The organism is Microbacterium sp. LjRoot205, assembly GCF_056175745.1.
Map to the genome: position 1 here is coordinate 225,405 of NZ_JBGFFH010000004.1, position 56,649 is coordinate 282,053.

Annotated in this window: 52 protein-coding genes and 4 tRNA genes (2 of these 56 running past the window's edge); 22 read left to right on the forward strand and 34 right to left on the reverse strand. The window is 67.8% G+C overall.

Going from position 1 to position 56,649, the window contains the following annotated elements; genetic code table 11:
* From AC04ME_RS11155 to pdxS, 5 genes are all read right to left on the reverse strand, one after another.
* A protein-coding gene (locus AC04ME_RS11155) for an ATP-binding protein (protein WP_475435054.1) crosses the window boundary here: on the reverse strand, window positions 1–872 show its 5' portion. It extends 2,488 nt beyond the left edge of the window; only the first 872 of its 3,360 coding nucleotides appear in the window; its start codon is at window positions 870–872; its stop codon lies off the left edge, out of view.
* Window positions 869–1,528 (reverse strand): DUF4194 domain-containing protein, encoded by a 660-nt coding sequence (locus AC04ME_RS11160; protein ID WP_079113980.1) that lies wholly within the window; start codon window positions 1,526–1,528, stop codon window positions 869–871. Before AC04ME_RS11160 ends, AC04ME_RS11155 begins: the two co-directional genes overlap by 4 nt.
* Window positions 1,521–2,984 carry a DUF3375 domain-containing protein gene (locus AC04ME_RS11165; protein ID WP_475434984.1) on the reverse strand — a complete coding sequence of 488 codons (1,464 nt, stop codon included), beginning with the start codon at window positions 2,982–2,984 and terminating at the stop codon, window positions 1,521–1,523. The genes AC04ME_RS11160 and AC04ME_RS11165 overlap by 8 nt, the downstream gene beginning before the upstream one ends.
* A gap of 74 nt (window positions 2,985–3,058) precedes the next feature.
* A complete protein-coding gene (gene pdxT, locus AC04ME_RS11170) occupies window positions 3,059–3,661 on the reverse strand; it encodes a pyridoxal 5'-phosphate synthase glutaminase subunit PdxT (protein ID WP_042540275.1) in 603 nt (200 codons plus the stop codon).
* Complete coding sequence (gene pdxS, locus AC04ME_RS11175; RefSeq protein ID WP_311878870.1) at window positions 3,651–4,544, reverse strand: pyridoxal 5'-phosphate synthase lyase subunit PdxS; 894 nt, start codon at window positions 4,542–4,544, stop codon at window positions 3,651–3,653. The genes pdxT and pdxS overlap by 11 nt, the downstream gene beginning before the upstream one ends.
* Window positions 4,545–4,656: 112 nt before the next feature.
* Here pdxS and AC04ME_RS11180 point away from each other — a divergent pair, with 112 nt between their 5' ends.
* Window positions 4,657–5,964, forward strand: a complete 1,308-nt coding sequence (locus tag AC04ME_RS11180) for an aminotransferase class I/II-fold pyridoxal phosphate-dependent enzyme (RefSeq protein ID WP_042540271.1) — start codon at window positions 4,657–4,659, stop codon at window positions 5,962–5,964.
* Between the two features lie 46 nt (window positions 5,965–6,010).
* On the forward strand, window positions 6,011–6,862 hold the full coding sequence (pdxY, locus tag AC04ME_RS11185; RefSeq protein WP_042540269.1) for a pyridoxal kinase PdxY: 852 nt from the start codon (window positions 6,011–6,013) through the stop codon (window positions 6,860–6,862).
* A gap of 6 nt (window positions 6,863–6,868) precedes the next feature.
* Here the strand turns inward: pdxY and AC04ME_RS11190 are convergent, their stop codons facing one another.
* The 5 genes from AC04ME_RS11190 to AC04ME_RS11210 form a co-directional block, all read right to left on the reverse strand.
* Window positions 6,869–7,417 carry an HIT family protein gene (locus AC04ME_RS11190; protein ID WP_056376973.1) on the reverse strand — a complete coding sequence of 183 codons (549 nt, stop codon included), beginning with the start codon at window positions 7,415–7,417 and terminating at the stop codon, window positions 6,869–6,871.
* Entirely contained in the window at window positions 7,414–9,339 is a 1,926-nt protein-coding gene (thrS, locus tag AC04ME_RS11195) for a threonine--tRNA ligase (RefSeq protein ID WP_235558975.1), read from the reverse strand. The genes AC04ME_RS11190 and thrS overlap by 4 nt, the downstream gene beginning before the upstream one ends.
* 121 nt (window positions 9,340–9,460) lie before the next feature.
* On the reverse strand, window positions 9,461–9,820 hold the full coding sequence (locus AC04ME_RS11200) for a YnfA family protein (protein WP_042540263.1): 360 nt from the start codon (window positions 9,818–9,820) through the stop codon (window positions 9,461–9,463).
* Between the two features lie 73 nt (window positions 9,821–9,893).
* Entirely contained in the window at window positions 9,894–10,553 is a 660-nt protein-coding gene (locus tag AC04ME_RS11205) for a response regulator transcription factor (RefSeq protein ID WP_475434988.1), read from the reverse strand.
* Entirely contained in the window at window positions 10,550–11,707 is a 1,158-nt protein-coding gene (locus tag AC04ME_RS11210; RefSeq protein WP_475434990.1) for a sensor histidine kinase, read from the reverse strand. Before AC04ME_RS11210 ends, AC04ME_RS11205 begins: the two co-directional genes overlap by 4 nt.
* Window positions 11,708–11,884: 177 nt before the next feature.
* Here AC04ME_RS11210 and AC04ME_RS11215 point away from each other — a divergent pair, with 177 nt between their 5' ends.
* From AC04ME_RS11215 to AC04ME_RS11225, 3 genes are all read left to right on the forward strand, one after another.
* Entirely contained in the window at window positions 11,885–12,832 is a 948-nt protein-coding gene (locus tag AC04ME_RS11215) for an alpha/beta hydrolase (protein ID WP_475434992.1), read from the forward strand.
* 63 nt (window positions 12,833–12,895) lie between these two features.
* Window positions 12,896–13,315, forward strand: coding sequence for a DoxX family protein (locus AC04ME_RS11220; RefSeq protein WP_052492931.1), 420 nt, complete (start codon window positions 12,896–12,898; stop codon window positions 13,313–13,315).
* A gap of 56 nt (window positions 13,316–13,371) precedes the next feature.
* The gene (locus AC04ME_RS11225; RefSeq protein WP_475434995.1) at window positions 13,372–14,718 is read left to right on the forward strand and encodes a cryptochrome/photolyase family protein; all 1,347 of its coding nucleotides are present in this window, start codon (window positions 13,372–13,374) and stop codon (window positions 14,716–14,718) included.
* A 183-nt stretch (window positions 14,719–14,901) separates the two neighbouring features.
* Here the strand turns inward: AC04ME_RS11225 and AC04ME_RS11230 are convergent.
* From AC04ME_RS11230 to AC04ME_RS11240, 3 genes are all read right to left on the reverse strand, one after another.
* Window positions 14,902–14,973, reverse strand: a tRNA-Val gene (locus tag AC04ME_RS11230).
* A gap of 23 nt (window positions 14,974–14,996) precedes the next feature.
* Window positions 14,997–15,067, reverse strand: a tRNA-Cys gene (locus tag AC04ME_RS11235).
* 53 nt (window positions 15,068–15,120) lie between these two features.
* Window positions 15,121–15,193 (reverse strand) — tRNA-Gly (locus tag AC04ME_RS11240).
* 152 nt (window positions 15,194–15,345) lie between these two features.
* Here AC04ME_RS11240 and AC04ME_RS11245 point away from each other — a divergent pair.
* Window positions 15,346–15,421, forward strand: a tRNA-Val gene (locus AC04ME_RS11245).
* A 222-nt stretch (window positions 15,422–15,643) separates the two neighbouring features.
* The gene (locus tag AC04ME_RS11250) at window positions 15,644–16,090 is read left to right on the forward strand and encodes a GIY-YIG nuclease family protein (protein WP_475434997.1); all 447 of its coding nucleotides are present in this window, start codon (window positions 15,644–15,646) and stop codon (window positions 16,088–16,090) included.
* 50 nt (window positions 16,091–16,140) lie between these two features.
* Here the strand turns inward: AC04ME_RS11250 and AC04ME_RS11255 are convergent, their stop codons facing one another.
* Complete coding sequence (locus AC04ME_RS11255; RefSeq protein WP_042540254.1) at window positions 16,141–16,524, reverse strand: SPW repeat domain-containing protein; 384 nt, start codon at window positions 16,522–16,524, stop codon at window positions 16,141–16,143.
* Window positions 16,525–16,620: 96 nt separating this feature from the next.
* Here AC04ME_RS11255 and AC04ME_RS11260 point away from each other — a divergent pair, with 96 nt between their 5' ends.
* Window positions 16,621–17,319 (forward strand): Pr6Pr family membrane protein, encoded by a 699-nt coding sequence (locus AC04ME_RS11260; RefSeq protein ID WP_197066001.1) that lies wholly within the window; start codon window positions 16,621–16,623, stop codon window positions 17,317–17,319.
* Here AC04ME_RS11260 and AC04ME_RS11265 read toward each other — a convergent pair.
* The 3 genes from AC04ME_RS11265 to zapE form a co-directional block, all read right to left on the reverse strand.
* Window positions 17,265–17,843: a type II toxin-antitoxin system PemK/MazF family toxin gene (locus AC04ME_RS11265; protein ID WP_475435000.1), complete on the reverse strand. Its 579-nt coding sequence runs from the start codon at window positions 17,841–17,843 to the stop codon at window positions 17,265–17,267. The two genes, AC04ME_RS11260 and AC04ME_RS11265, sit on opposite strands and share 55 nt — an antisense overlap.
* Window positions 17,844–17,863: 20 nt before the next feature.
* Complete coding sequence (locus AC04ME_RS11270) at window positions 17,864–19,102, reverse strand: ammonium transporter (RefSeq protein WP_042540252.1); 1,239 nt, start codon at window positions 19,100–19,102, stop codon at window positions 17,864–17,866.
* Window positions 19,103–19,217: 115 nt separating this feature from the next.
* Entirely contained in the window at window positions 19,218–20,267 is a 1,050-nt protein-coding gene (gene zapE / locus AC04ME_RS11275; protein ID WP_079112861.1) for a cell division protein ZapE, read from the reverse strand.
* 144 nt (window positions 20,268–20,411) lie between these two features.
* Here zapE and AC04ME_RS11280 point away from each other — a divergent pair, with 144 nt between their 5' ends.
* Together AC04ME_RS11280 and AC04ME_RS11285 are read left to right on the forward strand one after the other, a co-directional pair.
* On the forward strand, window positions 20,412–21,305 hold the full coding sequence (locus AC04ME_RS11280) for a sulfurtransferase (RefSeq protein ID WP_475435002.1): 894 nt from the start codon (window positions 20,412–20,414) through the stop codon (window positions 21,303–21,305).
* A gap of 19 nt (window positions 21,306–21,324) precedes the next feature.
* Window positions 21,325–21,756, forward strand: a complete 432-nt coding sequence (locus AC04ME_RS11285) for a SufE family protein (RefSeq protein WP_056377665.1) — start codon at window positions 21,325–21,327, stop codon at window positions 21,754–21,756.
* On the opposite strand, the gene AC04ME_RS11290 is transcribed toward AC04ME_RS11285, so the two are convergent.
* Window positions 21,740–22,894, reverse strand: a complete 1,155-nt coding sequence (locus tag AC04ME_RS11290; RefSeq protein ID WP_079112862.1) for an alpha/beta hydrolase family protein — start codon at window positions 22,892–22,894, stop codon at window positions 21,740–21,742. The genes AC04ME_RS11285 and AC04ME_RS11290 overlap by 17 nt on opposite strands.
* Before the next feature lie 25 nt (window positions 22,895–22,919).
* On the opposite strand from AC04ME_RS11290, the gene AC04ME_RS11295 reads away from it, so the two are divergent.
* The 4 genes from AC04ME_RS11295 to AC04ME_RS11310 all read left to right on the forward strand — a co-directional run bounded on the left by AC04ME_RS11295 (window position 22,920) and on the right by AC04ME_RS11310 (window position 28,131).
* Complete coding sequence (locus tag AC04ME_RS11295) at window positions 22,920–23,501, forward strand: DUF3000 domain-containing protein (protein ID WP_042540241.1); 582 nt, start codon at window positions 22,920–22,922, stop codon at window positions 23,499–23,501.
* Window positions 23,494–24,687 (forward strand): ribonuclease D, encoded by a 1,194-nt coding sequence (locus AC04ME_RS11300; protein WP_311878829.1) that lies wholly within the window; start codon window positions 23,494–23,496, stop codon window positions 24,685–24,687. Before AC04ME_RS11295 ends, AC04ME_RS11300 begins: the two co-directional genes overlap by 8 nt.
* Window positions 24,688–24,760: 73 nt before the next feature.
* A complete protein-coding gene (locus AC04ME_RS11305; protein WP_056377658.1) occupies window positions 24,761–25,966 on the forward strand; it encodes a thiolase family protein in 1,206 nt (401 codons plus the stop codon).
* Window positions 25,967–25,971: 5 nt separating this feature from the next.
* A complete protein-coding gene (locus AC04ME_RS11310; protein WP_475435006.1) occupies window positions 25,972–28,131 on the forward strand; it encodes a 3-hydroxyacyl-CoA dehydrogenase NAD-binding domain-containing protein in 2,160 nt (719 codons plus the stop codon).
* A 47-nt stretch (window positions 28,132–28,178) separates the two neighbouring features.
* Here the strand turns inward: AC04ME_RS11310 and AC04ME_RS11315 are convergent, their stop codons facing one another.
* Genes AC04ME_RS11315 through AC04ME_RS11325 form a run of 3 tightly spaced genes read right to left on the reverse strand, consistent with a single transcriptional unit; the run spans window position 28,179 to window position 32,363 of the window.
* Window positions 28,179–29,831: a GMC oxidoreductase gene (locus AC04ME_RS11315; RefSeq protein ID WP_475435008.1), complete on the reverse strand. Its 1,653-nt coding sequence runs from the start codon at window positions 29,829–29,831 to the stop codon at window positions 28,179–28,181.
* A complete protein-coding gene (locus AC04ME_RS11320; protein ID WP_311878825.1) occupies window positions 29,828–30,739 on the reverse strand; it encodes a YegS/Rv2252/BmrU family lipid kinase in 912 nt (303 codons plus the stop codon). The genes AC04ME_RS11315 and AC04ME_RS11320 overlap by 4 nt, the downstream gene beginning before the upstream one ends.
* A gap of 1 nt (window position 30,740) precedes the next feature.
* Window positions 30,741–32,363, reverse strand: coding sequence for an FAD-binding oxidoreductase (locus AC04ME_RS11325; RefSeq protein ID WP_231567506.1), 1,623 nt, complete (start codon window positions 32,361–32,363; stop codon window positions 30,741–30,743).
* A 20-nt stretch (window positions 32,364–32,383) separates the two neighbouring features.
* Between AC04ME_RS11325 and AC04ME_RS11330 the strand changes: the two genes are divergently transcribed.
* From AC04ME_RS11330 to AC04ME_RS11340, 3 genes are all read left to right on the forward strand, one after another.
* Window positions 32,384–32,989: a TetR/AcrR family transcriptional regulator gene (locus AC04ME_RS11330; protein WP_042540229.1), complete on the forward strand. Its 606-nt coding sequence runs from the start codon at window positions 32,384–32,386 to the stop codon at window positions 32,987–32,989.
* Window positions 32,986–34,437, forward strand: coding sequence for a glycerol-3-phosphate dehydrogenase/oxidase (locus tag AC04ME_RS11335; RefSeq protein ID WP_475435010.1), 1,452 nt, complete (start codon window positions 32,986–32,988; stop codon window positions 34,435–34,437). The genes AC04ME_RS11330 and AC04ME_RS11335 overlap by 4 nt, the downstream gene beginning before the upstream one ends.
* A 141-nt stretch (window positions 34,438–34,578) precedes the next feature.
* The gene (locus tag AC04ME_RS11340; protein ID WP_042540289.1) at window positions 34,579–35,274 is read left to right on the forward strand and encodes an SPFH domain-containing protein; all 696 of its coding nucleotides are present in this window, start codon (window positions 34,579–34,581) and stop codon (window positions 35,272–35,274) included.
* A 47-nt stretch (window positions 35,275–35,321) separates the two neighbouring features.
* Here AC04ME_RS11340 and dxs read toward each other — a convergent pair whose 3' ends face one another.
* The 5 genes from dxs to dut form a co-directional block, all read right to left on the reverse strand.
* Window positions 35,322–37,262, reverse strand: coding sequence for a 1-deoxy-D-xylulose-5-phosphate synthase (gene dxs / locus AC04ME_RS11345; protein ID WP_042540225.1), 1,941 nt, complete (start codon window positions 37,260–37,262; stop codon window positions 35,322–35,324).
* 169 nt (window positions 37,263–37,431) lie between these two features.
* The gene (locus AC04ME_RS11350; protein WP_475435013.1) at window positions 37,432–40,269 is read right to left on the reverse strand and encodes an aconitate hydratase; all 2,838 of its coding nucleotides are present in this window, start codon (window positions 40,267–40,269) and stop codon (window positions 37,432–37,434) included.
* 153 nt (window positions 40,270–40,422) lie between these two features.
* Window positions 40,423–41,157, reverse strand: a complete 735-nt coding sequence (locus AC04ME_RS11355; RefSeq protein ID WP_042540221.1) for a DUF3159 domain-containing protein — start codon at window positions 41,155–41,157, stop codon at window positions 40,423–40,425.
* A complete protein-coding gene (locus AC04ME_RS11360; RefSeq protein ID WP_042540219.1) occupies window positions 41,154–41,741 on the reverse strand; it encodes a DUF3710 domain-containing protein in 588 nt (195 codons plus the stop codon). The genes AC04ME_RS11355 and AC04ME_RS11360 overlap by 4 nt, the downstream gene beginning before the upstream one ends.
* Complete coding sequence (gene dut / locus AC04ME_RS11365; RefSeq protein WP_475435016.1) at window positions 41,734–42,207, reverse strand: dUTP diphosphatase; 474 nt, start codon at window positions 42,205–42,207, stop codon at window positions 41,734–41,736. Before dut ends, AC04ME_RS11360 begins: the two co-directional genes overlap by 8 nt.
* A 12-nt stretch (window positions 42,208–42,219) precedes the next feature.
* On the opposite strand from dut, the gene AC04ME_RS11370 reads away from it, so the two are divergent.
* The gene (locus tag AC04ME_RS11370; protein WP_079112871.1) at window positions 42,220–42,684 is read left to right on the forward strand and encodes a DUF3093 family protein; all 465 of its coding nucleotides are present in this window, start codon (window positions 42,220–42,222) and stop codon (window positions 42,682–42,684) included.
* A 110-nt stretch (window positions 42,685–42,794) separates the two neighbouring features.
* On the opposite strand, the gene AC04ME_RS11375 is transcribed toward AC04ME_RS11370, so the two are convergent.
* Window positions 42,795–43,088, reverse strand: coding sequence for a DUF4193 domain-containing protein (locus tag AC04ME_RS11375; protein ID WP_042540214.1), 294 nt, complete (start codon window positions 43,086–43,088; stop codon window positions 42,795–42,797).
* Between the two features lie 196 nt (window positions 43,089–43,284).
* Here AC04ME_RS11375 and sepH point away from each other — a divergent pair, with 196 nt between their 5' ends.
* Window positions 43,285–44,322, forward strand: coding sequence for a septation protein SepH (gene sepH / locus AC04ME_RS11380; protein ID WP_475435018.1), 1,038 nt, complete (start codon window positions 43,285–43,287; stop codon window positions 44,320–44,322).
* A gap of 29 nt (window positions 44,323–44,351) precedes the next feature.
* On the opposite strand, the gene AC04ME_RS11385 is transcribed toward sepH, so the two are convergent.
* Window positions 44,352–45,473: an alkaline phosphatase family protein gene (locus tag AC04ME_RS11385; protein ID WP_475435020.1), complete on the reverse strand. Its 1,122-nt coding sequence runs from the start codon at window positions 45,471–45,473 to the stop codon at window positions 44,352–44,354.
* A gap of 60 nt (window positions 45,474–45,533) precedes the next feature.
* Here AC04ME_RS11385 and AC04ME_RS11390 point away from each other — a divergent pair, with 60 nt between their 5' ends.
* On the forward strand, window positions 45,534–47,975 hold the full coding sequence (locus tag AC04ME_RS11390) for a DNA gyrase/topoisomerase IV subunit A (RefSeq protein ID WP_475435022.1): 2,442 nt from the start codon (window positions 45,534–45,536) through the stop codon (window positions 47,973–47,975).
* Window positions 47,976–48,036: 61 nt separating this feature from the next.
* Here AC04ME_RS11390 and AC04ME_RS11395 read toward each other — a convergent pair whose 3' ends face one another.
* Genes AC04ME_RS11395 through AC04ME_RS11410 form a run of 4 tightly spaced genes read right to left on the reverse strand, consistent with a single transcriptional unit; the run spans window position 48,037 to window position 52,041 of the window.
* Entirely contained in the window at window positions 48,037–48,951 is a 915-nt protein-coding gene (locus AC04ME_RS11395) for a 3-oxoacyl-ACP synthase III family protein (RefSeq protein ID WP_475435024.1), read from the reverse strand.
* A 14-nt stretch (window positions 48,952–48,965) separates the two neighbouring features.
* Entirely contained in the window at window positions 48,966–50,258 is a 1,293-nt protein-coding gene (locus AC04ME_RS11400; protein ID WP_475435026.1) for a F390 synthetase-related protein, read from the reverse strand.
* The gene (locus tag AC04ME_RS11405; protein ID WP_079112875.1) at window positions 50,258–51,055 is read right to left on the reverse strand and encodes an MBL fold metallo-hydrolase; all 798 of its coding nucleotides are present in this window, start codon (window positions 51,053–51,055) and stop codon (window positions 50,258–50,260) included. The genes AC04ME_RS11400 and AC04ME_RS11405 overlap by 1 nt, the downstream gene beginning before the upstream one ends.
* Window positions 51,052–52,041, reverse strand: coding sequence for an NAD-dependent epimerase/dehydratase family protein (locus tag AC04ME_RS11410; RefSeq protein WP_475435028.1), 990 nt, complete (start codon window positions 52,039–52,041; stop codon window positions 51,052–51,054). The genes AC04ME_RS11405 and AC04ME_RS11410 overlap by 4 nt, the downstream gene beginning before the upstream one ends.
* A 32-nt stretch (window positions 52,042–52,073) precedes the next feature.
* On the opposite strand from AC04ME_RS11410, the gene AC04ME_RS11415 reads away from it, so the two are divergent.
* A complete protein-coding gene (locus tag AC04ME_RS11415; protein ID WP_475435030.1) occupies window positions 52,074–53,291 on the forward strand; it encodes a glycosyltransferase in 1,218 nt (405 codons plus the stop codon).
* Between the two features lie 3 nt (window positions 53,292–53,294).
* Here the strand turns inward: AC04ME_RS11415 and AC04ME_RS11420 are convergent, their stop codons facing one another.
* Window positions 53,295–55,397: a DNA gyrase/topoisomerase IV subunit B gene (locus AC04ME_RS11420; RefSeq protein WP_475435032.1), complete on the reverse strand. Its 2,103-nt coding sequence runs from the start codon at window positions 55,395–55,397 to the stop codon at window positions 53,295–53,297.
* Between the two features lie 182 nt (window positions 55,398–55,579).
* Between AC04ME_RS11420 and AC04ME_RS11425 the strand changes: the two genes are divergently transcribed.
* Window positions 55,580–55,792, forward strand: a complete 213-nt coding sequence (locus AC04ME_RS11425) for a DUF7455 domain-containing protein (RefSeq protein WP_042540282.1) — start codon at window positions 55,580–55,582, stop codon at window positions 55,790–55,792.
* Window positions 55,793–55,846: 54 nt separating this feature from the next.
* Here the strand turns inward: AC04ME_RS11425 and AC04ME_RS11430 are convergent, their stop codons facing one another.
* Window positions 55,847–56,649: the 3' portion of an alanine racemase gene (locus AC04ME_RS11430; RefSeq protein WP_475435034.1), read on the reverse strand. 247 nt of this gene lie beyond the right edge of the window; only the last 803 of its 1,050 coding nucleotides appear in the window; its start codon lies off the right edge, out of view; the stop codon is at window positions 55,847–55,849.

Genomic DNA, 56,649 nt, shown 5'->3' on the forward strand with positions numbered 1-56,649 from the left:
ATGCGCTGGGATATCCCGCGGATCGGCTCGAGAGCCGCCACCTGCTGCTTGGCGACCAGCATCCGGGTGCGTGTGCTCTCCAGCTCGTCGAAGTGAGCGACCACCGCGTCCGCGGTCGCCATCGTCTCGGGTTCCTCGAGCACGAGCTTCTTGTACAGATCGTCCACCGTGGTGATCTGCTGCCCCGCCTGGATGCGGGCGAGAAGACTGATCGCCTTCGCCCCGGAGCCGGCTGCGCCGATGCCGAGCACGGCGTGCAGCCGGGCCGAGAACTCGCGGTCGGTCGCGACGGGGTCGAGTCCGACGGCTCGCACCGACGTGTCGGTGAGGCGGTGAGACGCGGCGCGCTCCAGCTGCGCGAGGTCGAATGCGCCGTCGACCGTGGCTCGCACTCTCGTGGTGTCCTCGAGCGTTCGCGCGTCCGCAGGGATGTACCACGCGCGGACCGCCGTGAAGCGCGAGCCGTCGTGATCCAACCAGGTCATCGAGACGGCGCTCCAGGTGTCCTCGCCGTCACCGCGCAGCACCCGGAGCTTCGTGCCCTCGTCCGTTCGGGACTCGTCGATCTTGCCGCGCCCGTACGACAGGATGTTGCGCTGCTCATCGCCCCGCGGACGCCCCGTGACACCGCCGTTCGAGGCGCCGTTGAACGGCGTCGTGTGCGGCATCATCAGGGCGATGTAGCCGTCCATGAGCGTGGATTTTCCAGACCCCGACCCACCGCACAGCAGGGTCGCATCCGGCGAGAACCGCACCCGGTGCGGCCCCCCGTCGTATCCGCCCCAGTTGATGAGCTGCAGCTCCTCGGCCACCCACTGCTGGCCGCGGGAGCTCGCGGGGATCATCCCGAAGAGCGTGTCCATCATCGTCATCGCGCCACCACCGCCTGGGCTCGCAGCCACTCCCGCAGCTCCTTGAGCGTCTCGGCGCTGAGCACCACCTCGACGAGCGCGGTGATCCGATACCGCCCGCTGGTCTCCTCCTGCACGATGCCCTCTCGGTCCAGCCGGTCCAGTGCGCTGCGGATCGCCCTCTGCTGCTTCGCGGTTCCGCCGTCGGTGTCGGCGAAGTAGCTGAGGACGGTCTGCTCGACGTCCTCGATGTCGATCCGCACGGATCCCTCGCCGGACGCCGACTCGCGCTGGTAGACGGTTCGCAGGTGCACCAGCACCAGCGTCTCGGCCCGCGAGTACGGCGAATCCTTCAGCAGGACCGGCATCTCGACCTCATCGGAGCGCAGCTGCTGCTTGTAGGCGAATCCGCGTGCGTGATCGATGATCAGCCGCAGGTAGATGTCGTTGAGCCGCGACTCGATGACGTGCTGGTGCTCGATCAGCAGCGTCCATTCGCGCCGGTTGCGCTCCATCGAGATGAAGCGGCGCTGCAGAAGGTGCACGAGCACACGTCTGATCTCGGGGTCGAGCGTGCCGCGGTCACCCGGGAAGTGCGCCTCGAGGTCGTCCTCCATCGCCGTAGGGGCTATGAACCCCTCGTCGGCGACCGCCGTGGTGAGGTCGTCGTCACTCATCTGCATCCTCTTTCGTGCTGCGGGCGATCACGGCGCCGAAGGCGAAGCGGCGAGTCGTCCCGTCAGGCCTCAGCGCTTCCACCGTCGAGATCCCGTCGCCGTCCGCGAGGCCGTTGCGGTGGGCGATCTCGAGCAGGCCGAGGAGGTCGACCGGGCGTCGAGCCGCGTCGGGCACCGCCCGGAACGCCTCGGCGAGATCGAACTGCGCGCCGAGACCGGCGACGTACTCCTCGAGCTCGGCATACCTCGGACCACCCCAGGCACGCGTGTCGTGATCGAGGAAGTCGACGTCGTCGGCATCCGTGAGCGGGGCCGGAGCTCGCGGCGGGCGGATGTCGCTGGTCGTCTGACGGAGATGCCCGAGGTCGGCGAGCGGCATGCTGCGCACAGGATCGACCACCGCGGCCGGACCCGACCACCCGTGGAGTCCTGCGATGACGTCGCGGAGGAGGTCGTCGATCTGACGGTCACGCAACGGGTCGTGGGTCTTCACCTGACCGGTGATGACATGCGAGGCGCGGCGCTGTGCGGCCAGCACCTCCTCCACCCCCAGCTCCACGCGTCGCGCGATCGCATCGAGCTCGGCACGCTGCGTGCCGTCGAGCATGCGCGCGATCGGCTGGTCGAGGAGTCCGCGGAGCTGCTCAGTGAGGGCGTCGATGCGCTCGGGGTCGCCAATCAGACGCAGGGCACCTGCGAAGGCACGCCCCTCCGGGGTCGACTGCATCACGTCCTGGGCGCGCTGGAGATACTCGCGCAGCACCTCGCTCGTCGGCCGCTCGTCCCTCCGGAGGTGGGCGACGACGTCGCGCTGCATCGCTCTGAGCGACTCGGCGACCCTCGTGAAGTCGGCGGGGAGCTCGCGCGCCAGATGAAGGACGTTCTCCGCCTCCTCGAGGAGTTCCTCGTCATCCGCAGGCTCCGCGCGTCCGGAGTCCTGGATGCGAGCGATCTCCGCATCGATGACGTCGCGCTCCGCCTGCAGCCGGGAGAGGCGACGAACCGGGTCGACCTCCGCGCTCACCGAGAGATGCTCCACGGCATCGAGCAGGGTGCGCACACGCGAGTTCGACACTCGCGTTCGCCCGCCGCCGGTGCGGCCGGATATCTCGAGCGCGGCGACGGCGTGCGCCGACAGGCGATAGACCTCGATGTCGTCGTCGATCTGCTGGATCAGCCAGCCCAGGCGCACCCAGTTGCGGCAGACGTCACGTCCGCTGCCGGACGGCAGTCTTCTGTCGTCTTCGTCGTACCCCGCCGCGCGGAGCTCATCCAGCACCTCGGCCAGCTCGGCATGCGCATCCGCCACCGCGACCGATGCCCGGTCGGCGTTGAACAGAAGGGTGAGCGACGCGACGACGAACGGAGCGAATCGGCCGTGGAGAAGATCGAGTGTCGGGGTGCTGAATGCGGTGATGGCACGCGCGTACGCGGTCTCAGCCCTGGATCCAGTCACTCGAAAGAGACTAGTCCGACCTGGGACCACGGCCTGTCATGCTCTGGTGCATGGCGGGTCGCCATGGATCGATGTCATCGACCGCTGCGATCTCGGACCCGCTCGAGGAACATCTCGTGGAAGCGCGTCTCACCGTCGACCTCGGGATGAAAACTGGTGCCGAGCAGCGACCCATGCTGCACCGCGACGATCCCGCCGTCGGGCAGCGTGGCGAGCACTTCCACATCAGGACCGACCCGCTCCACGATCGGAGCGCGGATGAAGGTCGCGTGCACAGGGGGCTCGCCGAGCACCGGAACCTCGAGCGACATCTCGAACGACTCCGTCTGACGCCCGAAGGCATTGCGGCGGACGGCGATGTCCATACCGCCGAACGACTGCTGTCCGTCGATGCCGTCGAGCACCTCGTCTGCGAGGAGGATCAGCCCCGCACACGTTCCATACGCGGGAAGCCCGGCGCTGATCGCGGCACGGATCGGCTCCTGCATCCCGAAGGTGCGCGAGAGCTTGTCGATCACGCTGGACTCGCCACCGGGGATCACGAGGCCGCTCACGGCGGCGAGCTCCTCGGGGCGCCGCACGAGGACGACGTCGGCACCGAGCCCGGCCAGCAGGGCGGCGTGCTCACGCACGTCGCCCTGCAGGGCCAGCACGCCGACTGCGGGTCTACCAGCCACGCTCGGCCAGGCGGTGCGGTGCGGGGAGGTCGGAGACGTTGATGCCGACCATCGCCTCTCCGAGGCCGCGCGAGGCCTCGGCGATGACCTTCGCGTCATCGAAGAACGTGGTCGCCTTGACGATCGCCTTCGCGCGCTCGACGGGGTTGCCCGACTTGAAGATCCCGGAGCCGACGAACACGCCGTCCGCGCCCAGCTGCATCATCATGGCGGCATCCGCAGGCGTGGCCACGCCGCCGGCGACGAAGAGCACGACGGGGAGCTTGCCCGTCTCGGCGATCTCGGCGACGAGCTCGTACGGCGCCTGCAGCTCCTTGGCGGCGACGAACAGCTCGTCCTTGGGCAGCGCGGTGAGCGCGGCGATCTCGCCGCGGATCTTGCGGATGTGCTTCATCGCCTCGGAGACATCGCCGGTGCCGGCCTCGCCCTTGGAACGGATCATGGCCGCACCCTCGTTGATCCGGCGGAGTGCCTCACCGAGGTTCGTGGCACCGCAGACGAACGGCACGTCGAAGCCGTGCTTGTCGATGTGGTTCACGTAGTCGGCGGGCGACAGCACCTCGGACTCGTCGATGTAGTCGACGCCGAGCTCCTGCAGCACCTGCGCCTCGACGAAGTGACCGATCCGGGCCTTGGCCATCACGGGGATCGAGACCGAGGCGATGATGCTGTCGATCATGTCGGGGTCGCTCATCCGCGACACTCCGCCCTGGGCGCGGATGTCGGCGGGAACCCGTTCGAGGGCCATCACGGCGACGGCGCCGGCGTCCTCGGCGATCTTCGCCTGATCTGCGGTGACGACGTCCATGATCACCCCGCCCTTGAGCATCTCGGCGAGACCGCGCTTGACGCGCGAGGATCCGGTGGTGGGCTGTTCGGTCATGAGAGCTCCTGTCGGGGAAGCACGATGTGCATGGGTGTCGAACGATGTCTCGTTTGATCTAGGCCAAACAGTAGCACTGTCCGGAACGACCTAGAATCGGAGGTGAGGACACATGAGCGACCAGATCACGGGAACCACCGCAGCGGACATCGCCGACAGCGTGCGCGGGCTGCGCGACCGCGGAGTCCTGCGTGCAGGCAGCCCTCTTCCGCCTGTCCGCGAGCTGGCGGCGACTCTCGGCGTCAACCGCAACACCGCCGTCGCCGCCTACCGACAGCTCGCCCAGGCGGGGATCGTCATCTCGCGCGGTCGCGCCGGCACGGTCATCACGGGTCTCGAGGCCGTCGCCCAGGAGGGATACGCGTCCGACACGGTGCTGCGCGACGTCGGCACCGGCAACCCCGATCCCCGGCTGATCCCCGATCCGTCGCAGGCGCTCGCCACGGTCGCCGGGCGACCCGTGCTCTATGGAGAACCCGTCATCGACCGCGGTCTCGACGAATGGGCGCGCGAGTGGATCGCCGGCGACATCGGCCACCTCGACTTCGGCATCACCGTGACCAGCGGGGCTGTCGACGCCGTGGAGCGCCTTCTCGCTCAAGCGCTGATGCGCGACGACGCCGTCGCGCTCGAGGACCCCTGCTTCCTCGCCAGCATCCACACGGTGCGCCTCGGGGGGTACCGTGCGATCCCCGTGCCCGTCGATGACCAGGGCATGACGGTCCAGGGGCTGCGTGAGGCGCTGGATGCCGGCGTCCGCGCAGTGATCTGCACTCCTCGTGCACAGAACCCGACCGGTGCGAGCCTCACTGCCGCCCGGGCCGCCGAGTTGCGCGCCGTGCTCGCTGACCACCCGTATGTGCTGATCATCGAAGACGACCATTTCTCGATGCTGTCCCATCGGCCGTACGAGTCCCTCATCGGACCCGAGCACCGCCGGTTCGCCCTCGTGCGCTCGGTCTCGAAATTCCTCGGACCCGACATGTGCCTCGCGATCGCCGCGACGGACGCGACGACGGCCGAGCGCCTCGCCATGCGGCTCAGCCCGGGCACCACGTGGGTCAGCCACCTGCTGCAGCGCCTCACTCTGACCCAGCTCACCGATGACGCTGTCGTCTCACGGATCGCCGAGGCCCGAGAGCATTACGCCGCGAGGAACGCGGCCTTCGCGGATCGTCTGCGGGAACAGGGACTCGACTCCCCCGCCACCGACGGACTGAGCCTGTGGGTGCGGCTGCCGAAACCGGCGAGGGTCGTCGCCGAGCGACTGATGCGACGTGGCTGGCTGGCGCGCACGGGAGACGACTTCGCCCTCGACGAGCGGGCCGAGCCCTCACACCACCTGCGCCTCACCGTTCATGACCTGTCAGAAGACGACGCGGAGACGCTCGTCGCCGACCTCGTCGCAGCCGTGCGATGAACACCCGCCGCGGGACCCCTCCCGCCCTCACTGAAAGGATCGGAGAATGAAGATCCTCTCCATCCAGTCCGCCGTCGCGTACGGCCATGTCGGAAACTCCGCCGCAGTCTTCCCTCTGCAGCGGATCGGCGTCGAGGTGCTCCCGGTCTACACGGTGAACTTCTCGAACCACACCGGCTACGGCGCCTGGCGCGGCCCGTTGATCGATCCGAACGACGTGCGTGAGGTCATCACAGGCATCGAGGAACGCGGGGTCTTCGGGGAGATCGATGCGGTGCTCAGCGGGTATCAGGGCGGCGAGGGCATCGGAGACGTGATCATCGACGCCGTCGCGCGGGTCAAGGCCGCCAACCCCGACGCCGTGTACGCRTGCGACCCGGTCATGGGCAACGCGAAGTCCGGATGCTTCGTCGCGCCGGCCATCCCGATCCTCCTGCGCGAGAAGGTCGTGCCGGCTGCCGACATCATCACGCCGAACCAGTTCGAGCTCGGCTTCCTCACTGACACCGAGCCCGACACGCTGGAGTCCACTCTGACGTCGGTCGACCTGGCGATGGCGATGGGACCGCGCACGGTGCTCGTCACGAGCGTCGAGCGCCCCGACCGCGAAGAGGGCACCATCGAGATGCTCGTCGCCGACCCGACCGGCGCCTGGATCGTGCAGACGCCACGCCTGCCGATGAAGGCCAACGGCTCGGGTGACGTGACCGCGGCCCTGTTCACGGCGCACTACGTCGCGACGGGCGATGCCAAGACGGCGCTCGAGCGCACGGCATCGAGTGTGTTCGACCTGCTCGCGGCGACCCTCGAGTCCGGTGCGCGCGAACTGCAGCTCGTCGAGGCGCAGGAGTTCTACGCGAACCCGCGCATGCAGTTCACCGCGCGTCAGGTGCGCTGACCCGCGCTAGGCCTTCGGCCAGGCGTCTGCCACGGCCTCGCGTACCTCGCCGAGCAGCTGTGGCAGCGCCTTGGTCTTCGCGATGATCGGGAAGAAGTTGGCGTCCGACGTCCATCGCGGCACGATGTGCTGGTGCAGGTGTCCGTCGACGCCGGCGCCCGCGACGGCGCCCTGGTTCATCCCGAGGTTGAAGCCGTCGCAGCGTGACACCTCTCGGAGTACGCGCATGCCCATCTGGGTCAGCGCACCGATCTCGGCGACCTCTTCGGGCGTCGCCTGGTCGTAGGTCGCGATGTGGCGATACGGGCAGACCAGAAGGTGCCCCGAGTTGTAGGGGAACAGGTTGAGAAGCACGTAGGCCGTCTCGCCCCGTGCCACGATGAGCCGCTCGGCATCCGGGAACTTCGGAGCCTCGCAGAACGGGCACTCCTCGCGCAGCGGCTCCGGGCCCGCCTGGATGTACGCCATCCGGTGCGGGGTCCACAGCCGCTGGAACTCGTCGGGGACGCCGGCGAATTCGCCGGCGTCCTCCCACGGCTCGGAGGGCGTCGTCACGCCAGGTCCCCTGCTGTCTGCACGAGAGCGTGCGCGTCGATCGCGGCACGGATGCGAGAGACGGCGTCGGCGATCGGCACGCCGTTCTCCTGCGTGCCGTCGCGATAGCGGAACGAGACGGTGCCCGCCTCGCGGTCCTTCTCCCCCGCGATCAGCAGCAGCGGAACCTTGCCGGTCGTGTGCGTGCGGATCTTCTTCTGCATCCGGTCGTCGGAGGTGTCGAGCTCAGCCCGCACTCCCTGCGTCCGGAGGGTGTCGACGACCTCGCCGAGGTAGTCGGCGAACTCGTCTGCGACGGGGATGCCGACGACCTGCACCGGCGACAGCCACACCGGGAAGTCACCGGCGTAGTGCTCGAGAAGGATCGCGAAGAACCGCTCGATCGACCCGAACAGCGCACGGTGGATCATGATCGGCCGCTTCTTCTGGCCGTCCTTGTCCATGTACTCGAGCTCGAAGCGCTCGGGCAGGTTGGGGTCGACCTGCACGGTCGACAGCTGCCAGGTGCGGCCGATCGCATCGCGGGTCTTGAGGTCGATCTTGGGGCCATAGAAGGCGGCCTCGCCCGGAACCTCGGTGAGCTTCAGACCGGATGCCACAGCGACGCGACGCAGAGCATCGGTCGACGACTCCCAGAACTCGTCCGAGCCGATCCACTTGGACTTCTCGTCGTCCTTCATCGACAGCTCGAGCTCGAAGTCGGTCAGGCCGAAGTCGCGGAGCATCGACAGGATGAACTCGAGGACCTTGGAGACCTCGCCCTCGAGCTGGTCCGGCGTCACGAAGAGGTGCGAATCGTCCTGGGTGAAGCCGCGCACGCGAGTGAGGCCGTGCAGTGCACCGGACAGCTCGTTGCGGTACACGGTGCCGTTCTCGGCGAAGCGCAGCGGCAGGTCGCGGTAGCTGCGCGCCCGCTCCTTGTAGATGAGGATGTGCATCGGGCAGTTCATGGGCTTCAGGTAGTAGTCCTGGCCCTGCTTGGTGATGTTTCCCTCGTCGTCGCGCTCCTCGTCCATCACGATCGGCGGGTACATGCCCTCCTTGTACGTGACGAGGTGGTTCGAGGTGAGGAAGAGGTCTTCCTTCGAGATGTGCGGGGTGTACACGTACGTGTAGCCGCCCTCGATGTGCCGCCTGCGCGCGTGCTGCTCCATCTCGCCGCGGACGATGCCACCGCGAGGGTGCCAGACCGAGAGGCCCGAGCCGATCTCCTCGGGGAACGAGAACAGGTCGAGCTCCTTGCCCAGTCGACGGTGGTCGCGCTTCGCGGCCTCCTCGAGACGGTGCTGGTACTCGCGCAGCTCGTCCTTCGACGGCCACGCCGTGCCGTAGATGCGCTGCAGCTGCGGGTTCTTCTCACTGCCGCGCCAGTAGGCGGCAGCGATGCGGGTGAGGTCCCAGCCGTTCCCGATCATGCGGGTGTTGGGCAGGTGCGGCCCGCGGCACAGGTCCTTCCAGACGACCTCGCCGTCGCGGGTCGTGTTGTCGTAGATCGTGAGTTCGCCCTCGCCGACTTCGACGGACGCGCCCTCTGCCGCCTCCTTGCCGCCCTTGAGACCGATGAGCTCCAGCTTGAAGGGCTCGTCGGCGAGCTCGACTCGCGCCTCGTCGTCGGTGACGACACGGCGCACGAAACGCTGGCCCTCACGCACGATGCGCTGCATCTCTTTCGTGATCGCCTTGATGTCCTCGGGCGTGAACGGCGTCTCGACGCCGAAGTCGTAGTAGAAGCCGTCGGTGATGGGCGGACCGATGCCGAGGTTCGCCTGCGGGTTGATCCGCTGCACCGCCTGCGCGAGCACATGCGCCGCCGAGTGTCGGAGGATGTTGAGTCCGTCAGGGCTGTCGATCGTGACCGGCTCGACCTCGTCGGCATCCGTCACTGTCGCGGCGAGGTCCTTGAGGGTTCCGTTGACGCGCATCGCGACGACTGAACGGTCAGAGAACAGGGCGAAGCCGTCTTTCGGCTGAGCATTTTCAGGCACTGCACACTCCATCTGGGTCTGGATCTAGGCTACTCGCATGCCCGGGGCCGATTGACCGCTACAGTCCCGTCTCCGACGAGGTGTCCGCCGCCGTCGGCGCGAGGATGATGATCGCCGCGCCGACCAGCGCGATCGCGGATCCGACCCAGTCCCAGAGCGTCGGCTTGAAGCCGTCGACGATGATCCCCCACGCCAGGGATCCGGCGATGAACACGCCGCCGTAAGACGCCAGCACACGCCCGAAGTTCGCGTCGGGCTGGAGCGCCGCGATGAACCCGTATGCGCCGAGGGCCATAACCCCGAGAACCGCGAACACCCAGCCTCTGTTCTCCTTCACAGCCTGCCAGATCAGCCAGGCACCCCCGATCTCGGCGACGGCGGCGAGCACGAACAGGATGCTGATGCGCAGGACGGTCATGATCCCAGTGTGGCGCAGGGCTTGTCACGCCTGAGGATGCGGATCAGGCGCCGGTCACGACGAGTCCGGTCTCCTAGGCGAGGATGACGAGCTGCGCCCTGTCGCGTGCTCCCGCCTTCGACATGATCCGGTTCACGTGGGTCTTCGCGGTGTGCGGCGAGATCGTGAGCCCCGCGGCGATGTCGTCATTGGCGAGGCCTTCGGCGACGAGCACGAGCACCTCGCGCTCGCGCGGAGTCAGGAGAGCGAGGGCGGTGGTCCATCGTGCGGCGGGGTCTGATCCGCCGCGTCGGATGGAGCGCTCGATCAGTGCACGCGTGGCCATCGACGACAGCAGGGCTTCCCCGTCGTGGACGGTGCGCACAGCCCGGACGATCTCGTCGGGTTCCGCGCCTTTGCCGATGAAGCCGCTCGCCCCCGCGCGAAGTGCGGCGACGACGTTCTCGTCCTCTTCGAACGTCGTCAGGATCAGCACTCGCGGCTGAGCCGCCGAGTCGTTCTGGACGGCTGAGTCGTTCTGAGCGCAGATGAGAGCGGTGGCGGCGATTCCGTCGAGCTCCGGCATCCTGATGTCCATCAGCACGACGTCCGGTGCGGCCGTCTTCGCCAGACGCACGGCGTCGTGTCCGTTCGATGCCTCCCCCGCGACCACGAGGCCACCGTCGATGAGGATGTCCCGCACCGCATGTCGCACGAGAGGCTGGTCGTCGACCACGAGCACCGAGACGGTCATGGCGTATCGACGCCCTCGACCGGGATCCACGCCTCCAGCGAGAAGACACCTCGATCGCTGCCGAAGTGTGCCGCTCCACGCACCGCTGCGAGCCGCTCCTGGATGCCACGGAGTCCGTTGCCGGGGGCCGGCGACGCAGGTGCGACGTTTCTGGTCGGGTTCACAATCGTCAGGTGCAGGGCCGCGCTCTCGATGCGCAGCGCCACGGTGGCTGTGCCTCCGAGGCCGTGCTTGTGGGCGTTCGTGAGTGCCTCCTGCAGCACGAGATACGCCGCGTGGTCACTCGCGGGCGACAGCACGAACCCGTCGTCCTGGCGCCGCAGATCGACTCGGAGCCCACCTCGTCGATAACCGTCGATCAGGGTGTCCAGCTGGGCCAGCCCGCTCTGCGGCCGGCGGTCTTCGGGGTCGTCGAGAGCATCGGAGCGAAGCAGCGACATGAGGCCGCCGATGTCGCTGAGCACCGTGCGAGATGCACTGCGCACCGTGGTGAGAGCCTCCCTGGCGCGCTCCGGCCTGCTGTCGAGCGCCGACGAGGCGACACCGGCGTTCAGGCTGATCACCGCGATCTGATGCGCTACGACATCGTGGAGGTCTCGGGCGATGCGCACCCGCTCCTCAGCGACGCGTCTGCGCGCCTCGTCATCGCGGTTCCGCTCGGCGCGCTCCGCGCGCTCGATCATCGCGGCGGCGAATTCCCGCCGAGATCTGGCCGCGTCTCCGAGTGCACCGCCGAGGACGACGAGCAGGACGAACTGCAGCGCGGTCGAGTCGAGAAGATCCCCCGCAAGGGCCCAGCCGTTCGAGAGGAAGACCACCGCGGCTGAGACTGCGACCGCGATCAGTCCGATGCCGCGTCCGCGTCGATCGATGGCGGAGTAGCAGCCGATCGCTGCGGCGAGCAGCGCGCTCGGTGAGATGGTGCCTGCGGCCGCAGACGCGACGGCGCACAGCAGACTGATCGCCAGCACCACGAGCGGCCAACGACGACGGAAGGGCATGACCGCAGCGGCGACGAGCGCCGGCACGAAGAGGAGTCCTCGCGCGCGGAAGGTGTCGTCGGGGAACGGCAGCAGCGCGAAGATCACGATCAGTGCGACGACGACGACATCGTTCAGTCGAATCCCGACACGGGGTTCACGGGTCGACGGCATGCATCCAGTATTTCGCGTCTCCGCGACGCTCGGATCCTCCCGCCGGATGACATCCGCATACCGCGAACGCGGTATGCGGATGTCTGTCGAGGGCTGACGCGCGGGCGTCTCGCGTTCGTCAGGCTGGAGAGCAGGCGCGCGCTCCTCCCGATCTCCGCGTGCGCCGGGAAGGCCACCGTGCGCAGATCCATCAAGAGAACCCTCCTCGTCCTGACCGCGATCGGCGGCGTTCTCGCGGTCGGTCTCACGACCACGACGATCGTGAATGCGGTAGCCACAGCCACCGAGCGCGACCGTATCGAACCCTACGGTCAGACGGTGGTGGTCGACGGTCGCGAGATGAACGTCCTCGTCGCAGGAGAGGGCGCGACCGACATCGTGCTTCTCCCGGGCTTCGGCACGGCCTCGCCTGTGCTCGACTTCGCGCCGCTGGTATCCGATCTGGCGCAAGATCACCGGGTGATCGTCGTCGAACCGTTCGGCTATGGTCTGAGCGACGGCACCGACACCGAGCGGACGACCGAGAACATCGTCGGCGAGATCCACGAGGCACTCCGGGTGCTGCAGGTCGACGAGTACGTGCTCATGGGGCACTCGATCGCCGGGATCTATGCGATCGAGTACGCCGAGCGATACCCGGATGAGGTGACGGCCTTCGTCGGCATCGACACGAGCGTGCCGGGGCAGCCGAACATGGACACGGAGTTCCCCGTCGGACTGTTGGGCGCGGCGAAGAGTCTGGGCCTGGTCCGAGTCATCACGAGCCTGACGGGCGATGACCTGGGCGGCCTCGACTACGACGACGCGCGCGAGCAGATGGCGCTCCTCAGCAATCGGAACTCGCTCTCCCCGACCTATCTCGATGAGATGACGCACATCAGGACCAACTTCGCGGATGCCGCGGGCACCGGCTTTCCCGACCGACTCCCGCTCCTGCTGTTCGTGGTCGCCGACAACGCGGTCACTCCGAACTGGCTCGACCTGCACGAGCGCCAGGCCGCGGCCGTGGACGACGGAACCGTCATCCCCGTCGACGGCGAGCACTATCTGCATCACACGCACGCACCCGAGATCGCCGACGGGTTTCGCGAATGGGAGGGCGCCCGAATGCTCGGTTCCGGATGACCGGGCGTGGCGGCGCTCCGACGAACCGTATGCCCTCCGGAGCCGTCGGGGTAGCGTGAGCAGATGATCAGAGCACTGGCGCGTTGGATCCTCGCACTCGCACTCGGGGCGATCGGCATCGTCCATTTCGTGAGCACCCGTGGCTTCCGGGTCGTCGTGCCGGACTGGGCCACGAAGGCCACGCGCCTCGACAAGGACGCGATCGTGATCGCCTCGGGAGCCGCTGAGGTCGCTCTCGCCGTCGGGCTGCTCGCCCTCCCGAAGGAGAGACGCCGCATGGGCTTCGCGACTGCCGCGTTCTTCGTCGCCGTCTTCCCCGGGAACGTGCACCAGTGGCGAACCCGACGGTCGACGCCGGGTCTCGACACCGAGGCTCGTCGTTTCGGACGCCTCTTCCTCCAGCCGCTCCTGGTGCTGTGGGCTGTGTGGTCGACCGCCGAGCCCGCTCCCGCGCGCAGGCGACCGGCGCGCCGTAGCCGCTGAGGTCCCAGGCGCGCAACCCCGCCCACCGGTTCGGACGCTCGGGTGAGAATGGTGCCATGGTCTCTCCCTCACTCGTCTGGCTCCGCGACGACCTTCGGCTCGCCGACAATCCGGCACTGAGGGCAGCGATCGATCGCGACGAACCCCTGGTCATGCTGTACGTCCTCGACGAGGAGTCCCCCGGCATACGACCGCTGGGCGGTGCTGCTCGCTGGTGGCTGCACCATTCCCTCGCGTCGCTGAGCGAACGGGTGCAGGACCTCGGCGCATCGCTCATCCTCCGGCGTGGTCCGGCCGAGCGCGTCGTGCGCGAGACGGTCACCGACACCGGAGCCACAGCCGTGTTCTGGAACCGGCGCTACGGCGGTGCCGAACGTGACATCGACACGACCCTGAAGACGTCATTGCGCGACGACGGACTCGAGGTGACGTCCTTCCAGGCATCGCTGCTGCACGAGCCGTGGACGGTGAAGACCGGCAGCGGCACCCACTTCTCGGTGTTCACCCCTTTCTGGCGCGCCTGCCTCGCGCTTCCCACGCCCCGAGCGCCGTTCCCCGCACCGCGAAGCCTCGACGGGGTCGCCAGCGCGCCGGCCTCAGACGACCTCGACGACTGGAACCTGCTGCCCACCCGCCCTGACTGGGCCGGCGGACTGCGCGAGACCTGGGAGCCCGGCGAGCCCGCCGCGCGCGCCCGGCTGCGCTCCTTCCTGCACGAGGACATCGGGTCATATGACCGCGCCCGTGACGAGCCGTCGGCCGGTGCCACCTCTCTGCTTTCGCCTCGTCTCCGCTGGGGCGAGCTCAGCCCGTTCACCGTCTGGCAGGAGGCGGTCGACGCCGACGGCGCCGCAGGTTTTCTCTCGGAGCTCGGCTGGCGCGAGTTCGCCTGGCACACGACGTTCCACTCCCCCGACCTGGCGACCGTCAATCTGCGCCGTCAGTACGACGCGTTCCCGTGGCCGCCGCTCGATCCGGCGCAGCTCGAGGCGTGGCAGCATGGCGACACCGGCATCCCGCTGGTGGATGCGGGCATGCGGGAACTCTGGCACACCGGCTTCATGCACAATCGGGTGCGCATGGTCACGGCATCGTTCCTCGTGAAGAACCTGCTGATCGACTGGCGTCGCGGCGAGGAGTGGTTCTGGGACACGCTGGTCGATGCTGACGGCGCGARCAACCCGTTCAACTGGCAGTGGGTGGCAGGGTCCGGCGCTGACGCCGCACCGTACTTCCGTGTCTTCAACCCCGAACTGCAGGCGAAGAAGTTCGACCCGAACGGTCTCTACATCTCGCAGTGGGCATCGGATGCTCCGTCGGAGCCGATCGTCGATCTCGCTGCGACACGCAAGGCTGCGCTCGCCGCCTACGACGTGGTCAAGCGGTCGTCACAGCCGACCTGATCGCAGTGTGAGCGGGCAGTTGCCCCGCTCCCGTCGCGTGAACACGGGTCGAGCTACGAAGCGGGCTGGAGGACCCTGCTCCGACGCTCATCACCGCCGAGTGAACGATCTCCTCGTCGGCTCGTTCGGCGAAAGATCACCCCGGAGAAACAAAAAACCCCCGGAAAACCGGGGGTTTCTCTGTGCGCGATACTGGGATCGAACCAGTGACCTCTTCCGTGTCAGGGAAGCGCGCTACCGCTGCGCCAATCGCGCCCGTTCGGGCTATTCAGTTACTGAGGTGGCGACGGGATTCGAACCCGTGTAAACGGCTTTGCAGGCCGGTGCCTAGCCGCTCGGCCACGCCACCGTGTGGATTGACCCCACGTGCGGAAGGCCTTCCGAAGAAGGCCCCTGCACTTGAGCGGATGACGAGACTCGAACTCGCGACCCCAACCTTGGCAAGGTTGTGCGCTACCAACTGCGCTACATCCGCGTTGTTCCCGGTTGTTGTCCCGGGCACTTATGAAACATTAGCCGATGATCGGCGACTGTCAAAACTCAAACCGAATCTCGCGCGTGTCTCCCAGCATGGTCAACTTCGCCTCCGACCGTCGGGTAGTATCGGTTGACGTACCCCACAGGTATGGGCGATTGGCGCAGTTGGTAGCGCGCTTCCTTCACACGGAAGAGGTCATCGGTTCGAGTCCGGTATCGCCCACCACAACCCCGCACACTCAGGTGTCGCGGGGTTTTTTCGCACCCATGAGCGGATCGTCGCCCGGCACAGGATGACCACTCTGCTCGACGACTTCCTCTCGGGCGACCGCAGCCGCGGGATGCCGGCGGTGTGGGAGACCATCCACTCCCGGGATCTCGACCCGCTCGTCGCAGCGCTTCCAAGACTCCGGCTCGCTGCGGCGCAGCTAGGCGAGGTTCGACGTCGGTGGCTGCCGGTAGCGTGCCGACCGTGTCGGCCATCCAGCTACCCAGCCCCTGCTCGCTGTGCGGCCACGCGGAGGCAGTGCGCGAGGCAGCGGCGCTGATGTGCGCCTGGTGCGGATGGCGATACGGGGACTCGCCGGATCCCGGTCTGCCCAGGCCCGTGATCGAGGTGGTCTACTACATCCGCTATGACCGCCGAGTCAAGATCGGAACCAGCCGTCGCCCTCGGCAACGCCTCGCCAGCATCCGGCACGAAGAGCTCCTGGCCTTCGAGCGTGGCGGTCGGGAAGTCGAACAGGCGAGACATCGGGAGTTCGCGGAAGCCCGCGAGGGGGGCGAGTGGTTCACGCTCACCCCGATCCTGTCGGCGCACATTGCGGGGCTGCGCACTGAGGGCGAACCCTGGCAGCAGTACGCACGCTGGGTGAGCTCGGCGTTGCAGAACTGAAGCCCCGCACGGGGCCGACGTTCCGTGCGGGGCTTCAGAGTGCAGATGGATCAGGCGCGTGCTGTGGCCTTGACGCTCGCAGGCTGGGGCTGTGAGAACAGGACGACCAGGATCACGGCGACACCGACGACCACGTGCGGGAGCCACACGTTGGGCGCCTCGGTCGAGAAGCCGAAGATCCAGGGCGAGAGCGCCAGGAACAGGCTCGCGACGATGTCGAAGACGAGGTGGACGGGCATCGGGATGAAGCCGAAGGGGCCCCATTCGTACTTCGTGAACAGGCTGTAGACGATGAGGCCGACGCCGAGCACGATCGGGATGATCACGGCGGGACCGCCGACGTTTGCGAAGCCGAACAGCCACGGAGCAGCGATCAGCGCCACTCCGACGACGTAGTCGAGGATGCCATGGACCTTGGTGGGGATGAAACGCATGATGCCTCCTGTGATGTCGTCGCGTGCTGCGACTCACAGATGGTTCGCAGCGCTTCGCCGAACGGATTGCAGGAGTCCCGCTCGTACCCTGAACGGATGACGTCATTGCCGCCTGCCTCTCCTGGGATCGGAATCCTCCGTGTGCTCGTGGGCGGAGTGGTGGTCGAGATCCTGGTGTTCACGTATGTGATCGGAATTCCCCGTCAGGGAGCGAGTCTGGTCGACTACTTCGGCTACTTCACGAATCTGACGAGTCTGCTGACCGCTGGTGTCCTGATAGCGACGGGGCTGCTGACGATTCGCCGTCGCTCGATACCTGTACCGCTCACCAGCGCTCGTGCCGTGGCCGTTGCGTGCATGATCGTCGTGGGCGTCGTGTACAACGTGCTGGTACCGGGAACCGGAAGCGCGCCGGCCTGGGTGAGCCTCGCACTCCACACCCTGTTCCCCGTGCTGCTGGTATTCGACTGGGTGCTCATCGGCGATCGTGCTCCGATGCCGTGGCGACGCCTCTGGCTCGTGCTCCCGTACCCGGTCGCATGGCTGGGCGTCGTCTTGCTCAGGGGCATCACGGACGGCTGGGTGCCATACGGATTCCTGCTGCCCGAGCGGGGCGGCATGTCTCTGACACTGCACGTCGCGGGACTCGTGGCGGCTCTCGTCGCATCCGGCTCGCTGGTGTGGACGCTCAGCAGAGTGCGCAGCTTCGGGACCCCGAGACGCTCGAAAGAGTCAGATGCTCACGCGCTCGCCCAGCCGTACCGACGTGCCAGCGCCGATGCCACCCGACCGTAACGAGAACGGTCGAGCACGGCCGCCTCGCGGCGCAGACCGCTCTCGTGCACGCTGTAGAGCTGCTCGATATCGACCCACGACTCGCGTCCTTGCGAGTCCCAGTCTCCGGAACCGATCGACAGATAGTCGCGGTCGCCGTCGTGGGCCTTGCTCGTCATTCGCACCGCGTAGACCCGATCCGCCGATTCGCGCCCGATCACGAGCACCGGACGGTCCTTGCCCCTGCCGTCGTTCTCCTCGTACGGCACCCAGGTCCAGATGATCTCTCCCGCGTCCGGTGCGCCGTCGCGGTCGGGCGCGTAGCCGATGCGGAACTGCTCGATCCGGTCGGGGTCGACGCGCACCGTCTCCTTTCCCCGCGGCGCGCTTCTCGTGGCGGATGCTGCGGAGCGCACCTCCTCGGAGGTCCGTACACGCGAGACCGGGCGTCCCGGACGAGTGTTCGTCCGAGACGCCCGGTCAGATCCCAGTGCTGTGAAGAGGATCTCCGCGAGTCTTGCCAGGATGCCGTTCGAGTTGCTCACACGGTCACCCTAACGGGAGTTCAGGCGTCGGCCAGTGCGTATCCCTCCTCGCCGTGCACGACCTGGTCGACACCGGCGATCTCGTCTTCGCTGGTGACGCGGAAGCCGATCGTCTTCTCGATCGCGAAGCCGATGATGAAGGCGACGACGAAGGAGTAGACCAGCACACCGAGAGCTGCGATCGCCTGGACGGCGAGCTGGCGTGCGTCGCCACCGACGAAGAGACCGGTTCCGGAGGCGAAGAAGCCGAGGTAGAGCGTTCCGATCAGGCCACCGACGAGGTGGATGCCGACGACGTCGAGCGAGTCATCGAAACCGAGGCGGAACTTCATCTCCACCGCGAGTGCGCACACGATGCCGGCGACGGCACCGAGCAGCAGCGACCACCCGGGGGTCAGGTTGGCGCAGGCGGGGGTGATGGCGACCAGACCGGCGACGGCACCCGACGCTGCACCCACCGACGTGGGCTTTCCGTCCTTGATCTTCTCGATCAGGATCCAGCCGAGGATCGCGGCCGCCGTAGCGCCGAGGGTGTTCAGACCGATGAGTCCGACGCCGCCCATGTCCTCTGCGAGCCACTCGGCACCGGCGTTGAAGCCGAACCAGCCGAACCACAGCAGAGCAGCACCGAGGAGGGTCAGCGGAACGTTGTGCGGCTTGAGGATGCCCTTCTGGAAGCCGATGCGCTTGCCGAGGACGATTGCGAGCGCGAGCGCGGCAGCACCCGCGTTGATGTGCACAGCGGTACCGCCGGCGTAGTCGATCACTCCGATGCCGCTGTCCTCACCGAAGAGCGTGGTGCCGAGGTTCATGATCCAACCGCCGCCCCAGACCCATGCGGCGACGGGGAAGTATCCGACCGTGGCGAAGACGCCGGCGAAGATCAGCCAGCTGCCGAACTTCGCACGGTCGGCGATGGCACCCGAGATGAGTGCGACGGTGATGATCGCGAAGGTCGCACCGTATGCGACTCCGAGAAGTGCGACGTTCGACCCCTCACCGGCCGCGAGGCTGGAGAGGCCGATGTCGGCGAAGGGGTTGCCTGCGAAGGCGGTGGGGCTGTCGACGGCGCTCATCGAGAACCCGAAGAGGATCCACAGAACGGCGACGAGGCCGATCGAGCCGAAGCTCATCATCATCATGCTGACGACGCTCTTGGCCTTGACGAGACCGCCGTAGAAGAAGGCGACGCCGGGCGTCATGAGCAGTACGAGGGCGGTCGCGGTGATCGCCCAGGAGATGTTGCCTGGAGCATCCATAGTCAAACCTCACATTCGGGAAACTGAGAGCTTCAGTGTGAGGCCGCCCGATTTCCGGAATGCGTGAGGTTTGTTGCGGCGGCGTTACAGAGACGCCGCGTGTGTGAACATCGCGTTACGCGACACTGCGATCCGCGTGTGTAAGTGCATTGAGTCTGGAGATAGCACGCAGGTATTTCTTGCGGTATCCGCCGCTCAGCATCTCCTCCGCGAACACCTGATCGAGGCTCACACCGGTGGCGACGATCGGGATCTGCGCGTCGTACACACGGTCGACGAACGCGACGAAGCGCAGAGCCTCGGACTGGTCCGTCAGAACTCGCACGTCCTTCAGGCCCACGAGGTCGAGTCCTGCGATGATCCGGAGGTAGCGCGAGGGGTGCACGCGAGCCAGGTGACGGATCACATCGGCGAACGAGTCGTCTGATGCGATGCCCCGGCCGGCCCCATCCTCGATCGCGCGGTCGTACGCATCGTCATCGCTGACGACGGCGTGCCCGTCGAGAGCGCGCTGGCGGAAGTCCACGCCGTCGATGCGGATCGTCTGGAAGCTGTCCGACATCGCGTGGATCTCACGCAGGAAGTCCTGCGCGGCGAAGCGTCCCTCTCCCAGCGCGTTCGGCGGCGTGTTCGAGGTTGCGGCGAGCTTGGTGCCGGTCGGCACGAGTTCGCCGATCAGGCGCGTCATCACCATGGTGTCGCCCGGGTCGTCGAGCTCGAACTCGTCGATGCACAGCAGATCGGCGCCCTTGAGCAGGTCGACGGTGTTCTTGTATCCCAGCGCGCCGACCAGAGCCGTGTACTCGATGAACGAGCCGAAGTACTTCCTGCGCGCGGGCATCGCGTGATAGATCGAGGCCAGCAGGTGGGTCTTTCCGACGCCGAAGCCGCCGTCGAGATAGACGCCCGGCTTCGTCTCGGGCTCCTTCTTGGCTCGGCCGAAGAATCCACCGCGCTTCACAGGAGCGCCTCGTCCGGCGAAGCGGATCAGTGTCTCCTTCGCCTCTTCCTGAGACGGGTACGCCTCGTCGGCGCGATAGCTCTCGAACGTGGCGCCGTCGAACTGCGGCGGCGGCACGAGGCTGGCCAGCATCTCGGGACCGGTGACGGTCGGCTGTCGATCTGTCAGGTGCACGATGCCCGTGCGGGTGGGCGTGTCGGTCATCACGGTCCTGTATCGGGGCGCACCTGTGTCGAAGTCTTACGAATCCGGTGCAGGGCGCGCGGCGTGGATCTATCGTCGAAGTATCGGCTCCACATTACGCCGTCACCCCTGCATCATCGCCGCTCACCGTCTGAGGAGATCCCTGTGGCCATCGAGTTCGACACCACTTCGTCCAAGTTCGCCGAGTATGCCGAGCCCGGCCGGCTCGTGACCACCGAGTGGCTGGCCGAGCGCCTCGGCACGCCCGGCCTGGTCGTCGTCGAATCCGACGAGGATGTGCTCCTCTACGAGACCGGTCACATCCCGGGCGCCGTGAAGGTCGACTGGCACACCGAGCTCAACGACCCGGTCGTCCGCGACTACGTCGATGGCGAGGGGTTCGCGAAGCTGCTCAGCAGCAAGGGCATCTCCCGCGACGACACGGTCGTGATATACGGCGACAAGAACAACTGGTGGGCCGCCTACGCACTCTGGGTCTTCTCGCTCTTCGGCCACGAGGACGTGCGACTGCTCGACGGCGGTCGCGATCGCTGGATCGCGGAGGGTCGAGAGATCACCCGCGACGCACCGCAGATCACACCGACGGAGTACCCCGTCGTCGAGCGCGATGACTCTGTGATCCGCGCCTACAAGGAAGACGTTCTCGCACACATCGGCAGCCCCCTGATCGACGTCCGCTCCCCCGAGGAGTACAGCGGTGAGCGCACCACCGCACCGGCGTACCCCGACGAGGGCGCTCTGCGCGCAGGCCACATCCCGACTGCTCAGAGCGTGCCGTGGGCCAAGGCGGTCGCAGAGGACRGCGGCTTCAAGTCGCGTGCCGAACTCGATGCGATCTACCGCGACGGCGCCGGGCTTGCGGACGGCGACGACGTCGTCGCGTACTGCCGCATCGGTGAGCGCTCCAGCCACACCTGGTTCGTGCTCAGGCACCTGCTCGGCTTCGAGAACGTCCGCAACTACGACGGCTCGTGGACCGAGTGGGGCAGCGCGGTGCGCGTCCCGATCGTCACCGGATCGGAGCCCGGATCCCTCTGACCGTGGGAGGATGGCGGGGATGAGCAAGAGCGAACTTCCTGACACCCTCGCCGAGATCCGCGACGGATTCCTCGAGACCCCCGAAGCGGATCGTCTGCTGCTCCTGCTGGAGTACTCGGACGAGCTGCCCGAGGTCTCCGAGGAGGTCGCGAACCACCCGGAGATGTGCGAGCGCGTCGCGGAGTGCCAATCCCCCGTCTACATCTACGTCGAGGTGAATGACGGCGTGGTCACGATGCACGCGACGGCTCCGCCCGAGGCACCGACCACGCGCGGGTTCGCGAGCATCCTCGTGCAGGGCATCACCGGCCTCACTGCTGACGAGGTCCTGGCGATCCCCGACGACTACCCGCAGTCGATCGGGCTCACCAGAGCCGTGTCGCCCCTGCGCATCGGCGGCATGACGGGAATGCTCATGCGCGCGAAGAAGCAGGTCAGGCAGAAGCGCTGAAGCCCTGAGCGGCGAGCCATCCGGTGATGGCGTCGCTCCACCCGGTCTGGTCGTAGTTCCAGATCTTGGTGTGCCGAGCGCCCGAGAATGCCGGCATGGTGACGAGATCCGGGCGGGCCTGCTGCAGCGCGTGCGACGCGTCGGCCGGCACGAATCCGTCGTCATCGCTGTGCAGGATGAGAATGGGCACTTTCAGCTCATCCGCGCGCGCCACTATGTCAAGGCTGTCGAACGAGATCGCGTTCTCAGCGCCGCTGAGCCGCGCGGTCAGCGGAACGGACAGCGCGCTCATAGCCAGATCCGGCAGCGGCGCGCGCATTCCCGCCGCTCGCGCCTGGAAGCGCAGCACGCTGCGCCAGTCGATCACGGGCGACTCGAGGATCAGTCCGGCGATGCGGTCGCGGTTGCCCGAGTTCAGTGCGGTCTGCAGAGCGACCGCACCCCCCATCGACCATCCCATCAGGATCACGCGCTCAGCGCCGTGGCGCAGCGCGTACGAGACAGCGGCGTCCACATCGCGCCACTCGGCGGCCCCCAGCGCGTAGGAGCCGCTTCGGCTGCGTGGAGCCTCGCCGTCGTTCCGGTACGACACGACGAGGTTCGGGAAGCCCGCCGCGTGCAGCACGGGGACTGCGCGAAGGCACTCGGCACGGGTGACTCCGCGGCCGTGCACCTGGACCACCCACGTCGACGATTCGCCGGGGAAGAGCCACGCGGGGCACGGACCCGCCGGTGACCCGATGAGCACGTTCTGCCATGGCAGGTGCAGCTCGCTGGGCGTCGAGTAGTACCAGCCGCTGAATCCCGCACTCCTGTCGACGCGGGCGCCGGGCTCGATCTGCGTGAGCAGCTTGCGCCGCACGGTCGTCGCGTCGGCGCTGAGCACCGCACCGAGCTTGACGTACCCGTACGTGCCCGAGGTGAAGAGACCGTAACGCCCCGGCAGCTCGGTGTCTCGTGTTCGAGTGAGCTCGATCGTCTGCGCGCCGGTGTCGACCGCGAGGATCTCGACGTCGGCCGGTCGTTTCTTCGGAATAACGACCCGGCGGGCCACGCTGAAGACGAGCAGGGCCAGTGCCGTCCCGAGAGCGAGCAGTGCAGGGACAAGGAGCGCAACGGCGTGCCTGAGACTCTTCATCGCTTCCTGACTCTAGCCTGTTGCCGTGACCGCTCACCCCGATGCCGGGACGATCTTCGACGCCGCCGTGGCCGAACTGCGCGATATCGCCTTCCGCGCAGACATCACCATCCGCGAGATACCCACACCACAGGGCCTGGCTCCGCACGCCCTCGCGCTCGCCGCAGACGTCCGCCCGGACGACAGCGGGGAGTCCGCCTACGGCACCGGACGCTTCGTGCTGCTGCATGATCCCGACAACCCGGCAGCATGGGACGGCGACTGGCGAATCGTGATCTTCGCCCAGGCTCCGCTGGAGACGGAGATCGGCACCGATCCCCTGCTCGCCGATGTCACCTGGTCGTGGCTCGTCGACGCGCTCGACTCCAGGGGCGCCGGCTATCACTCCGAGTCCGGCACGTCGACCAAGACCCTCTCGAAGGGCTTCGGTGGCCTCGCCGTCGAAGGAGACGGCGCACAGATAGAGTTGAGGGCGTCCTGGACACCCGAGGGCCCCTTCGCACCCCATGTCGAGGCCTGGGTCGAACTGGTCGGGATGCTGGCGGGTCTTCCGCCGGGTTCCGAGGGCATCGCCGTTATCGGCGCGCGAAAGGCAGCACGTGACTGAATACTCCGTGATCTCCGACGTCTCGGAGTTCCGTGCAGCGTGCGCTGCACTGGCCGCAGGCACAGGCCCTGTCGCCGTCGACGTCGAGAGGGCATCCGGATTCCGCTATTCCCAGCGGGCGTATCTCGTGCAGGTCTTCCGCCGAGACGCGGGGGTCTTCCTCTTCGACCCCCCGGCGCTCGGCGACTTCAGCCCGCTGCAGGAGGCGATCGGCGATGTGCTCTGGGTCTTCCATGCAGCCAGCCAGGATCTCCCTTCGCTTCGCGAACTCGATCTGCTGCCGCAGGAGATCTTCGACACCGAGCTCGCATCGCGTCTGCTGGGTCACGAACGAGTCGGTCTCGCTGCCGTCGTGGAGAACACGCTCGGCATCACCCTCAAGAAGGAGCACTCTGCGGCGGACTGGTCGACCAGACCGCTCCCCCCTGCCTGGCTCGAGTATGCGGCGCTCGATGTGCTGTACCTGATCGACGTCTATGAGGCGCTGAAGGCGGAGCTCGAAGAGCAGGGCAAGACCGCGTATGCCGCCGAGGAGTTCGCCGCCACGCTCACCCGACTCCCGAAGCCTCCGCGCGAAGACCCCTGGCGTCGCCTGAGCGGGCTCCACCAGGTGCGCGGTGCGCGCAACCTGGCCGTCGCGCGCTCGCTGTGGCAGGCTCGCGAGGCCTTCGCGCAGGATCAGGATGTCTCTCCGGGACGTCTGGTGCCGGATCGCTCACTGATCGCTGCGGTGCTCGCGAACCCGCAGAGCAAGCAGGCGCTGGCAGGCATCAAGGACTTCCAAGGTCGAGCGAGCCGTACGCAACTCGATCGCTGGTGGCAGGCGATGGTCGATGGACGCACCACGGAGGAGCTGCCCCGTGAGCGGGTTCCGAGCGACACGCTGCCGCCACCTCGGGCATGGTCGGACCGCAATCCGGAGGCCGATGCGCGCCTCAAGGCCGCGCGCCCCGTCGTCGAGGCCACGGCTGAGGAGCTCGGAATGCCGACGGAGAACCTGCTCACCCCCGATCACCTCCGCCGGGTGGCCTGGGACGTGCCGGGAACGACGCCGGAAGCCATCGGCGACGCGCTCGCGGAGCTCGGTGCCCGCCCCTGGCAGATTGCACAGACTGCACAGAAGATCGCCGACGCCTTTGTAGAAGCCGCGCAAACACCCGACGAGCCCCCGTCGGACGCTTCGTAGGTTCGATCCAACCGATTCCTCCCCGTTTCCGGCCCTCCATAGACTGAGGCCACCGCACAAACTTGGAGGCAGAGTGGCCGAAATATCGGACGTCTTCTTCGTCGATGGAGTGCGCACCCCCTTCGGGCGCGCCGGCGAAAAAGGCATGTACTGGAACACCCGCGCTGATGACCTCGCTGTCAAGGCGACCATCGGCCTCATGGAGCGGAACGCAGCCGTCCCGGCCGACCGCATCGACGATGTCGCCATCGCCGCGACCAGTCAGACCGGAGACCAGGGTCTGACCCTCGGCCGTTCCGTGGCGATTCTCGCGGGGCTTCCGCAGACTGTGCCAGGACTTGCCGTCGAGCGCATGTGCGCCGGCGCGATGACCAGCGTCACGACCATGGGCGCGTCGATCGGCGTCGGCATGTACGACTTCGCTCTCGCCGGCGGTGTCGAGCACATGGGCCACCACCCGATCGGCGGCAACGCCGACCCCAACCCGCGTTTCGTCGCCGAGCGCATGGTCGACCCCGGTGCCCTGAACATGGGCGTCACGGCCGAGCGTATCTTCGACCGCTTCCCGCACCTGACGAAGGAGCGCTCCGACCGGTTCGGCATGCTCAGCCAGCACAAGGTGCAGGCGGCCTACGACGCCGGAAAGATCCAGCCCGATCTTGTGTCGGTCGCGACCAAGGGCGCCGACGGCGCCTGGGGTCTCGCCACCGAGGACGAGGGTCGTCGTCCGCAGACCACGATGGACGACCTCGCCGCCCTGAAGACGCCCTTCCGCCCGCACGGTCGGGTGACGGCGGGAACCTCGTCGCCGCTCACCGACGGCGCGACGATGTCGCTGCTCGCCGGCGGTGGAGCCGTGAAGGAGTTCGGCCTGGCGCCGAAGATGCGCATGGTCTCGTTCGCCTTCGCCGGCGTTCAGCCCGAGATCATGGGAATCGGACCGATCCCCTCGACGGAGAAGGCCCTGAAGAAGGCCGGACTGACGATCGCCGACATCGGCCTGTTCGAGCTCAATGAGGCCTTCGCGATTCAGGTCATCTCGCTGCTCGATCACTTCGGCATCGCCGATGACGACCCCCGTGTCAACCAGTGGGGCGGCGCCATCGCACTCGGTCACCCCCTCGCGGCATCCGGTGTGCGTCTGATGATCCAGCTCGCGGCGCAGTTCGCCGAGCGCCCCGACGTGCGTTACGGCCTGACGGCCATGTGCGTCGGTCTCGGGCAGGGCGGCTCCGTCATCTGGGAGAACCCGCACTACGACGGCAAGAAGAGGAAGTAAGCCCGATGGCCAACTCGATTTCCGAGCAGTACGCGAATGTCGACTTCTCCCCCATCCAGGCTCTCACCGACGGCGAGGTGATCACGCACTCCCCCGTGCGTGACATCCGCCTCGCGTCGGGCAAGGTCCTCGCGCTGATCACCCTCGACAACGGACGCGACCACAACCGCCCGAACACTCTGGGACCCGCCACGCTCACCGCCCTCGGCGAGACCCTCGACGGGCTCGCCGCCCGCGCCGCTGCCGGAGAGATCCAGGCGGTCGGCATCACCGGCAAGCAGTACATCCTCGCCGCCGGCGCCGACCTCTCCGACATCAGCAAGGTCGGCTCGCGTGACAACGCCCGCCTGATCGCGCAGCTCGGTCACAAGGTGTTGGGCAAGCTCGGCGAGCTCGGAGTGCCGTCGTTCGCGTTCGTGAACGGCCTCGCGCTCGGCGGCGGTCTGGAGATCGCGCTGAACTCCAGCTACCGCACGGTCGACGCCTCCGCAGCGGCGATCGCGCTCCCCGAGGTCTTCCTCGGGATCATCCCCGGGTGGGGTGGGGCGTATCTTCTGCCCAACCTGATCGGAATCGAGAACGCTCTCGAGGTCGTCATCTCGAACCCGCTCAAGCAGAACCGGATGCTGAAGCCGCAGCAGGCCTTCGATCTCGGCATCGTCGATGCGATCTTCCCCGCGGCCAACTACCTCGAGAACTCTCTCGCCTGGGCGGATGCGGTCCTCGGGGGCAAGAAGGTCGAGCGCAAGAACGAGCCGGGCAAGATCGAACGACTCACCAAGTGGCCGATCGCGATCAAGATGGCCCGAGGCATGCTCGAGTCGAAGATCGGCACGGTTCCGAAGTCTCCGTATGCCGCACTCGACCTGCTCGACAAGGCGAAGAGCGGAACGAAGGCCGAGGGCTTCGCCCGAGAAGACGAGGCCCTCGCCGATCTCGTGACGGGTGACCAGTTCGCCGCCTCGATGTATGCCTTCGATCTGGTGCAGAAGCGCGCGAAGCGCCCGGTCGGCGCTCCCGACAAGGCCCTGGCCAAGAAGGTGAGCAAGGTCGGCATCATCGGCGCCGGCCTGATGGCCAGCCAGTTCGCGCTGCTGTTCGTGCGCAAGCTGCAGGTGCCCGTGCTGATCACCGACCTCGACCAGGCGCGCGTCGACAAGGGAGTCGCCTACATCCACGAGGAGATCGGCAAGCTCGAGGCGAAGGGTCGCCTCGACGCGGACTCCGCCAACAAGCTCCGGGCGCTCGTGACCGGCACCACCGACAAGAGTCTCTACGCCGACTGCGACTTCGTCATCGAGGCCGTCTTCGAAGAGGTCGGCGTCAAGCAGCAGGTGTTCGGCGAGATCGAGAAGGTCATCGCCGAAGACGCCATCCTCGCGACGAACACCTCGTCGCTGTCTGTGGAAGAGATCGGCGCGAAGCTCGCTCACCCCGAGCGCCTCGTCGGGTTCCACTTCTTCAACCCGGTCGCGGTGATGCCGCTGATCGAGATCGTGAAGACACCGGGCACCTCCGAGGCCGCGCTGTCGACGGCATTCGTCGTCGCCAAGAACCTGGGCAAGAACGCGGTGCTCACCGCCGACGCCCCGGGCTTCGTGGTGAACCGTCTGCTGGCGAAGGTCATGGGCGAAGCAGCTCGCGCGGTCTACGAGGGCACCCCGATCACGGACGTCGAGAAGGCCTTCGCGCCGCTCGGCCTTCCGATGGGTCCGTTCCAGCTGATCGACCTGGTCGGATGGAAGGTCGCCGCTCATGTGCAGGACACGATGGCGCACGCGTTCCCCGACCGCTTCTATGCGAACGAGAACTTCCATGCGCTCGCAGAGCTCGATGCGGTCGTCGAGAAGGACAAGGGCGGTCGCGTCACCGGCTGGACGAAGCAGGCAGAGAAGCTGCTGAGGCCCGCCGTCGGCAAGACGCCGGCGTCGGCAGAGACGATTCTGCAGCGCGTGCAGGACGGCCTTGCGAGCGAGATCAAGCTGATGCTCGACGAGGGCGTCGTGCCCGAGGTCGAGGACATCGATCTGTGCCTCATCCTCGGAGCCGGCTGGCCGTTCATCGACGGCGGCGCATCGCCGTACCTCGACCGTGAGGGCGCCTCGCAGCGGGCGTTCGGCGGCGAGTTCCACACGCCGCAGATCCGCGGCATCGAGAACCGCTGATCTGAACATCGGAGGGGGCCGCCATCAGGCGGCCCCCTCCGTCGTGTCTACAGCGGCGGGCGCTGATCGGCCTCGCCGCGGCGGGGCCAGTGCGACAGAGCGCGCTCGGCGAGCGCGGTGATCGTCAGCGACGGGTTCACCCCGGGGTTCGCCGGGACGGCGGCGCCATCCACGACGTGCAACCCCGGGTGACCCCATACCCGATGGTAGAGATCGACCACGCCGGTCTCGGGGGTGGACGAGATCACGGCGCCTCCGAGGAAGTGAGCAGTCAGCGGGATGCCGAAGACCTCGGGCCACGAGCCTCGGGCCGCAGCCGGAACGCCGCCTTCCTCCTCGACCCGCGCTGCGATCGCCGCGGCCGCGCGGTGCGCCTGCGGCAGATGACTGGGGTTCGGTTCGCCGTGTCCCTGTGCACTGGTCATGACCAGCCGCCCGAACCGTCGCCGGAGTGACAGCGAGAGGGAGTTGTCGACCGTCTGCATCACGAGCGCGATGATGCCGCGTTCACTCCAGCGTCGAAGTGAGCCCAGACGCAGCTGACGGATCGGCGCACGCACGAACTGACCGATCAGACTCGCCAGTCGTCGTCCGAGACCGCGATCACCGGGCACCATGATCGACGCGAGCGCCCCCATGAGGTTCGATCCCGGCCCGTACCGCACATTCTCGACGTGCGTACTCGCATCGATGTGGAACGAGGTCGTGATCGCGACGCCGCGCGCGAGCTCGAGGGAGGCCGGGACAGCAACGGCGACGGCGCCGTCGAGAGCCTCCGAGTTGGTCCTGGTGAGGCGGCCGACCGCGTCCGACACCCGTGGGAGGGCTCCGGCGCGTTTCATCCGATGCAGCAGCTGCTGCGTGCCCCAGGTCCCCGCTGCCAGCACCACCTGGCGTGCACGGACGGTGCGGCGCTCGCTCCGGAACCATGCCCCGCTTCGCTCCGTCGTCACCGAGAAGCCACCGCCGGGGAGTTCGCGCACCTCGGTGACGGTGCGCAACGCCTCGATGACGACACCGCGCTTCTCTGCGAGGGCGAGATAGTTCTTCATCAGTGTGTTCTTGGCGCCGACGCGGCATCCGACCATGCAGTTGCCGCAGAGCGTGCAGCCTGTGCGGTCCGGACCCTCCCCTCCGAAGAAGGGGTCCGCTGTGCGCTCGCCGGGCTTGGCGAACCAGACCCCGACAGGTGCGTTGCGGAACGTGCCACCCACTCCGAGGTCGTCGGCTGCGCCCGCCATGATGCGCTCGACGGGGCCCGTGTGCGGATAGCGTTCCACCACTCCGAGCATCCGCTTCGCTGTCACATAGTGCGGCGCGAGGTCGGTCTCCCAATCCGCGAGAGCACTCCATTGCGGGTCATCGAAGAACGCGCCGCCGGGCTGATACAGCGTGTTGGCGTAGTTGAGGGAGCCCCCGCCCACCCCTGCTCCCGCGAGGATCATCACATGAGGCAGACGATGGATGCGTTGGATGCCGAAGCATCCGAGCTTCGGCGCCCACAGATAGCGGCGGACGTTCCAGTTGGTCTTCGGGAAGTCCTCGTCCTCGAAGCGACGACCCGCCTCGTACACGCGCACGCGATAGCCCTTCTCCACCAGCCGCAATGCGGCCACCGAGCCGCCGAACCCCGAGCCGATGACGACGACCTCGTCGTCGAAGGCCCCGCTGTCCTGCGCATCGCGCGAGGTATCGTTCATCGTTGCTCCTGCGCAGTCGTGGGCACCAGGATCGTCAGAGCCGACCGGCGGATTCCGATGGTGCACTCGCTGTCGGCGATGCGCTCTCCGTCGGCGTAGACGACGAGCCCCGGGGCGCTCACCGTCACGGAACGAGCCTGGCGATGGGTCACCTCGGGTCTGGTCAGATGCGCTCCGCGCAACAGCAGCGGGAACAGGTGCAGCAGCCGAAGCCGAGTCAGCGGCGCGACCTGCACGATGTCGAGCAGCCCGTCGTCGGCGGCGGCGCCGACGCACAACGGCATGCCCCCGCCGTAGCTCTCGGTGTTGCCCACCGCGACGAGCGTGCCGGGCGCGTGGATGGGCGCGGCGCCGTCGACGGAGACCGTGAACTCCATCGGCCGGAGGCGCACGAGCTCCACGATCAGGGCGAGGTAGTAGCGCAGCACACCGTGCGGCCAGCGCAGCCGGTTGGTGCGATCACTGACCTTCGCATCGAACCCGAGCGCGGCGATCGTCAGGAATGGATCGACGCGCCCCGCCGCGCGTATCTCACCGATGTCGATCGCTCGGGGAACGCCGGTCAGCACGAGCTCCGCCGCGGCGACCGGGTCGCGGCGGGGCAGACCCAGAGCTCGAGCGAGGTCGTTGCCGGTGCCGGCCGGCACCAGGACGACCGGCACCCCGGCTGCGCACACCGCGTCGAGGATGGCGGAGAGCGTGCCGTCTCCTCCGACGACGACGAGCACGCGAGGACTCTCACGGAGCGCCTGTGCCACCAGGATCCGGCTGGACGCGGCCGACTCTCCCGTGTAGACGCGCACGTCCAGACCTCGGGCGCGGAGGTGGGCGAGCGCGGCTTCGGCCTGATGCGCTCCGCGCCCCTTGCCGGCGAACGGGTTCGACAGCACGGCGATGTGCTCAGCCATGTCAGGCCGACCGATCCGACATGATGACCGCCCCCGGGTTGAGTATCCACGTCGGGTCGAGCTCGCGCTTGATGGCCGCGAGGATCCGCACGCCCGTCTCGCCGATCTCCTTCTCGAGCCATGGGGCATGATCGCGACCGACGGCGTGGTGATGGCTGATCGTGCCACCCGCCGCGATGATCGAGTCGTTCACCCGTCGCTTGATCTCCGCCCACGCCTCCAGGGGGTCGGACCGAAGGTTCGCGAGCACCGTGAAGTACAGGGAGGCTCCGGTCGGATAGACGTGTGAGACGTGGCACATCACATAGGACTTGGCTCCGGCCGCCGCGAAGCCGCCGCGAAGAGCGGCCGTGATCTCCGCTCGGAGGTGGTGCAGGTTCGACCACGTGGTCGCCGTCTCCAGCGTCTCGCAGAACACCCCCGCGTCCAGCAGCGAATCTCGCAGATAGGGGCCGTCGAATCGGCCGTCGAGCCATCCCTCCGCGCCGCCCGCTCCGGATGACACGCCACCTGCCGCCGTCAGGATCTCGGAGGCCCGCGCCCGACGCTCGGCGATGCCGTCCCCCTCGTACACGGTGACGATGCTCGCGCCCTTCGCGAGCGCCTTCCCGATCCGGCCCACCTGGGCGAGGCTGACGGCGGTCTCGGCCTCATCTGAGAGACGAATGACCGTGGGGCCGCCACCGTTCTGGGCCACCTGTCGCAGCCCGTCGACACCATGCGAGAAGTCCGCGAAGCTCCACGACTCGAGGACGCGTTCTCGTGGCACAGGGTGGACTCGAACACGAACCTCGGTGATCACCCCGAAGATGCCCTCCGACCCCAGGAAGACTCGGATGAGATCGGGACCGGCTGCGGAGCCCGGTGATCGACCGAGATCGATGTCCCCGGTCGGGGTCGCGACTCTGAGGCCGGTGACCATGGAGTCGAATCGCCCATGCCCTGCCGAGTTCTGCCCCGACGAGCGCGCAGCCGCGAACCCGCCGATCGTGGCGTAGCGAAAGCTCTGCGGATAGTGGCCGAGTTCGAAGCCCTGAGCAGCGAGCAGCGCCTCAGCCTCCGGACCGGCGGTCCCTGCGGCGAGACAGGCCTCGCCGCTCACCTCATCGAGACGGATGAGGCCCGAGAGCCGCCGCAGGTCCAGACTGATGACCGCGCGGTGCGCGCCTCGATCGGGGTCGAGAGCGCCGACCACGCTCGTTCCGCCCCCGAACGGAATCACGGCGATCCCCAGGTCGGCGCACACGCGGAGCAGCGCCGCGACCTCATCGTGGCTTCCTGGCAGCACGACGGCATCCGGAGACGCCTGTTCCCGCTGCCGCCGTCTGAGCAGATCCGGTGTCGAGCGGCCCCCTGCATGGCGGATCCGCGACTCATCCGCCGTGTCGATGTGCTCTGCCCCGACCACCGCCCTCAGCGCCTCAAGATCGCCGTCGAGCAGTGCGGACGGCTCGACCCGCACCTCGGCGAGGTTCACCGCCGTCACGGGCTTCTGCGGGCGTCCGAGCAGCAAGGGCAGAAGCATGCGCACGGCACGCGGCAGATCTGATGCCCGAGCGGGATCGCCCCAGCCGTTCCAGCGCATCTCCGACCGCACGGCGACCCTGCCGTTCTCTCCGCTCATGCGTTACAGTGTGACAGATCATGGAAGAACGTCAAGTACTGGCCGACGTCGGCACCTCAGCGCCCGAATGGGATGCCACGCAATCGCGCATCCTCGACGCCGCAGATGAGCTGATCGTTCGCCGAGGAGTGCACGGCCTGACGATCGCAGAGCTCGCTCGCCGTGCCGGTCACAGTCGGCCCACCGTCTATCGCAGTTGGAGCGATGCCGACGATGTCGTCCGCGCAGCGCTGCTGCGCAGAGTCGCAGTGATCCTCGACCGGTTCCCGGCTCATGCAGCCACCCGAAGCGAGCTGGTCGACGACGTCCTGCGCTTCACCGCGCTCTTCCGGGCAGACGCCGTGTACGGGCGGCTTCTCGCTGAAGAGCCCGAAGCATTCACCCGATACACGCTGCAGCGGGTGGGATCGAGCCAGCGACTGATCCTGGGCTGGCTGGCCACGGCCATCGGATCGGCGCAGCGGGGCGGATCAGTCCGCTGGGGTGATCCGAATGAGATCGCCGTCATGCTGCTGCTCATCGCCCAGTCTGCGGTGCTCTCCCACGGAACGGTCTCAGAGCTCCTCTCCGAGGACTCGTGGGAGCGCGAGTTGCGCGCCGCACTCGACGGGCTGCTCCGGCCATGACCTCTCACTCCCCCGACCTCAACGTCGCGCGTCGGGCCGCAGAACTCCGCCGGACGGGCGACGAGACGGTCGATGTCCTCGTGATCGGCGGGGGCATCACAGGTGTCGGCGTCGCGCTCGATGCCGCAGCACGGGGTCTGAGCGTCACTCTTCTCGAGGCCGAGGACCTCGCGTTCGGCACCAGCCGTTTCAGCTCGAAACTCGTGCATGGCGGACTTCGCTATCTCGCCACCGGCGATGTCGCCACCGCCAAGGAGAGCGCTGTCGAGCGACACCTCCTGATGACGCGGATCGCACCGCACCTCATCCGTCCGCTCGGCCAGCTCCTGCCCTTCACGACCGGGGTGACCGCGCGCCAGCGTGCGGCCGGGACTGTCGGGATGGYGATGGGAGACCTGCTGCGCATACGAGCCCGCACGCCGAGCCGGTTCCTGCCGCCGCCGCGCCTCGTCTCGGCTCGAACGGCTCAGCGCCTCGTCCCTTCGCTCTCCCGAGCGGGCTTGCGAGGAGGGATGCTCTCGTACGACGGTCAGCTCGTCGACGATGCGCGCCTGGTCGTCACGGTCGCCAGAACTGCGGCCAGTCACGGCGCTCGCATCCTCACACGGGTGCGGGCGCTCGAGCTGCGCCGCGACGGCGCCATCGCGCAGGACGTGCTGACGGACGAGCGCCTGGATATCCGGGCGCGAGCGGTCGTCAACGCCACCGGTGTCTGGGCCGGGAGTCTCGATGAGTCGATCACGGTGCGGCCCAGTCGCGGGACGCATATCGTGCTCGATGCCGCCGATCTCGGCGACCCGTCGGCCGCGCTGACGATTCCCCACGAGGGTTCGATCAGCCGCTACGTGTTCGCGCTGCCGCAGCAGCACGGAAGCGTGATCGTCGGACTCACCGACGAGGACGCGCCGGGGCCGGTGCCGCGCGTTCCTGTGGCGACCGAGGGCGACATCGCGTTCCTGCTCACGAACCTCAACCGAGTGCTGTCCGTGCCGATCACTCGGGACCAGGTACGCGGATCATTCGCCGGGCTGCGCCCACTCGTCGACACCGGCGCGACCTCGACGGCGGATATCTCCCGTCGTCATCTCGTCGCGGTCTCGGAGAAGGGCTTCGTCAACGTGCTCGGCGGCAAGCTGACCACCTACCGACGGATGGCCGAGGACGCGGTCGACCTGGCCGTGGAGACGGCAGGACTCGGAGCGGGCCCGAGCAGCACGGCGACGCTGCGGCTCACCGACACCGTCGTCGCCGTTCCCGCCGGCGACAGCGTGGGCCGCGGACCTGTGTCGCGCGCCACCATCGAGTTCGCCGTCCGCGCCGAGGGCGCGATGACCGCAGATGATGTGCTCGACCGGCGCACGCGCGTCGGCCTCGTGGACGCGGACCGCGAGCGGCAGCGTACAGCCGTCGAATCCGCCGTCGCCGAAATACTCGCCACTCTCTCCTGACAGGGCCGCACCACCGCGACCGACCCGCCCCCTATCCGCCTCGCGGCAGGCCGGGTAACGAGCGCGGAACAGCGCATGAACACCTTCGCATGCGCCTCGAAGATGGCGATCCGCCCGCGCTCGAGGGGGCACAGTGGTGGCATGGACATGCTCCTCTCGATGCTGGGCGGCAAGGGAATGTCGGGCCTCTTCAAGACCGGCACTGCGATCCTCACGATCCTGCTGGTCGTGCCGGCGCTGTTGAAGATCTTCATCGTCACGGTCGATGAGGGGTGGGCTGCGATCCGCACGCGGAACGGCAAGCCGATCATCCGCAACCGACCGCAGCGTCGACCGTCATCCCGAGGCGGAGCGGTCGGAGAGGTCGTCGTGCTCGACCCGGGATCCCACGGCGCATTCCCACTCTTCTACTGGTACCGCCTCATCGACGTGCGGTGCCGTGCCACCGATCTGCCCGCGCGCGAGATGACCGGGGCGAACGGACATCAGCACCGCGTGCATGCCTCGTTCGAGTGGCGTCCGATCCCGACCGGGCGAGATCTCCGGGTCTTCGAACTCGATGTCGTCAACGTCAAGGAACGCGCCTCGAACATCGTCGGTGCGGCGCTGCGAGACGTCATCCGAGGACTCGACGGCGCCGAGCTGCCGCACAACGACGAGATCAACACCCGCGTGATCGCTGCCAGCGCCGAAGAGGTGCGCCGGGCGTGCGGAGTCGAGCTCGTGCGCGTCATGGTCACCGGCGATGCCCTGACCGACGGCTACCTGCTCTCGACCGCTCTCCGCGACTCCGATCGCGGGGCCCAGGCGGTCGCCGCCCTCCACGCATTGAACTGATCGTCGGGTTCGCTGACTCCTCGGCCGGGACCGCAATGCGACGTCGATCAGCTCCGCTCGTGCAGCGGCAGGTCGATCGATCCGTTCGCGCCGGCATCCCGTGCAACGGGGATTCGCGTTCCGAGCACCTGAGAGACGACGTCCTGCGCGATCTTCGACGCGGTGAGGCCTGCATCCGCGAGGATCTGGTCCCTCGATGCATGATCGATGAACTCGTCCGGCAGCCCCAGCTCGTCGACGGCCGTGTCGATGCCGGCTTCGCGAAGGACCTGACGAACGCGAGTGCCGATGCCGCCGACGCGGATGCCGTCTTCGATGGTGATCACGAGGCGATGCCGCGCGGCCATGCTCACGATCGAGGGCTGCACGGGAATCGCCCACCGGGGGTCGATGACCGTCGCGCCGATGCCCTGGGCACGAAGCCGCTCGGCGACATCCATCGCGAGAGCTGCGAACGGGCCGATGGCCACCAGCAGGACATCCTCCGACTCACCCCTGGCCAGCACGTCCACGCCGTCGTGCAGGCGCTCGATCGCCGGCAGCTCGGGCGCGACGTCGCCCTTGGGGAAGCGGATCACCGTCGGGGCGTCGTCCACGAGGACGGCCTCGTCGAGGGCCTCCGTCAGCCGCGCGGCGTCTCGTGGTGCCGCGATGCGGATGTGCGGGACGATCTGCAGCATCGCGAGGTCCCACATGCCGTGGTGACTGGGCCCGTCGGGTCCGGTGACACCCGCACGATCGAGAACGAAGGTGACGCCCGCGCGGTGCAGCGCGACATCCATGAGCACCTGGTCGAACGCGCGTCCCATGAAGGTCGCGTAGAGGGCCACGACGGGATGCAGTCCGCCGAACGCGAGGCCAGCGGCGGAGGCCACCGCATGCTGCTCGGCGATGCCCACGTCGTACACACGGTCGGGGAAGCGCTCGGCGAACGGAGCGAGCCCCGTCGGGCGCAGCATGGCTGCCGTCATGGCGATGACGTCGTCGCGACGCTCGCCGACCGAGACCAGGGCGTCGGAGAACACGTCGGTCCAGCCGGTGCCGCCCGACGAGAGCGTCTCGCCCGTGGTCGGATCGATGCGCCCGACAGCGTGGAACTGGTCGGCCTCGTCGTCTCGGGCGGGCTGGTATCCGCGGCCCTTCTCCGTGATGGCGTGCACGATGACCGGTGCACCATAGGACTTCGCGAGCTCGAGGGTCTCGAGGAGTGCCGGGAGGTCGTGCCCGTCGACGGGACCGAGGTATTTGATGTCGAGGTTGGAGTACAGCGCCTCGTTGTTGGTGAAACGCGACAGGAAGCCGTGGGTGCCACCACGCACGCCGCGGAAGACAGCGCGACCGACGGGCCCGAACGCCCGGAAGAGCCGGTCCGACTTGTGGTGCAGGTCCTTGTAGGCCGCGGCGGTGCGCACGCGGTTGAGGTACCGCGACATCCCGCCGATCGTCGGAGCGTACGAGCGCCCGTTGTCGTTGACGACGATCACGAGATTGCGGTCGTTGTCGTCGGAGATGTTGTTGAGGGCTTCCCACGTCATGCCGCCCGTGAGCGCACCGTCGCCGACCACCGCGACCACGTGACGATCGCCGCGACCGGTCGCGGTCAGCGCACGGGAGACTCCGTCGGCCCAGCTGAGAGAGCTCGACGCGTGGGAGGACTCGACCACGTCGTGCAGGCTCTCGCCGCGCTGGGGGTAGCCCGCGAGTCCACCGCGGACGCGGAGGGACGAGAAGTCCTGGCGTCCCGTGAGCAGCTTGTGCACGTAGGACTGGTGGCCGGTGTCGAAGATGAACGGATCGTCGGGCGACGAGAAGGTTCGATGCAGAGCGATCGTCAGCTCCACCACTCCGAGGTTGGGGCCCAGATGTCCGCCGGTACGGGACACGTTCTCGACGAGGAACTCGCGGACCTCGCCGGCGAGTTCGATGAGCTGCTCCGTCGAGAGGGAGTCGAGATCACGGGGTCCTGAGATGCTCGGAAGAATGGGCATCTGCACCTCCTCATAGGCACCGTTGGCGGCATCCGATTCCGGTTCGAAAGCCTGATCGATCCTACCGCGGCCATCCGTGAAAGCTCGGAGAACGCCTCGCCCCTTGACACGGACCCGCACACGCGAAAGGGCCCGGTTCAGAAGAACCGGGCCCTCGTCGTCGCTGTGATCAGACCAGCGAACGCAGCACGTACTGCAGGATTCCGCCGTTGCGGTAGTAGTCCGCCTCACCGGGGGTGTCGATGCGGACGACCGCGTCGAACTCCACGACCTGCTTGCCCTCGGGCGAGTCTTCGGTCGGGGTGGCGGTCACACGGACCGTCTTCGGAGTGATGCCGTTGTTGAGCTCCTCGAGACCCGTGATCGAGACGACCTCGGTGCCGTCGAGACCCAGCGACTCCCAGCTCTCGCCTGCGGGGAACTGCAGCGGGACGACGCCCATTCCGATGAGGTTCGAGCGGTGGATGCGCTCGAAGCTCTCGGTGATGACGGCCTTGACGCCCAGCAGGCTCGTGCCCTTGGCCGCCCAGTCTCGCGACGAGCCGGAGCCGTACTCCTTGCCGCCGAAGATGACGAGGGGCGTGCCCTGCTCCTGGTAGTTCATGCTCGCGTCGTAGATGTACGACTGCGGTCCACCGGGCTTCGTGAAGTCACGGGTGAAGCCACCCTCGACGACCTGGCCGTCGTTGACGGCCGAGACCATGACGTTCTTCAGGCGGATGTTCGCGAACGTTCCGCGGATCATGACCTCGTGGTTGCCGCGGCGCGATCCGAAGGAGTTGAAGTCCTTGCGGTCGACGCCGTGCTCGGTGAGGTACTGAGCCGCAGGGGTGCCGGGCTTGATGTTGCCGGCAGGCGAGATGTGGTCGGTCGTGACCGAGTCACCCAGCGTCGCCATGACGCGCGCGCCCTCGATGTCGCGCACCGGGGTGAGCTCCATCGTCATGCCGTCGAAGTACGGCGCCTTGCGCACGTAGGTCGAGTTCTCGTCCCACTGGAAGATGTCGTCGTCCGGGGTGGGCAGGCTGCGCCAGCGCTCGTCGCCGTCGAAGACGGTGGAGTACTGCTTGATGAACTGCTCACGCGAGATCGACGAGTCGACGAGCTCCTGGACCTCGGCCGGGCTGGGCCAGATGTCCCTGAGGAATACGTCTTCGCCGTCGGTTCCCTTGCCGAGCGCATCGTTCTCGAAGTCGAAGTGCATCGAGCCTGCCAGCGCATAGGCGATGACCAGCGGCGGGCTGGCGAGGTAGTTCATCTTCACGTCGGGGCTGATGCGTCCCTCGAAGTTGCGGTTACCGGAGAGCACGGCGGTCACGGCGAGATCGTGATCGTTGATGGCCGCGGAGACCTCCTCGATCAGCGGGCCCGAGTTGCCGATGCAGATCGTGCAGCCATAGCCGACGGTGTAGAAGCCGAGGCCCTCGAGGTCCTTGTCGAGACCGGACTTCTCGTAGTAGTCGGTGACGACCTTGGATCCGGGGCCGAGTGTGGTCTTGACCCACGGCTTCTGCTTGAGCCCCTTCTCGAGCGCCTTGCGGGCGACCAGACCCGCGGCGATCATCACCGAGGGGTTCGAGGTGTTGGTGCACGAGGTGATCGCCGCGAGGGTGACCGCGCCGTTGTCGAGGATGTACTTCTCACCGGACGGAGTCGTGACCGGCACGGGCTTCGACGCGTGCGCCGGAGCTCCGCTGTTGATGTGCACGGGACGAGTCGTGGTGGGCTCCTCCTCGCCGGGGACCGAACCGGGGTCGGATGCCGGGAAGGAGTGCTTCGACTCGAGATCGACGACGGAGTCCGACGTCGACGCCGAGGCGTACGCGAGGATGTCCTGCTCGAACTGCGACTTGGCGTCGGAGAGGAGGATGCGGTCCTGCGGGCGCTTCGGGCCGGCGATCGACGGCACCACGGTGCCGAGGTCGAGCTCGAGGTACTCGCTGAAGACGGGCTCCTGCGAGGCGTCATGCCAGAGCTTCTGCTCCTTGGCGTAGGCCTCGACCAGCGCGACGGCCTCTTCGCTGCGACCCGTCAGGCGCAGGTAGTCGAGGGTGACGTCGTCGATCGGGAAGATCGCCGCGGTCGAACCGAACTCGGGCGACATGTTGCCGATGGTGGCGCGGTTCGCGAGCGGCACCGAGGCGACGCCCTCGCCGTAGAACTCGACGAACTTGCCGACGACGCCGTGCTTGCGCAGCAGGTCGGTGATCGTGAGGACGACGTCGGTCGCCGTGACACCGGCAGGGATCTCGCCCGAGAGCTTGAAGCCGACCACGCGCGGGATGAGCATCGACACGGGCTGGCCGAGCATCGCGGCCTCGGCCTCGATGCCGCCGACGCCCCAGCCGAGCACGCCCAGACCGTTGACCATGGTGGTGTGCGAGTCGGTGCCGACGCAGGTGTCGGGGTATGCGCGCAGCACGCCGTCGACGTCACGGTCGTAGATGACCTTGGCCAGGTGCTCGATGTTCACCTGGTGCACGATGCCGGTCCCCGGGGGAACGACCTTGAAGTCGCTGAAGGCCGTCTGGCCCCAGCGCAGGAACTGGTAGCGCTCGCCGTTGCGCTCGTACTCGATCTCGACGTTGCGCTCGAGAGCGTTCTCCGAGCCGAAGAGGTCGGCGATCACCGAGTGGTCGATGACCATCTCGGCGGGCGAGAGCGGGTTGATCTTGTTCGCGTCGCCACCCAGCGCCGTGACGGCCTCGCGCATGGTGGCGAGGTCGACGATGCAGGGAACACCGGTGAAGTCCTGCATGACCACACGGGCCGGCGTGAACTGGATCTCGGTGCTCGGCTCAGCCGCGGCATCCCAGGAGCCCAGGGCTTCGATCTGCGCCTTCGTCACGTTCGCGCCGTCCTCGGTGCGAAGCAGGTTCTCGAGGAGGACCTTGAGACTGAAAGGGAGCTTGTCGAAACCGGGCACCGTGTCGATGCGGAAGATCTCGTAGTCGGTGCTGCCGACCGTCAGGGTGCTCTTGGCACCGAAGCTGTTCACCGTGGACACGATTCCGTCTCCTTCTATTCGGATGGGAGCGACAGGCGCCTCCATCTTGCTCGCCAGCGAGCCCCTGCGGCTAGCAAGGCAGTCCTAACCAGTCTGCTCTGCTCGACCTCCGGGCGAAAGCCTGCAATTTATCTTGATGTCAAGATAAATCTATCATGACCGCTGCGGTGTTCCGGCATCCGGGGTTCGCGGATACAGGGCGCGCACGACGAGCCAGGTGACCGCGATCAACGGCGCGAACAGCGGCAGGCCCATGATGAGCTTCAGTGTGCCGAGAGCCGTGACGTCCCCCGCCAGATACAGCGGCAGCTGCACCGCGAGACGTGCGAAGAACAGCGCAGCCCAGGCGATGCCGAGCCACAGGAACGCACGACGCTTTCGACGATCGCGCCTCCACGCGGTGCCCTCTCCCATCAGGAAGCCGACGGCGAGACCGATCAGCGACCAGCCGATCAGGGCCGAGACGAGCATCCCGGTGCCGTAGACGGCGTTGGTGATGAGCCCGGGGACGAAATTGTCTTCGCCTCGCCCCGTCCACAGCGCCAGTGCGGCGGCAGCCGCCGCGGCCACGAGGCCACCGATGGCGGCCGAGGGCGGGGACTTCTGGAGCAGTCTGACGATGGTGAAGACCGCCGCGAGTCCGACCGACACGCCCAGAGGCAGGATCAGGGGTTCGGGCCGGATCGTGAAGAGGATGACGAACGCGAGGCTGGGAAGCACCGATTCGAGGATGCCGCGCCATCCGCCCATCGCGGACCACACCACCTTGTGCGTCGCGTCGCTCTCGGTCGGGTCGAGACCGGCGCGGCGGGCAGCGCCGCCGAGCGCGGCCCCGACGATGTCGGATGCGCTCTGCTCGCGCTCGGGCTCGGGAGCGGGGGTGGTCACGCGGAGCCGGGAGTCGCGGGCATCTTCAGCGGGATCAGGTCGCGCGGAGGCATCGGAGCTCCCCCGCGGACGACGACGATCGACCGGAAGAGATCCTCGACCTTGGCGGCGGCCTCGAGGTCAGACGCCGCAGCGCCGCCGATGACGCCGCGGAGGAACCATCGAGGGCCGTCGATGCCGATGAACCGGGCGAGCCGAAGCTCGGAGCCCTCGTTGGCCGCGGCAGGGACCTCTGCGAGAAGCTCCTTGCCGAGCGGCCCCTCGCGCTCCTCGACCCGCCCGCCCTGGGTGCGGACCTGATCGCGCAGCTGCACGCGGGTCTCGTCCCATAGCCCACCGGATCGGGGCGCGGCGAACGGCTGCACCTGGAGGGAGGAGTCCGCGTAGTCGAGTCCGACGGCGACGATGCGCTTGGACTGCTCCTCGACCTCGAGTCGGAGGTTCAGCCCCTCACGCGGGAGGATCTTGATTCCACCGAGGTCGATGTACGGACGAACGGGGTTCGCCTCGGAGTCGTCGAAGGGACCCTGTGTCGCCCGGTCGTCCGGTGCCGACTTCGAAGGAGTCGCGTTGTTGTCAGTCATTGATCTGTCCTGCCGAAGATGAATGGAGTCCTGCCTGGTAGCCGGTCGAGCCGAAGCCACCCTCGCCGCGGACGCTGCCTGGCAGCTCCTCGACCGGGATGAAGGTGGCACGAGTCACGGGCATCACGACCAGCTGCGCGATGCGATCGCCGACGGCCACATCGTACGCCGTGTGGATGTCGGTGTTGATCAGACTCACCTTGATCTCACCGCGGTATCCGGCATCCACGGTTCCCGGCGAGTTCACGATCGAGATGCCGTGCTTGGCCGCGAGACCGCTGCGGGGCACGACGAACGCCGCGTACCCCTCCGGCAACGCGATGCGCACCCCGGTCGCGACGAGCGCCCGCTCCCCCGGGGCCAGATGAACGGCCTCGGCCGCCACCAGATCGGCTCCGGCATCGCCGGGGTGGGCGTAGCCGGGCACGACAGAGGCGATAATGGGGACATCAACGGATTCAGTCACCCCACGAGGCTAATGCAGAACATCGCTCCCGACGCGCGGACCCGCTACCGCGAGAGACTGTCCCCCAGCCTGTGGCTGCTGGTGACGGTCGCTCTCGCCGGCCCGATGGTGGCGCTCATCTTCGTGCCCATCGGCTCGACCGTCGCCCTGATCGTCGGCGCCGCCGTCTCGGCTGTGCTGGTGGTCGCGTTCATCGCGCTCGCGCCGGTCGTGTCGGTCGACGGCGACGTGCTTCGTGCCGGTCGAGCGCACATCGAGGTCCAGCACCTCGGCACGCCCCGAGCGCTGAGCGCCGAAGAGGCGCGCCAGGCGCGAGGCCCAGGCCTGCCGGCACGGGGCTGGCATCTCATCCGCGGGGGCGTCGACGGGGTGGTCGTCGTTCCGAACGATGACCCTGACGATCCGGTGGACACCTGGACCATCTCGACCCGAACTCCCGATCGGCTCGCCGCGGCGATCGTCGCCGCCCAGCGCTGACCTGACCAGAACCGGCGCTGCCCGACCGCGACGAGCGCTGACCTGACCACAAGACGACGCGCCCCTGACCCTGAGGTCGGGGGCGCGTGGGATCTTGTTCTCTGGTGCGCTCAGGCAGCGCACTCCTTGCAGATGGGGCCGGAAGCCCCCTCGTGGTCGAGCTGCGAACGGTGCTTCACGAGGAAGCAGTTCATGCAGGTGAACTCGTCCTGCTGCGCGGGCAGCACGACGACATCAAGTTCGAGGTCGGAAAGATCGGCTCCAGGAAGATCGAAGCTGGACGGGTTGTCCGCGTCCTCGTCTCCTGACGAGCCGGAGAGCTTGTCCGGCACACGCTCCTTGAGGGCTTCGATCGACTCGGAGTCGTCTTCACTCTTGCGGGGAGCGTCGTAGTCGGTTGCCATGTGGTGAATCTCCACTTTCATGCGAGTGGGTGGTGCGCCGTCGGGGTAATCGGCGGCCATAGTTTGCATGACCGCGGAGGAATAAGCAAATGCCCGCGGCTGCGACAGACCAAACTCACGGCACGCCCAGAGTATTCCCGGTTCTGGGCGGCCCCGCGTGACACCATGAACGCACACCCATCAGAGGGGCATTCGCATGGAAAACGTCACCATCGTCGGCACAGAGGCAGGAGTGCTCGTACTCGCGACCGAGTCGGGCGAGCGCTTCGCGCTGCCCATCGACGACGTCCTGCACCGCGAGATCCGGCGCGCGACGCGACAGAGCGAGCCGACTGCTCAGCGGCTCGCCGCGAGTCCGCGCGACATCCAGGCGCAGATCCGCGCCGGCCTCACGGCACCGGAGGTCGCCGCACTCCTCGGCATCAGCGTCGACGACGTCATCCGCTTCGAAGGACCCGTTCTCGCCGAGCGTGAGCACGTCATCGGTCAGGCGCTCGCCGTTCCCGTGCTGATCGGCAGCGATGTCGAGCCCGACGCTCAGCCCACCTTCGGCACCGCGATCCGCGCCAAACTGTCTGAGGTCGAGGCCTCGGCCGAGCGCTGGGCGAGCTGGAAGGACGACACCGGCTGGATCATCAAGCTCGAGTTCACCGCCAACGAGGTCGAGCACGATGCACGCTGGAGCTTCGACCCCCGACGCAGTGCGCTGGCGCCCCTCAATGCCGATGCCACACAGCTGTCCCGCCAGGGCTCGCTGCCCGACGGCCTCATCCCCCGTCTGCGCGCCGTCGAGGCTGAACGGCAGGCGTCGCCCTACAAGGACGACAGCCGCTTCGACTCCGGCGCGTTCGGACCCCGTCTGCTCCCCGCGCCCGAGGCTGATGTCGATGACAGCACCGCGGCGCCCGAGCGCTCGACCGCCGCGGTGCAGGATGCCGCCATCAAGCGCGCACCCGAGTCGGCGACGACGAGCCCCGAGACGGCCGACCTGCTCGAGGCTCTGCGACGCCGACGCGGCCAGCGCGAGACCGCGCCGATCCTCGACCACTCGGACGACAGCGACACGGACCAGAATCCGATCGCGCTGTTCGACGCCTTCGAGAGCAACGAGCCCGGCGAAGACGAGCCGGAGGTCACCCCCGAGCCGTCGAACGAGGGCAACGGACGCCGCAAGCGCCGCAACGCGATGCCGTCGTGGGACGAGATCGTGTTCGGAGCACGCACCGACGAATAGGGCGCCTTCAGGCGGGTGGATGCCGACGCTCAGCGAGCGAACGCGCCGAACCTGAGCAGGGGGACCTGACGCTCCTCCGGGGTCAGACCACCATGCTGCCCGATCATCCCCCTGCTGCGTTGATCCGCGGCCGTACCGTCATACACCGCCCCGTTTCCTCTCGCCACGACGAGCACATCGCCGATCCTCGACGCGGCGGCCGATGTCACCTCGGGGCCGAAGAACCCGGATGCGATCGCCTCCTGCCCGGTGCCGACGTCGGCGAGGCCTTCGAGATCGCGACGCCACCGCTCGGCGACGACCGCCGCATCGGCGTCCGGTTCGACATAGACGTGCAGCATCCTCGGTTCACCTCCGATGTGCCGGACCCCGTCGAGGTGCTCGGCCTCGAGCACGACCTGCCGGTGCACCGGCACGTCGACCATGCCGTGGTCCGAGGTCACGAGGACGCCGACGCCCGGAGACACGCGTCGAGACAGTGCGGCATCGATCTCCTCGAGCGCCGACACCCATTGCACCGAGTCGAGGCCGTGCCGGTGCCCGGCCTTGTCGGCCTCGGGCAGGTAGCAGTAGATCAGCGAGCCCGGGTGACGCTCGGCGAGGTCGTATGCCACCTCGACGCGCTCTGCGGGTGTCTGGGCGGCGACAAACTCGGCCCCGCGCAGCGTGGCCCGGGTGAACCCGCTCGCCGCGTAGGCGGCGACGCCCACCGCGAAGGTCGGGCGCCCCTCTGCACGAGCGCGCTCGAAGACCGTCGGAGCCGCCTGCCAGGTCGCCGGATCCAGCCCTTCCGACTCCCAGCCGGTCAACTGATTGACCAGGATGCCCCGAGCAGGGTCGAGAACGCGATAACCGACCAGGCCGTGCTGCCCCGGCCAGACCCCGGTGAGGATGCTGGTCAGCGCCGCCGCGGTGGTCGAGGGGAAGACCGAGTGGGCGACGTCCTTCTTCGCCATCCCGGACGTGAGCGCCCTGGCATGGCCGGCGTGGGCGCGCAGGCTGATGGCGCCGAGCCCGTCGATGATGGCGAGGACGACGGATTCGGCCCGCGGCAGGCTCGCCGATTCGCCGCGGAGAGCGGCGAACACGTCGTCCGCCACCCCGACGACGCTGCGGGCGGCGAGCGACTCGGACGGTAGAATGAGGGACATCCGAGCCAGTCTGACACAGGCTCCCGTACGCCCTCAGCCTCGCACCATTTCAGGATGCCCATGCCGAAGACCCCGCCTGCCGAGCTCGCCCCCGAGCGAATCCAGGACATCGATCTCGAAACAGAGATGCAGGGTTCATTCCTCGAGTACGCCTATTCGGTGATCTACTCGCGGGCTCTGCCTGATGCTCGCGACGGATTGAAGCCCGTGCAGCGTCGCATCCTCTATCAGATGGCCGAGATGGGGCTTCGCCCGGACCGCGGTCACGTCAAGAGCGCCCGCGTCGTGGGCGAGGTCATGGGAAAGCTGCACCCGCACGGCGACTCGGCGATCTACGACGCCCTCGTACGACTCGCCCAGGAATGGGCTCTGCGTGTGCCGCTGATCGACGGCCACGGCAACTTCGGCTCGCTCGATGACGGGCCCGCAGCGGCCCGCTACACCGAGGCACGACTGGCCTCCCCTGCGATGGCTCTCACCGAGAACCTCGACGAGGACGTCGTCGACTTCATCCCGAACTACGACGGTCAGTTCCAGCAGCCCTCCGTGCTCCCTGCTGCGTTCCCGAACCTCCTGGTCAACGGCGCGAGCGGCATCGCCGTCGGCATGGCGACCAACATGGCACCGCACAACCTGATCGAGGTCGTCGCCGCCGCCACCCATCTGCTCGAGAACCCCGACGCCACGACCGAAGAGCTCATGGAGTTCGTGCCCGGCCCCGACTTCCCCTCGGGTGGCATCCTGATGGGGCTCGACGGTGTCAGAGACGCATACGCCACCGGCCGCGGCGCCCTGAAGGTGCGCGGCAAGGTCTCGGTCGAACCGCTCGGGCCGCGGCGCACCGGCATCATCGTGTCCGAACTCCCATACATGGTCGGCCCCGAGCGTCTGATCGAGAAGATCCGTGACGCGGTGCAGTCGAAGAAGCTGCAGGGCATCAGCGACGTGACCGATCTCACCGATCGCAACCACGGGCTGCGCGTCGCGATCGGCATCAAGACCGGCTTCGACCCCAATGCCGTGCTCGAGCAGCTCTACCGGCTCACCCCGCTCGAGGACTCCTTCAGCATCAACAACGTCGCCCTTGTCGACGGACAGCCGCGCACGCTCGGGCTCAAGGAGATGCTGCGCGTCTATGTCGCGCACCGGCTGGAGGTCATCACCCGCCGCAGTCGATACCGTCTCGCCCGTCGAGAGGAGCGCCTGCACCTCGTCGAGGGCCTGCTCATCGCCATCCTCGACATCGACGAGGTCATCCAGGTCATCCGTTCGTCGGACGACTCCGAGCAGGCGCGGGCTCGACTGCGCTCGGTGTTCGACCTCAGCGAGCTTCAAGCCGAGTACATCCTCGAACTGCGCCTGCGGCGCCTGACGAAGTTCTCGCGCATCGAGCTCGAGACCGAGCGCGACGCCCTGCTCGCCGAGATCGCCAGGCTGCGGGACCTGCTCGGGAGCGACGTGCTCCTGCGAGCAGTGGTCGCCGAGGAGCTCGACGCAGCGGCTGACGCATACGGAACTCCTCGCCGCACGCTGCTGATGAACGCCGCGCCCCCGAAGCCGCGCGCCACGAAGGGCGCGGTCGACCTGCAGATCGCCGACGCTCCGACCGTGCTCGTGCTCTCGACCACAGGGCGTGCCGTGCGGGTGGACCTCGCCGAGGGCCAGGAGCTGATGCTTCCGGCACGGCGAAGCAAGCACGACGCGATCCTGACGACTCTCGAGACGACGGTGCGCGCAGAGATAGGTGCGCTGACCTCTGAGGGGCGCGTGCTGCGTTTCTCCCCCGTCGATCTGCCCTCCGTGCCGTCGTCCTCGGTGCAGCTCGCGGCGGGAGCTCCGCTGCGCGACTATCTCGGCATCACCATCCGCGGAGAGCGGATCCTCGGTTTCGTGCGCTTCGACAGCGACGTCCCGATCGCCATGGGCACGGCACAGGGGACGGTCAAGCGCATCGTCCCGTCGACGCTTCCCGTGCGTCCGGATCTCGAGGTCATCGGCATGAAGCCCGGTGACACGGTCGTCGGCGCGGTCGAAGCGCAGGACGACGCCGACCTCGTGTTCGTGACGACCGACGCCCAACTGCTGCGGTTCTCCGCCTCGGCCGTCCGCCCGCAGGGTGCGCCCGCAGGCGGCATGGCCGGCATCAAGCTCGGCGCCGGCTCATCGGTGCTGTTCTTCGGAGCGGTCTCGCCGGATGCCGATGCCGTGGTCGCCACCGTCTCGGGTTCCGACAGCAGCCTTCCGGGCACCGAGCCAGGACGCGCCAAGGTGACGCCCTTCGCCGAGTACCCGTCGAAGGGTCGGGCGACCGGCGGAGTGCGCGCGCATTCGTTCCTGAAGGGCGAGGACCACCTCACGGTCGCCTGGGTCGGGCCGAGCCCCGCGCAGGCCGTCGACCCGACAGGTGCGGTGCGCAAGCTCCCCGAGCCCGGCGCCCGACGCGATGCGTCGGGTCAGCCGATCGACGGCGTGATCGGGAGCATCGGTCGCACTCTGGTCTGAGCGCGCGCGCCAGTGCGACCTGACCCGCAGCGGCGTCTGAGGCGGCGGCCGGTGAGCCGGATCAGAGTCGGAGAGCGAGGATGTTGGCGGTGAGCCCGGCGGCCGTGCCGCAGAGAATCACGGTGTCGCCTGCCCCGACGCGACCGCTCTCGAGCGAGCGGGCGAGCATGAACGGCACGGACGACGAGACCATGTTGCCGAAGTCCCGCACCTCATCGATCCGACGGTCGGCAGGGATTCCGAGGCGGTCGAGCATCGGCCCGAGCGCGGCAGACGCCTGGTGGGGAACCCAGAGGGCGACATCGTCGTGCGCGATCCCCGATCCTCGGTGGAACGCCTCGAAGAACTCGGGAAGCACGCGCATCATCCCCAACAGCGCCCGGCGCCCGTTCATGTCGAACAGGTAGTCAGCGGAGTCTCCCGCCGCATAGGCCTGCGCGGGCGATCCCGACAGCCCGCCCCTGATCTCCGTGTCGTGCGCATACGCGGGCCAGGTGCGCTGAGCGCTGGCGATCACTCCTCGGTCGCCGTCAGCGGAGCGGCGCAGCACGACGGCCGCACCGGCGTCGCTGAAGAGCTCGAAGCTCTCGCGCTGCTCCGGATTCAGGAACCGCGTCCCCACATCTCCTGCGAACACGAGGATCGTCTCATGATCCCCGGCATCGAGATACCGCGAGGCGATGTCGAGCGCCGTGATGAAACTCGTGCAGGTCGAGTTCACGTCGAAGGCCGCCGCATGCCCGGTGAGCGTGAGTCTCTCCAGCACGAGCGCGGCCGTGCACGGGATCGGCTGGATCCCCGCGGCAGACGCACCGAGAACGAGGTCGACGTCGTCCGCCGTGATGTCCGCGTGCGCCAGTGCCCGCTCGCACGCCTCAGCCAGCATGTCGAGATGAGACACGTCGTCGTCGATGCGGTACCGCGTCTCCTCCCCGAATCGGACGACACGCGAAGGCAGAGAAGTCCCCCAGCCCACGATCTCGCAGTTCCTCACCATCTCGGGTCCCCCCATTCCTGCACCACGCGCCGCAGCTTCACGGCCCCGTCGTTCACGTAGTCGACGAACGTGATGTCCGGCCGCTCGCACCCCAGCCGGTCGGCCAGCGCATGCACCTCGTCTTCGACGAGACGCCGAGATCGATCGTCGAGGGTGTCGAGCGCGATCTGCAGCCGCGACTCGCCGATCTGGGTGATGCGGTATTCGTCGAACCCTTCGGCATAGAGCAATGCGCGCGCGATCACGTCTGCGAAGACTGGCAGATCCCGGCCGTCGAGGGAACGGAACACCAGGGTGTCGCCCTCTCGTCCTTCGATGCGCTCGATCGCGGTGAGCGCGCTGCCGCAGGGGCACGGTCGGGTGCGCTCGCGGAGCACGTCGCCGAGCCGATACCGCACGATCGGCTGCGCGCGACGGCGCAGGTCCGTCACGATCGGCGTGAACCGCTCGGCATCCAGCGCCTCGCGTTCGACCAGAATGTTGTCCTCGTTCAGATGGATCACCCCGTGCTCGCAGGTGTGCGCGAGGAATCCCTCGGTGCACTGGTAGAGCTGGTGCAGGACGGGCTGTCCGAGGGAGGCGGTGATGCGCCGCTCGTCAGAGAGCTCGAGCACCTCCGCCACCGAATACACCCGCTGCGGCACGACGTCGAATCCACCGGCGTCGGCCGCACGTGCGATCAGCCTCAGCACCGACGGCGGAGCCACGAGGATGGTCGGTCGGTACTCGCGCAGCCGGGCGATGTTGTCGTCCATGTCGGTGTAGACGTCGAAGTAGCGGAACGAGACCGCCCGCGAGCCGACCGACTCGTACAGGCTGTTGTCCGCCCGGAGGAACAGCGCGATCCGATGCCCGAGGAGACTGCCCCGAGGCAGGGTGCGGGCGAGCACGGTTCCCACCCAGGCATCGCGTTCGGCGCTGCTGACCACGAAGAGGCCGCGGTGGCCGCTGGTGCCGCTCGACAGGCCCACCGAGTTCGAGCCCAGATCCGCGTCGAAGTCACGGGAGCGCTCGTTCGCGATCGCCAGTGCGAGGGCCTCGTCCTTGCCCACGCCGACGGTGTTGATCTCGTCGAAGCGGCTCATCATGACGCTCTTGTCCATGAGCGGCAGTTCCGAGAACGAGCGCGTCGCGAGAAAGTCGCGGAAGTAGGGCGACCGCCGTCGCAGGAATCTCAGGTGCGAGCGCAGCAGGCGCCTCTGACGCCGTTCGACCGCAGCCCGAGTGCGCAACGGGCGGAGCCAGCGTGCCGCGACGAACTCGCGCAGGATCCTGAGCTTCGACATCAGCTCAACAGCTCCTTCGCGTCGAGCGGATCATGGCTGCAGACCACGCGGATGCCGGCCGCTGCGAGCTCGCCGAGAATCCGTGCCGTGGCGGCGTATCGATCAGCATCGTGCTGGACGGCCCGGGGCAGGGCCTTCAGCGTGCCGGAGGCGTCGATCAGATCGCTCCCCCATGCCGCATCGCCGGCGAGCAGGACGCGGCGCTCGATCAGCGCGCCGAGGTGTCCGTCGGCATGGCCGGGCAGATCGACGACGAGGTACGAACCGTCGCCCAGAAGGTCGTGAGTTCGCAGTGCGGTGCCGCCGACCTCGACGGTGGCGAAGGCTCCCTCGTCGATCACGATCCGCTCGGCATCCGAGAACCAGCTCGGGAGCAGGCCGGTGAGCACCCCCGCGCGCAGTCGCGGAGCCGACAGCGTCCGCTCGTGCCCCGCGCTCAGCACGAAAGTGGCATGCGGGAACCGACGGACTCCCCCGACGTGGTCCGGATGCAGATGAGACAGCACGACGTGCGTCACGGACGCGGGGTCGACGCCGTCTGCGCGGAGCCGGGCGGCCACATCATCCGCGTCCCCGACGATCGGAGGAAGCAGACGACGGTAGACGGCACCGCGCCAGCCGGTGTGCCACCGCCCCGTCGCATAACCGGTGTCGAACAGCACGCGCCGGCCGTCCGCGGTGTCGTACAGGAACACGCCGGAGGGGAACTCGCGGACACCATGCGGTGCGCCGCGGAACATCGCGCCGACGTCATGTGAGGTGCTGCCGCAGACGTAGTGGCGGAGGCGGCCGGTCACGCATTCTCCCTCAGGTGTGCGGCCACGCCGGCGAGAGCGTCATCGAGCGACACCTCGGGGCGGTATCCGAGTTCCGCCTTCGCGCGCGTGATGTCGAGCGTCTGAGAGTACGCGATCGTGCTGAGCGTGTAGCGAGTGAGCGGCGGCTCCGGCCGCCACGGCAGCATCGAGCAGACGCCCTCCGACGCGGATGCCAGCACCCAGGCCGCTCTTCGGTGCATCGGGCGGAACCGCGGGGTCTCCCCCATCCGCTCGAGAAGGATCGTCAGCAGTTCGCGGAACCGCCGCGGGTCGTCGTTGGTGATGTTGTACACCCCGCCCGCGGCGTCTCCGTGGGTCAGAGCGAGGCGCAGCGCCAAGGCCACGTTCTCGACCGCCGTGACGTCGATGAGATTGTCGCCGCCGTCGAAGACCGGCACGCCGATGCGTGCGTGGACGTCGAGAAGGCGGGGCACGAGGCTCGGGTCGCCCACGCCGATCAGGCCGCGGGGGCGCACGATCACGAGCTCTGCGATCTTCCCGCTGTCCACGGCGTCGAGCAGCAGATCCTCGGCGGCGATCTTCGAGCGAATGTATCCGTTCAGTCGATTGGAGCGATCGACGTCGGGTTCGCGGATGCCGATGCGGTCCCGAGGTGCGGCATACACGCTGGGAGACGACACATGCACCACCCGGCGCACACGGTTGCGACGGGCGAACTCGACGACATGATCGGTGCCGTCGACGTTCGCCTCGCGGAAGTCCCTCCAGCGCCCCCAGGGAGCCGACAGCGCGGCGCAATGGATCACCGCGTCCACGGGGAGGTCCTGCGTGCGGAGAGAGGCCAGATCGCCGAGAACTCGGTGACCGTCGTCGGCGACCAGCTCGAGCGCGTCCTCGTTGCGGCCCGCGGCGAAGACCTCGTATCCGTGTCTCCGCAGCTCGGGCACGACGTGACCGCCGAGGAACCCGCTCGCCCCCGTCACCAGCACACGGGCTCCGGACATGCTCATCACGATAGTCGTCCTATTGTGGTCGAGTGCGCATCGCCATGGTCACCGACTACTACCTGCCCACGCTCGGCGGCGTGCAGACGGTCATCAAGGCGCACAGAGAGGCTCTCGAGCAGGCCGGGCACGAGGTCTTCGTGTTCGCGCCCCTGGCCGAGTCCGGCGACGACCCGCATGTCGTGCGCCTGCCGACCGCCCGTCGCTTCGCACCGGACGGATACCCGTTCGCCTGGACCCCCTCGGCCGTCGCGGCGTCGCTCACCGAGGGCCTGCGCTCCCGCCGAGTCGACATCGTCCACGTGCACACCGAGATGTTCGCGGCGCTGGGCGGTTTCGAGGCGGCGAAGACTCTCGGACTACCTGTCGTGCAGACCATGCACGGTCGCATCGACGTCTACACGCGCTCTGTGTTGCCGCTGCCCTCGATCACGACGGCGCTGCTCGCGACCATGCACCGGCGCCGCATGAGCCACGACAGCACGGTGGTCGACAGCAGCGCGCCATATGCGCAGACACGTGCGGCGCGGCTCATGTGGCGGCTCATGGTCAGCCAGGCGAATCATGCCGACCAGGTCATCGTGCCCTCCGCCCATTTCGCCGCGAAGCTCTCGGTTCAGGGCGTGCGGACGCCGCTCACCGTGCTCTCGAACGGCCTGGAGGCGACGGTGCTCCACGAGGTCGGCGCTCCCCCGCCGCGCATCCTCGACCCCGCAGAGCCGCTTCGAGTGGTGTGGTGCGGAAGGCTCTCGCCCGAGAAGCGTCCTGAGGTCTTCGTCGACGCCGTGAGTCAGCTCTCGGGCATCCGAGCCGAGATGTTCGGCGACGGTGTGGCCAGACATCGCGTCGCCGCGGCATCAGCCGGCATGGCTGCCGGCAAGCTCACGGTGCACGGCGGGGTCGCCCAATCGCGCGTGCTCGAGGCGATGCGCGGTGCGCACGTCCTGGTCTCGAGTTCCCTCGATTTCGACAATCAGCCGATGGTGATCCTCGAGGGGATCGCCTCCGGTCTGCCGGTGATCGTCACGGATCCCGATCTCCTCGAGATGCTGCCCGACGGCGGTGGGCTCGTCACTCGGACACCGGATGCCGAGGGCTTGGCGGCCGCGATCCGAGAGCTGCGCGACGATCCCGCGCGGCTCACTCGGATGAGCGCAGCTGCGATCGCTCACCGAGAGCGAGTCTCTCAAGACAGCCACCGAGACGCGCTGCTGGACGTCTACCGGGCGGCCATGGCTCTGAAGCGCTGATGCTCAGGCATCGATCGATTCACGCGAGAGCCGGTCGGACGACTCGATGATGAACTCGCGACGAGGAGCGACCTCGTTGCCCATCAGCAGTTCGAAGACTCGGCCGGCCGCTTCGGCATCCTCCATGCGCACGCGGCGCAACAGGCGTCCGCCACGATCCATGGTGGTCGTGGCGAGCTGCTCCGCGTCCATCTCGCCGAGACCCTTGTACCGCTGGATCGGCTCATGCCAACGTTTACCCGACTTGCGGAGCTTTGCAAGCAGCGCGTGCATCTCCTGCTCGCTGTAGGTGTAGATCGTCTCGTTGGGCTTGGAACCCGGGTTCATCACGATCACACGGTGCAGCGGTGGCACTGCGGCGAACACGCGACCGTGCTCGATGAGAGGACGCATGTACCGGTAGAACAGCGTGAGCAGCAGCGTGCGGATGTGAGCGCCGTCGACGTCGGCATCGCTCATCAGGATCACCTTGCCGTACCGTGCGGCGTCGATGTCGAAGCTGCGGCCCGAACCCGCGCCGATCACCTGGATGATCGAGGCGCACTCGGCGTTGGAGAGCATGTCGCCCACCGACGCCTTCTGCACGTTGAGGATCTTGCCGCGAATGGGCAGCAGCGCCTGGAACTCGCTGTTGCGGGCGTTCTTCGCGGTGCCGAGAGCGGAGTCGCCCTCGACGATGAACAGCTCGCTGCGCTCGACCTCGTTGGTGCGGCAGTCGACCAGCTTGGTCGGCAGCRTCGACGACTCGAGGGCGTTCTTGCGCCGCTGGGTCTCTTTATGGGCTCGCGCAGAGACGCGAGCCTTCATCTCGGCGACGACCTTGTCGAGCAGCTGCGTCGCCTGACTCTTGTCGYCGCGCTTGGTCGAGCTGAACCGCGCCGCGAGATCCTTGCGAAGCACCTGGGCGACGATCTGGCGCACGGCGGGCGTGCCGAGGATCTCCTTCGTCTGACCTTCGAACTGCGGTTCGGGGACGTTCACCGTCAGCACAGCGGTGAGCCCGGCGAGGACGTCGTCCTTCTCGAGCTTGTCGTTGCTGCCGACCTTCAGTCGGCGTGCGTTCTGATCGACCTGCGAACGCAGCACCTTGAGCAGCTCCTGCTCGAAGCCCTGCTGGTGCGTGCCGCCCTTGGGCGTGGCGATGATGTTGACGAAGGACCGCGTGGTCGTGTCGTAGCCGGTGCCCCAGCGCATCGCGATGTCGACGGCGCAGACGCGCTCGACCTCGGTGGCGATCATGTGGCCGTCGGCCTGCAGAACCGGAACGGTCTCCTTGAACGTGCCTTCGCCCTGAATGCGCCAGGTGTCGGTGACGGGCGCGTCGTTCGCGAGGTACTCGACGAACTCCGAGATGCCGCCGTCGTACCGGTACGACGTCTCGATCGGCTGCCCCTCGACCTCCGAGCCGTTGGCCGCGCGCTCATCGCGGATCACGAGTTCCAGCCCCGGAACGAGGAAGGCCGTCTGACGCGCGCGGGTAACCAGGTCGTTGAGCTGGAACGCAGCATCCTTCGTGAAGATCTGGTGATCCGCCCAGTAGCGGATGCGCGTGCCGCTCGTGCCGCGCGGCGCCTTGCCGACGACCCGGAGCTCGCTCTTGTCCTGGAACGGCGTGAACTTCGCGTCCGGTCGCTTCTCGCCGCTGTCGGCGAAGAGTCCGGGCTCGCCACGGTGGAACGACATCGCGTAGGTCTTGCCGCCGCGGTCGACCTCGACGTCGAGGCGCTCGGAGAGGGCATTGACGACGGAAGCTCCGACGCCGTGCAGACCGCCGGAAGCCGCGTAGGACCCGCCGCCGAACTTGCCGCCGGCGTGCAGCTTCGTGAAGACGACCTCGACGCCGGTCAAGCCCGTGCGCGGCTCGACGTCGACGGGGATGCCCCGGCCACGGTCGTGCACCTCGACGCTGCCGTCATCGTGCAGGATGATGTCGATCTTCGAGCCGTTGCCCGCGACGGCCTCGTCGACGGCGTTGTCGATGATCTCCCAGAGGCAGTGCATCAGGCCCGGGGATCCGTTCGAACCGATGTACATACCGGGACGCTTGCGGACGGCCTCGAGCCCTTCGAGCACCTGGAGATGATGGGCGGAATACTCGGCGGTCACAATCTCCGAGTCTATTCGCGATGCCCCGGCTGCAGCCGCAGACACTCCCCGCGAACCCCTACGAGGCGTCCCGCGCGTACGCGCTGAGCGAAACACGCCGCAAACCGGGCATGTGTACACCGTCAGCGTGGTTGTATTGAACACGCCCAACCAGCGAACCCGACACTCAAGGAGGCACCATGATGAACGCAACGACCGAACGTGAAACCTCCGCCGTCGAGTTCCGCCTGACCGCCATGGATCGCTGTGATTCATGTGGCGCTCAGGCCTACATCGCCGCCGAGGTCAACGGCTCCGAACTCCTCTTCTGCGCACACCACGGACGCAAGTACGAAGAGAAGCTCCGCAGCATCGCAACGAGCTGGCACGACGAGACCGCTCGCCTGATCGACTGATCAGCTGCGGTCACATCCGCCTCGGAGCCCGTCATCTGACGGGCTCCGCATTCGTTAAGGGGTGCTCACCCGTCGGATGCGAGCGGTGAGTCGGGTGAGGATCTCCTCACCGACGGTGTCGATGCGCTCGGCGAGGGTCGTCGCGCTCGACTCGCCATGATCTCCTGCGCCGAACATCCAGACCGAGTCGCCGATCCGCATTCCCGGCCACCCCTCGACCACCGAGGTCACCGCGTCGATGCGCAGAAGCTCGCGAGCCCCCGCGAGGGTGCCGACTCGGGCCCCTGCCAGCGTCGACGGGATGCCGTCGAATGCGCCGATGCCCACCACGGCGTCACCGTCGACGATGTCGACGACCGTCGCAGTGAGCTCCGCGACCGGTGCCACCCCGGCAAGATCGGGGCCGTCCGCCGAACGGACGCCGTAGCAGAACGCTCCGATCCGCGACACCGAGCCGCGAAGCTCGGGGCGCCACCAGGACGCGGCGGATGCCGTCAGGTGCAGCGCCTCGGGTGTCGCACCCGACTGCTCCGCCACGCGCACGGCGTCGAGGAAAAGGCTCTGAGCCTCGTCGTCCTCGTCATCGCTCGCCTCGGCGAGATGGCTCCAGATTCCCACGAGCTCCAGGTGCCCTGCGGCCTCACCGGCGCGCACCTCGGCGATGGTGCGTTCCCACTCGGCCGGAAGCAGCCCGTTGCGATGCAGACCGGTGTCGATCTTCAGATGGATCCGCGCCCGCAGTCCCCGTCGCGCAGCCAGCGCCGTGATGCGCGACAGGTACTCCGCTGATCCGACTCCCAGGTCGATGCGTGCGCGCAACGCTTCGTCGACCTCGTCATCGGTCGAGGTGGCCCATG

Excerpts from the sequence above, each read along its gene's own strand:
- AC04ME_RS11160 (WP_079113980.1), bottom strand. The coding sequence starts at position 1,528 with ATGAGTGACGACGACCTCACCACGGCGGTCGCCGACGAGGGGTTCATA.
- pdxS (WP_311878870.1), bottom strand. The coding sequence starts at position 4,544 with ATGACCGAACAGCCCACCACCGGATCCTCGCGCGTCAAGCGCGGTCTC.
- AC04ME_RS11180 (WP_042540271.1), top strand. The coding sequence starts at position 4,657 with ATGAGCGACCAGATCACGGGAACCACCGCAGCGGACATCGCCGACAGC.
- thrS (WP_235558975.1), bottom strand. The coding sequence starts at position 9,339 with ATGCGCGTCAACGGAACCCTCAAGGACCTCGCCGCGACAGTGACGGAT.
- AC04ME_RS11200 (WP_042540263.1), bottom strand. The coding sequence starts at position 9,820 with ATGACCGTCCTGCGCATCAGCATCCTGTTCGTGCTCGCCGCCGTCGCC.
- AC04ME_RS11205 (WP_475434988.1), bottom strand. The coding sequence starts at position 10,553 with ATGACCGTCTCGGTGCTCGTGGTCGACGACCAGCCTCTCGTGCGACAT.
- AC04ME_RS11210 (WP_475434990.1), bottom strand. The coding sequence starts at position 11,707 with ATGCCGTCGACCCGTGAACCCCGTGTCGGGATTCGACTGAACGATGTC.
- AC04ME_RS11220 (WP_052492931.1), top strand. The coding sequence starts at position 12,896 with ATGATCAGAGCACTGGCGCGTTGGATCCTCGCACTCGCACTCGGGGCG.
- AC04ME_RS11255 (WP_042540254.1), bottom strand. The coding sequence starts at position 16,524 with ATGCGTTTCATCCCCACCAAGGTCCATGGCATCCTCGACTACGTCGTC.
- AC04ME_RS11260 (WP_197066001.1), top strand. The coding sequence starts at position 16,621 with ATGACGTCATTGCCGCCTGCCTCTCCTGGGATCGGAATCCTCCGTGTG.
- AC04ME_RS11270 (WP_042540252.1), bottom strand. The coding sequence starts at position 19,102 with ATGGATGCTCCAGGCAACATCTCCTGGGCGATCACCGCGACCGCCCTC.
- zapE (WP_079112861.1), bottom strand. The coding sequence starts at position 20,267 with ATGACCGACACGCCCACCCGCACGGGCATCGTGCACCTGACAGATCGA.
- AC04ME_RS11285 (WP_056377665.1), top strand. The coding sequence starts at position 21,325 with ATGAGCAAGAGCGAACTTCCTGACACCCTCGCCGAGATCCGCGACGGA.
- AC04ME_RS11290 (WP_079112862.1), bottom strand. The coding sequence starts at position 22,894 with ATGAAGAGTCTCAGGCACGCCGTTGCGCTCCTTGTCCCTGCACTGCTC.
- AC04ME_RS11310 (WP_475435006.1), top strand. The coding sequence starts at position 25,972 with ATGGCCAACTCGATTTCCGAGCAGTACGCGAATGTCGACTTCTCCCCC.
- AC04ME_RS11315 (WP_475435008.1), bottom strand. The coding sequence starts at position 29,831 with ATGAACGATACCTCGCGCGATGCGCAGGACAGCGGGGCCTTCGACGAC.
- AC04ME_RS11320 (WP_311878825.1), bottom strand. The coding sequence starts at position 30,739 with ATGGCTGAGCACATCGCCGTGCTGTCGAACCCGTTCGCCGGCAAGGGG.
- AC04ME_RS11325 (WP_231567506.1), bottom strand. The coding sequence starts at position 32,363 with ATGAGCGGAGAGAACGGCAGGGTCGCCGTGCGGTCGGAGATGCGCTGG.
- AC04ME_RS11330 (WP_042540229.1), top strand. The coding sequence starts at position 32,384 with ATGGAAGAACGTCAAGTACTGGCCGACGTCGGCACCTCAGCGCCCGAA.
- AC04ME_RS11340 (WP_042540289.1), top strand. The coding sequence starts at position 34,579 with ATGGACATGCTCCTCTCGATGCTGGGCGGCAAGGGAATGTCGGGCCTC.
- dxs (WP_042540225.1), bottom strand. The coding sequence starts at position 37,262 with ATGCCCATTCTTCCGAGCATCTCAGGACCCCGTGATCTCGACTCCCTC.
- AC04ME_RS11360 (WP_042540219.1), bottom strand. The coding sequence starts at position 41,741 with ATGACTGACAACAACGCGACTCCTTCGAAGTCGGCACCGGACGACCGG.
- AC04ME_RS11370 (WP_079112871.1), top strand. The coding sequence starts at position 42,220 with ATGCAGAACATCGCTCCCGACGCGCGGACCCGCTACCGCGAGAGACTG.
- AC04ME_RS11375 (WP_042540214.1), bottom strand. The coding sequence starts at position 43,088 with ATGGCAACCGACTACGACGCTCCCCGCAAGAGTGAAGACGACTCCGAG.
- sepH (WP_475435018.1), top strand. The coding sequence starts at position 43,285 with ATGGAAAACGTCACCATCGTCGGCACAGAGGCAGGAGTGCTCGTACTC.
- AC04ME_RS11385 (WP_475435020.1), bottom strand. The coding sequence starts at position 45,473 with ATGTCCCTCATTCTACCGTCCGAGTCGCTCGCCGCCCGCAGCGTCGTC.
- AC04ME_RS11390 (WP_475435022.1), top strand. The coding sequence starts at position 45,534 with ATGCCGAAGACCCCGCCTGCCGAGCTCGCCCCCGAGCGAATCCAGGAC.
- AC04ME_RS11400 (WP_475435026.1), bottom strand. The coding sequence starts at position 50,258 with ATGTCGAAGCTCAGGATCCTGCGCGAGTTCGTCGCGGCACGCTGGCTC.
- AC04ME_RS11410 (WP_475435028.1), bottom strand. The coding sequence starts at position 52,041 with ATGTCCGGAGCCCGTGTGCTGGTGACGGGGGCGAGCGGGTTCCTCGGC.
- AC04ME_RS11425 (WP_042540282.1), top strand. The coding sequence starts at position 55,580 with ATGAACGCAACGACCGAACGTGAAACCTCCGCCGTCGAGTTCCGCCTG.